The organism is Paenibacillus sp. FSL M8-0228, assembly GCF_038007385.1.
In the GTDB taxonomy this organism is placed as follows: domain Bacteria; phylum Bacillota; class Bacilli; order Paenibacillales; family Paenibacillaceae; genus Paenibacillus; species Paenibacillus polymyxa_D.
Map to the genome: position 1 here is coordinate 3,344,018 of NZ_JBBOXA010000001.1, position 57,671 is coordinate 3,401,688.

Annotated in this window: 61 protein-coding genes (2 of these 61 running past the window's edge); 10 read left to right on the forward strand and 51 right to left on the reverse strand. The window is 47.2% G+C overall.

Annotated features, from left to right (window positions below; genetic code table 11):
• Nucleotides 1-6: the 3' portion of a LysR family transcriptional regulator gene (locus MKY98_RS14760; RefSeq protein ID WP_069011521.1), read on the forward strand. It extends 912 nt beyond the left edge of the window; only the last 6 of its 918 coding nucleotides appear in the window; the start codon falls outside the window, past its left edge; the stop codon is at nt 4-6.
• 349 nt (nt 7-355) lie between these two features.
• Here the strand turns inward: MKY98_RS14760 and MKY98_RS14765 are convergent, their stop codons facing one another.
• The 5 genes from MKY98_RS14765 to MKY98_RS14785 all read right to left on the reverse strand — a co-directional run bounded on the left by MKY98_RS14765 (nt 356) and on the right by MKY98_RS14785 (nt 4,219).
• Nucleotides 356-484, reverse strand: coding sequence for a hypothetical protein (locus tag MKY98_RS14765; RefSeq protein ID WP_256026074.1), 129 nt, complete (start codon nt 482-484; stop codon nt 356-358).
• 81 nt (nt 485-565) lie between these two features.
• Entirely contained in the window at nt 566-1,369 is an 804-nt protein-coding gene (locus MKY98_RS14770; RefSeq protein WP_069011520.1) for a DUF3592 domain-containing protein, read from the reverse strand.
• A 72-nt stretch (nt 1,370-1,441) separates the two neighbouring features.
• Nucleotides 1,442-1,861 (reverse strand): hypothetical protein, encoded by a 420-nt coding sequence (locus tag MKY98_RS14775; RefSeq protein WP_029517392.1) that lies wholly within the window; start codon nt 1,859-1,861, stop codon nt 1,442-1,444.
• Between the two features lie 236 nt (nt 1,862-2,097).
• Entirely contained in the window at nt 2,098-3,378 is a 1,281-nt protein-coding gene (locus MKY98_RS14780) for a helix-turn-helix domain-containing protein (protein WP_029517391.1), read from the reverse strand.
• A 22-nt stretch (nt 3,379-3,400) separates the two neighbouring features.
• The gene (locus MKY98_RS14785) at nt 3,401-4,219 is read right to left on the reverse strand and encodes a carbon-nitrogen family hydrolase (protein WP_069011519.1); all 819 of its coding nucleotides are present in this window, start codon (nt 4,217-4,219) and stop codon (nt 3,401-3,403) included.
• A gap of 176 nt (nt 4,220-4,395) precedes the next feature.
• Here MKY98_RS14785 and MKY98_RS14790 point away from each other — a divergent pair, with 176 nt between their 5' ends.
• From MKY98_RS14790 to MKY98_RS14820, 7 genes are all read left to right on the forward strand, one after another.
• The gene (locus tag MKY98_RS14790; RefSeq protein WP_029517389.1) at nt 4,396-5,577 is read left to right on the forward strand and encodes a pyridoxal phosphate-dependent aminotransferase; all 1,182 of its coding nucleotides are present in this window, start codon (nt 4,396-4,398) and stop codon (nt 5,575-5,577) included.
• A 241-nt stretch (nt 5,578-5,818) separates the two neighbouring features.
• A complete protein-coding gene (proB, locus tag MKY98_RS14795; protein WP_069011518.1) occupies nt 5,819-7,024 on the forward strand; it encodes a glutamate 5-kinase in 1,206 nt (401 codons plus the stop codon).
• A 12-nt stretch (nt 7,025-7,036) separates the two neighbouring features.
• Nucleotides 7,037-8,329: a glutamate-5-semialdehyde dehydrogenase gene (locus MKY98_RS14800; RefSeq protein WP_039271142.1), complete on the forward strand. Its 1,293-nt coding sequence runs from the start codon at nt 7,037-7,039 to the stop codon at nt 8,327-8,329.
• Between the two features lie 39 nt (nt 8,330-8,368).
• Nucleotides 8,369-9,235 (forward strand): pyrroline-5-carboxylate reductase, encoded by an 867-nt coding sequence (gene proC / locus MKY98_RS14805; RefSeq protein WP_069011517.1) that lies wholly within the window; start codon nt 8,369-8,371, stop codon nt 9,233-9,235.
• Entirely contained in the window at nt 9,232-10,443 is a 1,212-nt protein-coding gene (locus tag MKY98_RS14810) for a 2,3-diketo-5-methylthiopentyl-1-phosphate enolase (RefSeq protein WP_069011516.1), read from the forward strand. The genes proC and MKY98_RS14810 overlap by 4 nt, the downstream gene beginning before the upstream one ends.
• Nucleotides 10,440-11,117, forward strand: coding sequence for a 2-hydroxy-3-keto-5-methylthiopentenyl-1-phosphate phosphatase (locus MKY98_RS14815; protein WP_029517384.1), 678 nt, complete (start codon nt 10,440-10,442; stop codon nt 11,115-11,117). Before MKY98_RS14810 ends, MKY98_RS14815 begins: the two co-directional genes overlap by 4 nt.
• The gene (locus MKY98_RS14820; RefSeq protein WP_029517383.1) at nt 11,118-11,774 is read left to right on the forward strand and encodes a methylthioribulose 1-phosphate dehydratase; all 657 of its coding nucleotides are present in this window, start codon (nt 11,118-11,120) and stop codon (nt 11,772-11,774) included. It abuts the gene before it with no gap.
• Between the two features lie 239 nt (nt 11,775-12,013).
• Here the strand turns inward: MKY98_RS14820 and MKY98_RS14825 are convergent, their stop codons facing one another.
• From MKY98_RS14825 to MKY98_RS14955, 27 genes are all read right to left on the reverse strand, one after another.
• Nucleotides 12,014-12,625: a flavin reductase family protein gene (locus MKY98_RS14825; protein ID WP_069011515.1), complete on the reverse strand. Its 612-nt coding sequence runs from the start codon at nt 12,623-12,625 to the stop codon at nt 12,014-12,016.
• 165 nt (nt 12,626-12,790) lie between these two features.
• The gene (locus tag MKY98_RS14830) at nt 12,791-13,573 is read right to left on the reverse strand and encodes a hypothetical protein (RefSeq protein WP_069011514.1); all 783 of its coding nucleotides are present in this window, start codon (nt 13,571-13,573) and stop codon (nt 12,791-12,793) included.
• Between the two features lies 1 nt (nt 13,574).
• Nucleotides 13,575-14,840: a multi-tm2 domain protein gene (locus tag MKY98_RS14835; RefSeq protein ID WP_069011513.1), complete on the reverse strand. Its 1,266-nt coding sequence runs from the start codon at nt 14,838-14,840 to the stop codon at nt 13,575-13,577.
• Between the two features lie 94 nt (nt 14,841-14,934).
• Nucleotides 14,935-15,405 (reverse strand): hypothetical protein, encoded by a 471-nt coding sequence (locus MKY98_RS14840; protein ID WP_069011512.1) that lies wholly within the window; start codon nt 15,403-15,405, stop codon nt 14,935-14,937.
• Complete coding sequence (locus MKY98_RS14845) at nt 15,402-16,067, reverse strand: RNA polymerase sigma factor (protein WP_069011511.1); 666 nt, start codon at nt 16,065-16,067, stop codon at nt 15,402-15,404. The genes MKY98_RS14840 and MKY98_RS14845 overlap by 4 nt, the downstream gene beginning before the upstream one ends.
• 141 nt (nt 16,068-16,208) lie before the next feature.
• A complete protein-coding gene (locus MKY98_RS14850) occupies nt 16,209-16,937 on the reverse strand; it encodes a DnaD domain-containing protein (protein WP_069011510.1) in 729 nt (242 codons plus the stop codon).
• Nucleotides 16,938-16,940: 3 nt separating this feature from the next.
• The gene (asnS, locus tag MKY98_RS14855) at nt 16,941-18,236 is read right to left on the reverse strand and encodes an asparagine--tRNA ligase (protein WP_029517376.1); all 1,296 of its coding nucleotides are present in this window, start codon (nt 18,234-18,236) and stop codon (nt 16,941-16,943) included.
• Nucleotides 18,237-18,368: 132 nt separating this feature from the next.
• Nucleotides 18,369-19,565 (reverse strand): acetate/propionate family kinase, encoded by a 1,197-nt coding sequence (locus MKY98_RS14860; protein ID WP_029517375.1) that lies wholly within the window; start codon nt 19,563-19,565, stop codon nt 18,369-18,371.
• Nucleotides 19,562-20,434 carry a 3-hydroxyacyl-CoA dehydrogenase family protein gene (locus MKY98_RS14865; RefSeq protein ID WP_029517374.1) on the reverse strand — a complete coding sequence of 291 codons (873 nt, stop codon included), beginning with the start codon at nt 20,432-20,434 and terminating at the stop codon, nt 19,562-19,564. Before MKY98_RS14865 ends, MKY98_RS14860 begins: the two co-directional genes overlap by 4 nt.
• Nucleotides 20,435-20,570: 136 nt before the next feature.
• Nucleotides 20,571-22,073: an AAA family ATPase gene (locus MKY98_RS14870; RefSeq protein ID WP_029517373.1), complete on the reverse strand. Its 1,503-nt coding sequence runs from the start codon at nt 22,071-22,073 to the stop codon at nt 20,571-20,573.
• Nucleotides 22,066-22,599 carry a hypothetical protein gene (locus MKY98_RS14875; protein WP_069011509.1) on the reverse strand — a complete coding sequence of 178 codons (534 nt, stop codon included), beginning with the start codon at nt 22,597-22,599 and terminating at the stop codon, nt 22,066-22,068. Before MKY98_RS14875 ends, MKY98_RS14870 begins: the two co-directional genes overlap by 8 nt.
• A gap of 446 nt (nt 22,600-23,045) precedes the next feature.
• Entirely contained in the window at nt 23,046-23,570 is a 525-nt protein-coding gene (locus tag MKY98_RS14880; RefSeq protein ID WP_039271118.1) for a cell wall elongation regulator TseB-like domain-containing protein, read from the reverse strand.
• Nucleotides 23,571-23,607: 37 nt separating this feature from the next.
• Nucleotides 23,608-24,909 carry an amidohydrolase gene (locus MKY98_RS14885; protein ID WP_069011508.1) on the reverse strand — a complete coding sequence of 434 codons (1,302 nt, stop codon included), beginning with the start codon at nt 24,907-24,909 and terminating at the stop codon, nt 23,608-23,610.
• On the reverse strand, nt 24,896-25,549 hold the full coding sequence (locus MKY98_RS14890; protein ID WP_029517369.1) for a redox-sensing transcriptional repressor Rex: 654 nt from the start codon (nt 25,547-25,549) through the stop codon (nt 24,896-24,898). Before MKY98_RS14890 ends, MKY98_RS14885 begins: the two co-directional genes overlap by 14 nt.
• Before the next feature lie 43 nt (nt 25,550-25,592).
• Complete coding sequence (dinG, locus tag MKY98_RS14895) at nt 25,593-28,460, reverse strand: ATP-dependent DNA helicase DinG (RefSeq protein WP_069011507.1); 2,868 nt, start codon at nt 28,458-28,460, stop codon at nt 25,593-25,595.
• Nucleotides 28,461-28,617: 157 nt separating this feature from the next.
• Nucleotides 28,618-29,250 (reverse strand): tetratricopeptide repeat protein, encoded by a 633-nt coding sequence (locus tag MKY98_RS14900; protein WP_069011506.1) that lies wholly within the window; start codon nt 29,248-29,250, stop codon nt 28,618-28,620.
• 82 nt (nt 29,251-29,332) lie between these two features.
• Nucleotides 29,333-29,716 (reverse strand): aspartate 1-decarboxylase, encoded by a 384-nt coding sequence (panD, locus tag MKY98_RS14905; protein WP_013371641.1) that lies wholly within the window; start codon nt 29,714-29,716, stop codon nt 29,333-29,335.
• Entirely contained in the window at nt 29,709-30,647 is a 939-nt protein-coding gene (panC, locus tag MKY98_RS14910) for a pantoate--beta-alanine ligase (protein WP_069011505.1), read from the reverse strand. Before panC ends, panD begins: the two co-directional genes overlap by 8 nt.
• Nucleotides 30,644-31,552, reverse strand: coding sequence for a 3-methyl-2-oxobutanoate hydroxymethyltransferase (panB, locus tag MKY98_RS14915; protein ID WP_039271112.1), 909 nt, complete (start codon nt 31,550-31,552; stop codon nt 30,644-30,646). Before panB ends, panC begins: the two co-directional genes overlap by 4 nt.
• 346 nt (nt 31,553-31,898) lie before the next feature.
• Nucleotides 31,899-32,873, reverse strand: a complete 975-nt coding sequence (locus tag MKY98_RS14920; protein ID WP_069011503.1) for a biotin--[acetyl-CoA-carboxylase] ligase — start codon at nt 32,871-32,873, stop codon at nt 31,899-31,901.
• A complete protein-coding gene (locus tag MKY98_RS14925; RefSeq protein WP_029517363.1) occupies nt 32,866-34,188 on the reverse strand; it encodes a CCA tRNA nucleotidyltransferase in 1,323 nt (440 codons plus the stop codon). Before MKY98_RS14925 ends, MKY98_RS14920 begins: the two co-directional genes overlap by 8 nt.
• 55 nt (nt 34,189-34,243) lie before the next feature.
• Nucleotides 34,244-35,407 carry an N-acetyl-alpha-D-glucosaminyl L-malate synthase BshA gene (gene bshA, locus MKY98_RS14930; protein ID WP_029517362.1) on the reverse strand — a complete coding sequence of 388 codons (1,164 nt, stop codon included), beginning with the start codon at nt 35,405-35,407 and terminating at the stop codon, nt 34,244-34,246.
• A gap of 205 nt (nt 35,408-35,612) precedes the next feature.
• Nucleotides 35,613-36,305, reverse strand: a complete 693-nt coding sequence (gene bshB1 / locus MKY98_RS14935; protein ID WP_029517361.1) for a bacillithiol biosynthesis deacetylase BshB1 — start codon at nt 36,303-36,305, stop codon at nt 35,613-35,615.
• Entirely contained in the window at nt 36,305-36,739 is a 435-nt protein-coding gene (gene mgsA, locus MKY98_RS14940) for a methylglyoxal synthase (RefSeq protein WP_029517360.1), read from the reverse strand. Before mgsA ends, bshB1 begins: the two co-directional genes overlap by 1 nt.
• Nucleotides 36,740-36,795: 56 nt before the next feature.
• Complete coding sequence (gene dapB, locus MKY98_RS14945; RefSeq protein WP_029517359.1) at nt 36,796-37,599, reverse strand: 4-hydroxy-tetrahydrodipicolinate reductase; 804 nt, start codon at nt 37,597-37,599, stop codon at nt 36,796-36,798.
• A 31-nt stretch (nt 37,600-37,630) separates the two neighbouring features.
• Nucleotides 37,631-38,149, reverse strand: a complete 519-nt coding sequence (locus MKY98_RS14950; protein WP_029517358.1) for a tetratricopeptide repeat protein — start codon at nt 38,147-38,149, stop codon at nt 37,631-37,633.
• Between the two features lie 50 nt (nt 38,150-38,199).
• The gene (locus MKY98_RS14955; protein WP_029517357.1) at nt 38,200-38,529 is read right to left on the reverse strand and encodes a nucleotide pyrophosphohydrolase; all 330 of its coding nucleotides are present in this window, start codon (nt 38,527-38,529) and stop codon (nt 38,200-38,202) included.
• A gap of 213 nt (nt 38,530-38,742) precedes the next feature.
• Here MKY98_RS14955 and MKY98_RS14960 point away from each other — a divergent pair, with 213 nt between their 5' ends.
• Nucleotides 38,743-39,612, forward strand: a complete 870-nt coding sequence (locus MKY98_RS14960; RefSeq protein ID WP_029517356.1) for a YitT family protein — start codon at nt 38,743-38,745, stop codon at nt 39,610-39,612.
• A 76-nt stretch (nt 39,613-39,688) separates the two neighbouring features.
• Here MKY98_RS14960 and MKY98_RS14965 read toward each other — a convergent pair whose 3' ends face one another.
• The 8 genes from MKY98_RS14965 to MKY98_RS15000 form a co-directional block, all read right to left on the reverse strand.
• On the reverse strand, nt 39,689-40,534 hold the full coding sequence (locus MKY98_RS14965; RefSeq protein ID WP_039271103.1) for a sporulation protein YpjB: 846 nt from the start codon (nt 40,532-40,534) through the stop codon (nt 39,689-39,691).
• A 132-nt stretch (nt 40,535-40,666) separates the two neighbouring features.
• Nucleotides 40,667-41,311, reverse strand: coding sequence for a DUF1405 domain-containing protein (locus tag MKY98_RS14970; protein ID WP_069012437.1), 645 nt, complete (start codon nt 41,309-41,311; stop codon nt 40,667-40,669).
• Nucleotides 41,312-41,483: 172 nt separating this feature from the next.
• On the reverse strand, nt 41,484-41,663 hold the full coding sequence (locus MKY98_RS14975; RefSeq protein ID WP_013371655.1) for an IDEAL domain-containing protein: 180 nt from the start codon (nt 41,661-41,663) through the stop codon (nt 41,484-41,486).
• A gap of 22 nt (nt 41,664-41,685) precedes the next feature.
• Nucleotides 41,686-42,192: a gamma carbonic anhydrase family protein gene (locus MKY98_RS14980; RefSeq protein WP_069012436.1), complete on the reverse strand. Its 507-nt coding sequence runs from the start codon at nt 42,190-42,192 to the stop codon at nt 41,686-41,688.
• A gap of 52 nt (nt 42,193-42,244) precedes the next feature.
• The gene (locus MKY98_RS14985) at nt 42,245-43,354 is read right to left on the reverse strand and encodes a hypothetical protein (protein ID WP_069012435.1); all 1,110 of its coding nucleotides are present in this window, start codon (nt 43,352-43,354) and stop codon (nt 42,245-42,247) included.
• Nucleotides 43,355-43,520: 166 nt separating this feature from the next.
• Nucleotides 43,521-44,123, reverse strand: coding sequence for a histidine phosphatase family protein (locus MKY98_RS14990; protein ID WP_069012434.1), 603 nt, complete (start codon nt 44,121-44,123; stop codon nt 43,521-43,523).
• Between the two features lie 70 nt (nt 44,124-44,193).
• Nucleotides 44,194-44,820, reverse strand: coding sequence for a hypothetical protein (locus MKY98_RS14995; RefSeq protein WP_029517350.1), 627 nt, complete (start codon nt 44,818-44,820; stop codon nt 44,194-44,196).
• Nucleotides 44,817-45,413: an RNA polymerase sigma factor gene (locus MKY98_RS15000; RefSeq protein WP_013310707.1), complete on the reverse strand. Its 597-nt coding sequence runs from the start codon at nt 45,411-45,413 to the stop codon at nt 44,817-44,819. Before MKY98_RS15000 ends, MKY98_RS14995 begins: the two co-directional genes overlap by 4 nt.
• Nucleotides 45,414-46,095: 682 nt before the next feature.
• Between MKY98_RS15000 and MKY98_RS15005 the strand changes: the two genes are divergently transcribed.
• On the forward strand, nt 46,096-46,710 hold the full coding sequence (locus MKY98_RS15005; RefSeq protein WP_029517349.1) for a class I SAM-dependent methyltransferase: 615 nt from the start codon (nt 46,096-46,098) through the stop codon (nt 46,708-46,710).
• 288 nt (nt 46,711-46,998) lie between these two features.
• Here the strand turns inward: MKY98_RS15005 and MKY98_RS15010 are convergent, their stop codons facing one another.
• From MKY98_RS15010 to aroC, 11 genes are all read right to left on the reverse strand, one after another.
• A complete protein-coding gene (locus MKY98_RS15010) occupies nt 46,999-48,087 on the reverse strand; it encodes a prephenate dehydrogenase (protein WP_069012433.1) in 1,089 nt (362 codons plus the stop codon).
• 26 nt (nt 48,088-48,113) lie between these two features.
• A complete protein-coding gene (gene hisC, locus MKY98_RS15015; protein ID WP_069012432.1) occupies nt 48,114-49,217 on the reverse strand; it encodes a histidinol-phosphate transaminase in 1,104 nt (367 codons plus the stop codon).
• A 36-nt stretch (nt 49,218-49,253) separates the two neighbouring features.
• A complete protein-coding gene (gene trpA, locus MKY98_RS15020) occupies nt 49,254-50,081 on the reverse strand; it encodes a tryptophan synthase subunit alpha (RefSeq protein WP_069012431.1) in 828 nt (275 codons plus the stop codon).
• Nucleotides 50,078-51,274, reverse strand: a complete 1,197-nt coding sequence (gene trpB / locus MKY98_RS15025; RefSeq protein ID WP_029517344.1) for a tryptophan synthase subunit beta — start codon at nt 51,272-51,274, stop codon at nt 50,078-50,080. Before trpB ends, trpA begins: the two co-directional genes overlap by 4 nt.
• On the reverse strand, nt 51,271-51,942 hold the full coding sequence (locus MKY98_RS15030) for a phosphoribosylanthranilate isomerase (protein WP_069012430.1): 672 nt from the start codon (nt 51,940-51,942) through the stop codon (nt 51,271-51,273). Before MKY98_RS15030 ends, trpB begins: the two co-directional genes overlap by 4 nt.
• Nucleotides 51,939-52,733 carry an indole-3-glycerol phosphate synthase TrpC gene (gene trpC, locus MKY98_RS15035; RefSeq protein ID WP_069012429.1) on the reverse strand — a complete coding sequence of 265 codons (795 nt, stop codon included), beginning with the start codon at nt 52,731-52,733 and terminating at the stop codon, nt 51,939-51,941. Before trpC ends, MKY98_RS15030 begins: the two co-directional genes overlap by 4 nt.
• Entirely contained in the window at nt 52,723-53,769 is a 1,047-nt protein-coding gene (gene trpD, locus MKY98_RS15040) for an anthranilate phosphoribosyltransferase (protein ID WP_069012428.1), read from the reverse strand. Before trpD ends, trpC begins: the two co-directional genes overlap by 11 nt.
• Nucleotides 53,770-53,803: 34 nt before the next feature.
• Nucleotides 53,804-55,354: an anthranilate synthase component I gene (gene trpE / locus MKY98_RS15045; RefSeq protein ID WP_069012427.1), complete on the reverse strand. Its 1,551-nt coding sequence runs from the start codon at nt 55,352-55,354 to the stop codon at nt 53,804-53,806.
• Between the two features lie 502 nt (nt 55,355-55,856).
• Nucleotides 55,857-56,231, reverse strand: a complete 375-nt coding sequence (aroH, locus tag MKY98_RS15050) for a chorismate mutase (protein WP_069012693.1) — start codon at nt 56,229-56,231, stop codon at nt 55,857-55,859.
• Nucleotides 56,232-56,233: 2 nt separating this feature from the next.
• Nucleotides 56,234-57,328 carry a 3-dehydroquinate synthase gene (gene aroB / locus MKY98_RS15055; protein ID WP_069012694.1) on the reverse strand — a complete coding sequence of 365 codons (1,095 nt, stop codon included), beginning with the start codon at nt 57,326-57,328 and terminating at the stop codon, nt 56,234-56,236.
• Nucleotide 57,329: 1 nt separating this feature from the next.
• Nucleotides 57,330-57,671: the end of a chorismate synthase gene (aroC, locus tag MKY98_RS15060; RefSeq protein ID WP_013310720.1), read on the reverse strand. Its footprint extends 828 nt past the window's final position; only the last 342 of its 1,170 coding nucleotides appear in the window; its start codon lies off the right edge, out of view; it ends in the stop codon at nt 57,330-57,332.

Consider the following 57,671-nt stretch of genomic DNA (forward strand, 5'->3'; position numbering starts at 1 on the left):
AAGTAGCCTCGAACGTGAAAAGGACCGTCTTCCTCCCCAGCCCAAGCTAGTGAGGAAGACGGTCCTGGGGCTTCGCCCCTATACTTTCAATACTGCAATTAGATCACGGGTTCGATTACACTGTTGCGATGTTGCTTCCATCTGTCTTCAACGAACCACATTTCATGTTCATTTGAAATTCATGTCAGCCTCGCCTGATTACTCTACGCTTGCTCGGAAACTCCACTTTATCCATCCCGCATCACTTCTTTCCTTAAGGTCTCTAGTCTTGGTATCCAAGAATGTCCTACCTCAGTTCCAATGTGCTGTGTGATCCCAAAGTGTCTGTCCTCGCCTTGTTGTGATCAGGGTCTCCCTAGATGTGGGGACTTTTGTCCTGATCATAGCCCATTTCATAGTTGTTTCCGACAACCTGTCTATTTAAGCCTCTCGGCCGTGACAGGCCATCCCTATTCGCCAGTTCGGATCTACTTTGGTTATCCATCGTTATCAACCTCCTGGTGTCGGGATACTATTATAATACACCTATAGGCTGTATCTGAAACAGGTATCATAAAAAACTTTTTTATGATCGAGAAGAACCAAATGCTTGCTGTACCTCGGCTTCACTCACTTGTGTTTTAAAGACCAATTTCGAAGGATCTTGAGGTGAATAAATGACCTTTATAATGCTTCCTTGCTGCAGCTTGGATAGTTGGGAAGAAAAAACATCCTTTTGCGTGGTTACATTAAAGGTATCGCCGTTGCTTTTCGTTACACTCAGCGTAAATTGAAGCTTAATTTTATCGGATCCCGCTTCACCCATGGGTGTAACATCCAGCACCTTTGCATATGCCTGCTCACCGGTTTTGGCAATTTCCATCAGCTCGGGCGATACGCCCTGCTTGACCATTTGCTCATTCATTAACGCTTGCAAATCCATCTGCGACACCTGCCCTTTCAGGTCAAGTCCTACTTTCTTTTTGTCTTTCTCCGATATTACGAGTGGAATGATCGAGCCTGGCTGAAATTGAGCCATGGAAGTTAAAGGAATAATCGTTGTCAAAGCAGTATCATATTTGTCTTCTCCCTGTTTGGTTACGGTCAACCCAAGTTTTACCTGCGGCTGATTGTTTACATAAGTCCCTGTTTGCTGAACACTAGTAATGATCCCTACCCCAGGAGCACCCTTCTTGACTTTACCCCCTCCGAAAAACGCACCTATAATACCAGGTAGAAATATAAGCGCAAAGCCTGTATAAATTAACGGCCTGAACCATGGGGCATCCATAATCAAAAATGGATCATTCCATAAGTAGTTAGCCAAGAATGGTGAGAAGCCTACACCAAACACTAGAAGTACCCCGATCATACTCAAAAATCCTTTCATCCTTCAAAACCCCTTTTCAATCATCTGTTTAAAATATATGTCAGCAAGATAGGGTGAAACACCTCATTCATTTTACGCTGTCACCAGACCCATATAGATCAGCTCTGATGGATTTTTCGGGTTGCTTCCCAGACCCACCGTATCTCCAGGCCGCGGGATTTGCAGCTTGGATACGAGCGTTTCCAACGTTTTTTGGTATCGATTGCCGTTAATTTCTGTCACATCTAGCACTAGCACTACGATCGGATCAAAATTCACGAGCTTCCCGGTATCTGTTACCGAAATAATAACCGCAGTCGCTGCCATCGCCAAACCACCGTTAGCCGCTGTTTGAGCTTGTCTTGCCGAATTTAGGCTTTGGTTGATCTGTTCCCGATGCTCTTTGGGTACTAGACCTTTCATAAATAAGCCTGACAGGCCTTTATTCATCAGTTGGTCTGCTTGTTCTATCGCATCCTGCTGTTTTTTCTTTTTACCGAAAAAGTTCATCATGTGATTGCACCTCGTATTTTGTATTGTCGTACCTTATGAATTCAGTATAGAAGACGGTTCCTGACATCACAATACGTTTTGGCACATACAAAAAAACCGGAAAAACAGGAGCTGCAACCTGTATTTTGTCGGTTTATTTTTGAACTTTGGCACGGTTCGCACAAAATTTTGCACACTTCCGAGTATTCTTTCGAACAATCTATCCGATAGTTTTGTGAAAAGCGAATGATTTCTGACTATTTTTTTCTTAAAAGATAGACCAGTTTACGATAATACGCAGATGATTCTTTATAACGACGACTGTCCTCGGACACCACAGCCAGCGTTTCATATAACTGTTCAAGCCGCGCTGGATGCTGAAGAGCTTCAAAATAAGGCAAGCATTGCAAGGCATGCATCCAAAAGGCGTCCTGATTTCCCTGAGCAAGCGCAAGCTGGCTTTCATAAAAATCAAGCCCCATTTGCTGATCTGTTGTCAGATTGGTTTGGCGAAGCTGATCCAAATGCTGTGAGAGAAGGCCCCAATTTTTCCGCACAAACGCAATCTCACAACGATATATCAGCGTAACGGGCAGCATCATCTGCTGCATTTCCTCCCGCTCCCGACTCACCAGCGCTTCAAAACGCCCTACTTCCTCCAATGCCTTGTCCAGCTCTCCAATCGATGTCAGCATAATAATCCGGTTGTTCAGGATGGTCGTGAGCATATCTGCCGCATTTTCCAAATAGACTAGATTGGCCTCAGCCATAGACAGCGTTAACAGTGCTTCCTGTACAGAACCCATGGCAAAACAATATCCGCTGTAAGCTACATACAGGCCCGTCAAACGGTGAAAAAGCCGATCATCATACACCCTTCGCATCGTCTGCTCGAATACCTGCTTCGCCTGATCAAATTGCTTAACCTGAATGCAGGCCTCCATCATAATGTTTTGCGCATTGAGCCAGTTTTCCGTCCCCTCTTCCACCAATCGGATTAACTGCGTAACGTTATTCAGCACATCATAATAATGATTTTTAGAGCGGAGATACTGGATTTTATAAAATAAAATTGCTTTTTTTAGCGGTGCGGGCAGCTCCACCTCATCCGAACGACCAAACTTCTCCAAATAAAAATTCAAATAGGTTTGATGTAAATATTCATAGGCCGTTGGGTCATTTAATTGCTGGTAATAAACGGCCTTCATCAAATAAGTCGTCATTTCCACTACCAGTGAATCGTTGCGATCCTCCAGCTGATCCACATAGCCTTCCGTGGCAGGATTAGCCAGCTTGGACAGCTCTGTAAAAATCTTATCCGCTGTAGCCAGCGTTTCCTCATCCTCTGCCGCTGCACGTAAGAGGTACGATGGGTTTACACCTAAACGCCCAGCAATTTGCTCAGCCAGATCCTCTGCTAACGGGTAACGGTCGGCCAGTATATTCGCAAAATGTGCAGGTGTCACCAGCCCGTCTACCAGCTCTTTACGGGACAGGTTTTTCTTTTTACACAAAAATTCAATGCGTTCCTTAAGCATGGAGTATTCCTTTCTACACTGATTATCGGTCATACAGTGAGGGACGCCGATCTTCAAACACCGGAATACGACCACGCACGTCCTGCACCAAGGCAGACTCAATCGTTCCTGTGAGAATCTCCTCCTGCTCTCCGCCCTCAGCAATGATTTCTCCCCATGGATCAATAATAAGTGAATGCCCGAAGAAATCAGTTTCTCCGCTGCGACCTACCCGGTTACAAGCAATGACATACATTTGATTTTCTATAGCACGTGCGGTCAGCAAGGTGCGCCAGTGATGCAGCCGAGGATGAGGCCATTCTGCGGGTACGATCAGCAAATTCGCGCCCGACAGAGCCAAACTGCGGGCTAGTTCAGGAAACCGGATATCATAGCAGATCGACGCACCTGCCTGAATCCCATCATCCAGTGCGAATAAAACCTTTTCTTCGCCAGGCTGCAAATATTTTTCTTCATCCATAAGTCGGAATAGATGAATTTTGGAATACGAAGCAACCTCTCTGCCTGTTCGGTCAAAAACAAGCATCGTATTATACACATGACCGTCGCTTTTTTTCTCTGCGATCGACCCAGCTACTACGTTCACTTGGTGGGTGGCAGCGAATGCTGCTATCCATGCCCGGGTCTCCGTTCCTTCCTTGTCCGCCAGCTCATGAATGCGCTCCAAGGCATAGCCTGTGTTCCACATTTCTGGCAGGACAATCAGATCCGGCCTCAGTTCGGCTTTCATCGCTTGTTCCATTAAAGCTCGGATATGACTGCGGTTTTCCGGGGGATTTCCTATCTCTATGTGAGCTTGTATGAGTGCAACACTGAACGGCTGAGCTTCCTGATACGTCAAAATCCTTCATCCTCCTTGTGAGCCGGAGCTTCTCGTGACCCATTGTCCGGTATTTTCTCCCATCATAGCCCGATCAGTCTGGATTACGCAACCATGCAAGCTTAATTCCCCCTATACAGCTCGGTAAAATCGTGATAGATTATTTCTTAAACTATTCCAAAAGGTCGTGTACATGGATGACTCATTTTTCTATTCCTTCCTCTGACGTCATGAAACAGTTACCCACTCAATTTTTTGCCACACTTGTACAAAATGTAAACCGTGAAATCGCGGCGGGGCATGATGTCATTAATCTCGGACAGGGGAACCCCGATACCCCCACTCCTTCTCATATTGTAAAAGCTTTGCAGGAATCAGCAGATAACCCGCTATATCATAAATATTCGCCATTTCGCGGTTATAGCTTTCTCAAGGAAGCCGTTGCCCAGCGCTATCAGGAGGATTACGGTGTAACGCTCAATCCTGAAACCGAGGTCGCCATCCTGTTTGGCGGGAAAACAGGCTTGGTTCAGCTACCGCAAGTTTTACTCAATCCCGGCGATATGTGTCTCGTCCCTGATCCCGGTTATCCGGACTACTGGTCAGGTGTAGCCTTGGCTAAAGCGGAAATGTCTTTTCTGTCATTAAAGGAAGAGAATCGTTTTCTGCCCGACTATGAAGCCATTTCCGCGGAAGACCGCCGCCGCGCTAAGCTAATGTTCCTTAACTATCCGAATAATCCTACCTCGGCTACTGCTCCACTTTCCTTTTACGAGGATACGGTTGAATTCGCGCAACGTAACGGCATTGTGGTTGCCAGTGATTTTGCCTATGGCGCTATTGGATTTGATGGCGAACGTCCGGTAAGCTTCCTACAGGCTAAGGGTGCTAAAGACGTGGGGATTGAGTTCTATACCTTGTCCAAAACGTACAATATGGCGGGCTGGCGTGTTGGTTTCGCGCTCGGTAATGCCGAAATCATCTCGATGATTAACCTGCTGCAGGATCATATTTATGTAAGCTTGTTTGGCGGCATTCAGTCAGCGGCTGCGACAGCCTTAACGGCCTCGCAGAACTGCGTAAGCGAGCTGGTTGCCCGTTATGAATCGCGCCGTAACGCTTTTTATGATGCACTTGGGCAAATCGGCTGGAAGGCGACACGCCCAAGCGGCTCCTTTTTCAGTTGGTTGCCTGTGCCGCAGGGCTATACTTCTACTTCTTTTGCTGATCTGTTGTTGCGGGAAGCCAAGGTGGCTGTCGCTCCAGGGATCGGCTTCGGGAGTGGCGGCGAAGGATATGTGCGAGCGGGGCTGCTGAGCTCAGAAGCTCGACTGACCGAGGCGGCTGATCGAATTGGCAAGCTAAACCTGTTTGGTTAATCCGTATTTTCCAGCTACAACTTCTTTGCCAAACCTGGTCTTTTCGTGGTATTCTGTATCCAATATCATTTAGCGCGTTGAAGGGACTATTAAGAGAGACCCGGTCCTGTTCAGAGAGTAAATTCCGATAGGCTGCAAGAATTTACCTGGACTCTCTCCCAACTCCTATCCCCGAGCGCCCTGCGCAATCAGGCGGCCCCTGCCGTTAACAGGTTTCAAGTGGGATGATCATGAATCATCAATGAAGGTGGTACCGCGGAAGCACAAACTTTCGTCCTTTGCATACAAAGGATGGAAGTTTTTTTGCATTAAAAAGAGTAAAATTAAGGAAGTGGACGTCATGTCAACACGTATCGTCATTAAAATCGGTAGCAGCTCTCTAACTGGAGTGGAAGGTGGCTTGAATCGGGAAGCCATCGCTTATTTTGCCCGGGAAATCAGCTTGCTTCGTGCAAAAGGTTATGAAGTGCTGCTGGTTACATCAGGCGCAGTAGCCGCCGGATTCAGAGAGATTGGGTACCCGTTTCGCCCTAAGCTGCTACATGAAAAGCAGGCGGCAGCGGCTGTTGGCCAAGCTCTTCTCATGCAGGCCTATGAGCAGGCTTTTAAAGATTTTGACCTAGTGATCGCGCAGGTTCTGCTTACCCGTAGTGACTTTTTGATCCGCAAACGGATGAACAATGCCGGAATGACCGTAGAAGAATTGCTGCGCCAGCAGGTTATCCCGATCTTTAACGAAAATGACACGGTATCAATTGACGAATTGAAATTCGGCGATAACGATATGCTGTCCGCGCTGGTTGCCAATCTGGTCAAAGCTCAGCATCTGATTATCATTACGGACACCGATGGCGTATATACGGCAGATCCGCGCAAGCATCCGAATGCCGTACGTTTTGAACGTATCGAAGAAATTACAGAGGAGATTTATGCATTAGCTGGAGGTTCTGGATCGTCTGTAGGTACTGGCGGCATGCGATCCAAGATCGAAGCTGCCAAAGTCGCTACACGCGGCGGTGTGCCTGTATATGTGGGACGTGTAAGCGCGAATGGCGATCTAGACGCAGCCGTTGAAGGACACGGACCGGGAACATATTTTGACACTCACCTCTCTTCACTTCCGATGAAAAAACAATGGCTTGGATTTATGTCCACCCCTCTGGGCGCGGTGCATGTAGACGAAGGGGCCGAGGACGCGCTGGTTCACGGAGGACACAGTCTACTTCCGGTTGGCGTACGACGTGTCGAGGGCAGCTTTCATGCCGGAGATGTCGTTGAGGTGCTCGGACCGGAAAATAAAGTGTTAGGACGCGGCATCGTCAATTATGACGATGAACAGCTTCGAATGGTACAAGGATTACCGAGCGGTGAGGTTGTGGGCAAAATTGGTCCCATTCACCGGCTTGAGGTGATTCACAGGGATGAATGGATTACATTATGTATGTAGGGAGGCCGTAACATGAGTGATTTAACGACAAACACAGCTACAACCGAGGAGAATCAGTTTAGCGAAGTACGAACCAAAGCGAATCTTGCCAAAAAAAGTGCCGGGGTCATGAATCGCCTGACTACAGCACAGAAAAACGAAGCATTGCTTGCTATGGCTGAAGCTCTAGTAAACCATACTGAAGAGCTGATTGCAGCAAACCATAATGACCTGAAACATGGACGGGAATTGGGAACATCGGAATCGCTGCTCGACCGCCTCACGCTGACCGAGGACCGAATCGGGGCAATTGCCGAAGGATTACGCCAAATTGTGGCACTACCTGACCCGGTCGGCGACACCCTTGAGCAAATTGAACGTCCAAACGGTCTGCGAATTGAGAAGATACGTGTGCCGCTGGGTGTCATCGGCATCATATATGAAGCGCGTCCAAATGTAACCGTGGATGCCGCGGGCCTGTGCTTGAAAACAGGTAATCCGGTTGTGCTACGCGGTGGTTCGGCCGCCCTCTTCTCCAACCGCAAGATTATCGAAGTACTCCAGCAGGCATTAGACGCAACAGCTGTGCCACGCGAGGCACTTCAACTTATTGAAGATTCAGACCGTGCCTCGGTCAACGAAATGCTCACCTTGAACGGCTTGCTGGATGTAATTATTCCACGTGGCGGGCGTTCACTCATTCAAAATGTTGTTCAGAACGCTACCGTACCTGTCATCGAAACCGGAGCAGGTGTGTGCCATACCTTTTTGGACGCTACAGCGGATGCAGCAATGGCCGAAGCGATTACACTGAATGCCAAGGTGCAAAGACCGTCCGTGTGTAACTCGATGGAAACACTGCTCGTACACTCGGATTATGCAAAAGCACACTTAACAGGATTGGCAGAACGCTTTCGTGATGCGGGGGTCGAGCTACGCGGCTGCGCACGCACACGAGAATTGGCTCCTTGGGCTGTTCCTGCCACAGAAGAGGACTATGGCACCGAGTATAATGATTACATTATGAACGTCAAGGTCGTGGACAATTTGGACGAAGTACTGGAGCACATTGCCCGTTACGGTACGATGCATTCTGAGTGTATTGTCACCGAGGACCAAGCCCATGTCGAGCGTTTTCTGCAAGAAGTGGACGCGGCAGCCGTGTACCACAATGCCTCTACCCGCTTCACGGATGGCTTTGAGTTCGGGTTTGGTGCCGAGATCGGAATCAGCACACAAAAATTACATGCCCGTGGTCCAATGGGATTGCCTGCCTTGACTTCAACCAAATATCGCGTGTACGGTACTGGACAAATCAGGGAATAATAACAAAAATCAATCCGTATCCTTGGAGGTTATGAATCTATGTGTGAATCACAAACGAAAGTTTTAATTAACGAGCAAATTACGTTTTTCGGGGCAGGATCAATGGCAGAGGCTATTATTCGTGGAATGACGGCTCGTTCTGTCGTTAAACGTAGTGGTATTACCGTTATCAACCGCAGTAATCAGGCTCGTCTTGAGGAACTCCAAAAGCAATATGGAGTCTTGTACCAAACCGAGGATGCCGCCAAAACCGAGCTTCTGCGTCGTTCTCCAGTCCTTGTGCTTGCCATGAAGCCCAAGGATGCTGCACAAGCACTTGGACAGCTCGGCCCACTTCTGTCTGATGAGCAGCTGATCATATCGGTCATCGCTGGATTGTCCATTCGTACGATGCAAACCTTACTGGGTCGCAAGCAGCCGATCGCACGGACGATGCCCAATACATCCAGCTCGATTGGGCTGGGAGCTACAGGCATTAGCTTTTCCAAAGAGATCAGCGAAAACCAGCGTAAAAATGTGCTTACGATGTTCGAATCTGTAGGTACGGTGACGGTTATAGAGGAAGAGAAAATGGATGTTTTGACCGGGATATCTGGAAGCGGCCCTGCCTATGTCTACTATCTGATGGAAGCCATGATTGCCGGGGGAATTCGTGGTGGCTTGACCCCTGAGCAAGCGCACGAACTAACGGTGCAAACCGCGCTTGGAGCGGCACGCATGGTACAGCAAACCGGAGAGGAGCCTTCTGCCCTTCGCCACAAAATCATGTCTCCTAATGGCTCTACGGTAGCTGCATTGGAAATGCTGGACAAAGGTGACTTCTATGAAACGGTGATTGCGGCGGTGCAGCGGTGCGCTGAACGATCCCGCGAGATGGGAGCTGTACTCAAGGAGGGAATTGAATGAGCTATTGCTTGGCGACCTACCGGGTATACGATGACAAAGCCGATTTTAACCAAAAGGCCCAATCTATTGCCATCGGCATGACGGTGGGCAGCTGGACTGAGCTCCCGCAAGCCAAACGGGACGCGATGCAAAAGCATCTTGGCTCGGTTCATTCTGTGGATATTCACGATGGAGGTCCTGGTGAACGGTACGCCGACCTGACCATCGCTTACCCGGATGTCAACTTCAGCCGGGATATTCCCGCACTGCTGGTCACAGTCTTCGGCAAAATTTCGATGGTCGGCCGAATTAAACTAACGAAGCTGGGTTTCTCGGAAGCCTTCCGCTCTGCTTTTCCCGGACCGAAATTCGGTATCAGCGGCTTGCGCGAGCAGCTCGGCGTGCATGATCGCCCTCTGCTCATGAGCATTTTCAAATCTGTGATTGGCCTCAATTTGGACGAACTTCGTGAACAGTTTACCCGGCAGGCTCTCGGCGGTGTCGATCTGATCAAGGATGACGAGATCTTGTTTGAAAATGCGCTGACACCAATTGAGAAACGAGTCGAAGCCTGCATCAAAGCTGCCGAAGCGGCTGAGCGCGAAACCGGTAAAAAGCTGCTGTATGCGGCTAATTTAACGGGGCCGACCTCGCAGCTTAAGACGCAAGCTCTCAAGGCCATCGACGCGGGTGCCAACGCGTTACTGTTTAACGTGTTGGCCTACGGTTACGATGTGCTGCATGAACTTAGCAGCGATCCCGCCGTCTCGGTGCCAATTGCTGCTCATCCTTCGTTGGCGGGAGCTGCTTATCCGTCGCCACATTATGGTATATCGGCGTCCGTTCTACTTGGTCAGCTTATGCGGCTGGCTGGCGCTGACCTCGTCCTCTTCCCTTCTCCCTACGGCTCAGTGACGATGCCGCGTGAGGAAAACATGGCGATCCGCGATGAACTGATCACCCCTGATCTACCGCTGAAGGCCAGCATGCCTGTCCCTTCCGCAGGGATTCACCCGGGCCTCGTGCCGTTAATTGTACGTGACTTTGGTACTGACGTTGTTGTCAACGCCGGGGGTGGGATTCACGGCCATCCGCTAGGTACAGAAGCCGGTGGGCGCGCCTTTGTGCAGGCGATTGAAGCCGTACAGCAGAATGTCCCGCTGGCAGAATACGCCCGTACTCACCCCGAGCTGCAATCTGCGCTTGACATATGGGGAGGTGAACGATGAGCACAGCAAAGAAGCCCGTCATTTTTTGCGATTTTGACGGGACAATTACGAACAGCGATAATATTGTCGCCATTATGAAGCATTTTCAGCCTGCAGGCTGTGAGCCCATCATGCATCAGATCGTAAATGGGCATACATCCATTCGTGAAGGCGTAGGTGCGATGTTCGCCTTGATGCCTTCGGAGCAAAAGGGCGAAATTATCTCATATGTACTTGGACAAGCTGGTATACGCGAGGGCTTTGCACGCTTTTTGGACTATGTACGGGAGCAGCAGATTGAATTTTTCGTTACCAGCGGCGGCATTGATTTTTTTATTGATCCATTGCTAAAACCATTCGATATTCCACACGACCACGTCTATTGCAACAAAGCAGATTTTTCCGAGGAGCGCATCCAGATTACGTGGCCGCATCCATGTGAGGAGCCGTGTACAAATGACTGCGGCATGTGTAAAACGACTGTGATTCGTCAATACTCTCCCGAACAATATGAACGGATTTTGATCGGCGACAGTCTGACCGATTTTGAAGGAGCTAAAATTGCCGATCTTGTGTACTCCCGTTCGCATCTGACTTTAAAGTGTCAAGAACTTGGCGTACCACATGTACCCTTTGAAACATTTGATGACATTATCGAGGATTTAAAGCAAAAACAGGAGCAAGGGGTGCTGTAAATGAGTTTTAACTTGGCAGACATTTCATTGGAAGAAAAACGCCGCGCACTGGAAGAGCTCGCTGATGTCAAAGAACTATTCGCATCTCGCAACTGGTTCCCAGGCACAAGCGGTAATCTGTCGATCCGAATCGGTGACTTTCACCCCGAACAATTTTATTTTGCAGTTACCGCCAGCGGCAAGGATAAGACCAAACGCACTCCTGAGGATTTTCTGTTCGTAGACCAATACGGAAAAGCAGCAGAAGCCACAAACCTCAAGCCAAGTGCAGAGACGCTCATCCATTGCGAAATTTACCGCCTGACAGGCTGTGGAGCAGTTTTTCATGTGCATACCGTGTTTAACAATCTGATTTCCGAATATTATGGTGAGCAAAGCGCTGTACCTATCCAAGGTATTGAGCTGATCAAGGCTTTTAACATTTGGGAAGAAAATGCTGCGATTGATATTCCTGTGCTGCCTAATTACGCGGATATTGCCTCGATTGCCAGGCTGGTGTCTGGTGTACTGAATGATCAGGTGCCTGGAATTTTATTGCGTAACCACGGCATTTATGCGTGGGGCCGTGATGTATTTGAGGCTAAAAAGCATTTGGAGGCGTTTGAATTTTTGTTTGAAACGACGTATCGCTCCCTGCTGCTGAAAACTTTGAAGTAAATAAACTCATAAGTCTCAAAGATGTGTATCATTATTAGTAAAAGCGGTTATTGAATATCGAGAACGGGCCCTGAGCGAAAAGCACGGTACGTTCTCTTTTTTATTAAAAAAGTTCCACTTGGCTCTCGAAACACCACAATAATATCAACATTCAGATTAAACATTGCCTTCATAAAGGAAATGTGATGAATAAGAATCCTTCCGATGTAATTTAAGGCGTGCTGTAAAAAAAGCGCCCCCTATTGGGGACGCTCCAGCGTGAATTGCTCTCCTAGCTTCGCATAATTGTTCCCAGCCAACCGACTTACTGGACGCAACTCCTTAGCAATCACATACGTATTTTGGTACGCTTCCTCGGATAAATGATACTGCACTACGCGTCCGATTAACAGATCACAAGCAGGTGTGTCCTCCTTGCCTCCTAGCGGTATCACCTGTTCCAGAATACATTCCATGCGTATTTTCGCTTCTGTCACACCGGGAACTGCGATTTTTGTACTTTTTATCGGGGTAAGGCCTGCCAGTGTAACCTCACTCTCCTGCGGAGACAGACGGGAAGCCGTCACATTCACCGCTCCCACATTGTCCTCGTCTGTGATATGTACGACAAAAGCTTTATGCTCCATCGCATTACGTGTTGTATCTTTGGATACTCCATCGACACGTTGTACGGATACAGACAGCAGTGGCGGCTCGGAAGCAACGATGGAAAAATAACTGAACGGCGCACCATTCAGCACCCCTTCGCTGCTCAAAGTCGTTACAAAGGCTACCGGCCTTGGAATAATACTTCCGGTCAACAGCTTATAATTTTCACGCCCTGTAAGCGTATCAGGATTCAACGAAATCATTTTTCTCCCTCATTTCCGATCACAATCGCTATTCGACTGCACACCATCAAGTTTCGCCTGATAAGCAAATGCACCATTAGTTAGCGACATGGATGACATCTCAGACTTCCTTTTCAAGTATCGCGTGAATGATACAAAATGTAAAGTTGGAGCCGGAAAATCTCCCTATTTTTCAATTATATTTCCTCGGCTATCGCGCACAGTAACCGTAATTCCCTCAGGTACAGCAATCGTAACATCAAGCTGCTGTTGAGTCTGCATAAACCGTGTCGGAATTTGACCCAGTAATACATACAAGGTATCGCCGATTTGCTTGGTCTGATATAAATCTTGACCCTTTATTTCGTCCTCTTTGCCTGTGTATACATAACTTCCGAACACATGCACTTCCGGTGAGCTGGTTGCGTCAATTTTGACCGCATAAGGATCTTCTCCCTGTACAATCACTTTGTTCACTTCGGCAGGCAGTTTTTCATGCCAGTCTGGGAGAACCCTTGTTTCCTGAACCGAACTCATTATTTCTCTGACTTGCGGAGTGATCCCCAATGAACTGACCAAGGCAAATCCGATACAGCAAAAAACCAATACCGCCGTAATAAACATACTGAATACATCATAACGAATACGCTCACGCGTCCCCTTCCAAGCAGTATACATTAAAATTTCCAAACCTAGCAAAACAAAAACGACAGGCCACCAGGTCAAAGCCTGGTCCAGTATGCCCGCTCCCCAAAACTTGGAGGCAAACGTTATGCTCCCCAGCAGGACGAGGAAAAGTCCCATGGACAGCCTTCCGACTTTCCACACCCCTGCCGGAGCGTTTGACGCTTTAGAGGAATTATTTTTGTTAGATGATGTACCCAATATACCTGTGGAGCCTCCTCCATCGCTCTGAGGATGATGGGCTCCCTTAAAGGGAGCCTCACTCTTTGAAAATTCAGTATCCATTCTATTGCTTCTCCTTTACTCGTTTAGATTTGGAATTCCCGATCATCATCCAAATACCACCGCCGATCAACAATAAGGATACGATAATCGTTCGTAGATACATGTCAACCAAATTATAAATCTCTCCATTCGGAAACAGACGTTCCAAAGTAGGAACTAATACGTTGATTAAGATGTAATAGGCTCCTAGCAATAGTAACCCCAAGCCTACCCAGCGGTGATATTGTGCAAACATACCGATCACAGGCTTATCGATCAGCGGCTCCCGTCCATAACAGCTTACTTGCTGCAACGCATCAAAAAAGCTATAAAACCAGACCACCGGAATCAGGAACAAAAAAAGTGAAAGATGCAGCACGTCCAGTACATAGATGCCTCCTAAAAACAGAAGCATGAGCTGGAGTCCACGCTTTTGCATACCGATATACATATGTCCAGCACCGGGAAATACCGATAAAATGGTAGCCAGCATTTTACTCCGCCGTCCCTCGACTCTTCCATATTCCAGTTCCTCAAACAAAGTACGGTCCTGAAGCATTTCTCCCGCTTGTTTGCGATGTACATGCTGCACCGCATCAAACATGCAATACAGCCAAATGATCGGTAACACGCCCGCAAACGCCAAAAATCCGGATTCGTTTGTAATGCTGGTAATAAAAACGAGGATCGCTCCAAAGCCAAAGAAAGATAGCAGAAAAGACAAACCACGCTGCATCAGCCCCAAATGAAGGTGTCCCAATCCAGGAATGAACGACAGCAAAATCGTAAAAAAGCGTTCATTGTCCGATCCCTTTTGAAAAGCTGGTGATCCTGCCATACCATGGTGTCCTTGTTGATAATAGTTATAGCCCGGACCATATCCCATTCCTGCTCCCGGCGCATCCGTATCTGAGTGTGTTGCCTCCTCCGGTACCTCTCCTGTTAAACCAGCCTGTCCATAAGGTCCGCTTTGCGAGTAAAAACCATATGGGTTGGGTCCTGCATGAGGAGGATATGGAACAGCAACTGCACGAGGATCATAACGCAACAAGCTAATGATGATATGCAGCATACTCAGCCCCCATAAAAGGGCAGCAATAAACAAACTCACCACAAAAGGCGCTCCGTCACTTGCTATCACTGAAAAAAATATTCCTCCTGCCAGACATCCGAAAAACAAAATGGTGTATACAAACGCGTTGGCTTTTCTGGTCCAGTAATAGTGTCCCACACCGGGAATGATGTTCAATAGAAATGCCAAGAGCTTGCTTCGTTCCGTATAAGGCATCGCTACACTTCCTTTCTATTTATGGAATTTTAATGAAGTCCCCATCTGAAGGTTGTTGTTTTTGAGTTTTTCGTCTCACCCTTTATCCGAAGATTTAGGGCTTTAATTTATCGAGCCAGGTCGTGGTAGCTCGCATGACCTCTTCACTGTAAGAGACGCGCTCTTTTGGAGGAATCGGCTTTCCGTCTGTTTGCGGCATCATTTTGTCAAAGGCTCCACTGGACAACAAGATCAACGTTAGGCTTGCGGCGACAACATAGTGAAACACAGGTTTTTCAAACCAGCGGCGTTTTTTAAACATAACTTGACTCGGTTCAGCTTCTAGCTCGGGAAGAACGGCCATTACCTGATCTGTGAAGCGATCCGTATCCATCCAGGCAGAATAATCTTTCATAGTTGACTCCAGTTGCTCCAGTGCAACAAGATATAACATCAGCGCCTGTTCGTCTTCCAGCAGGAGCCTTTCCAGCCGGGCAGATTCCTCTATCGTGCAAGTTCCTGCAATGTAAGCATGCCAGTCATTCGATTTCCCTTCAATCCACGGTTTATCCTGTTGGTCAGTCATTGCCATTCCTCCTCCTTCCAGTGGTTTCGAATCCATAGTCGCGCCCGGTAGAGTCTCGACTCTACCGTTTTTAAAGCTACCTGCGTCTCTTCTGCAATTTGGTCGTAGGTTTTGCCTTGCATATAGTAGGCTTGAATAATATCCCGATGTTGCTGGGGCAACTGAGCGATTTTTTGCGATAGTTCTTTAATTTGCTCCTCGCGGATGAGACGAGCCAGCACATCCTCATCCCGGGAAGGGAGCTGTACAAGGGATTGTGCGACGTCTATTAGCTCTGCGGGGCGTCTGTCCTGTTTGCGCTTAGTATCCAGCGCTTTGTGGAGCGCAATTCGGCTCAGCCACGTTTTAAAACCTTCGTTCCGGTACTGGGGGAGAGACTTGTACACCTGAACGAATGCCTCCTGCGCGGCATCTTCTGCTTCCTTGCTGTCATGCAGCACCGAATAGGCGATATGAAATACATGCTTGCTGTACAGCTCTACGATCTCACGGAACGCCTGCCGGTCACCAGACCGTATTCGTTCAATGATTCTCTCTATATCAATGACGCTCTCCCCCTTCCCAATACTATAGACGCCAGGAAATTTCCTTCCCCTGCATATTTCGAAAAAATAATTTAAAAAGGACACACCCTCCTGACGGAATGGTGTGTCCTCTATCATTAAAGCCTATTTACTCGTCTTCATTTCGGCTTATCTCACGCGCACAGGCGATATTCCATGTTGTCCTCATTGCACAATAGCCAATCTGCAGTAACAGCCTTCATATATAAGTCTACTACCTAAAAGGCTTAGACCGATACATTAATTGCGTCCGCCACCACGGAATCGCTGGGCGTATTCTTTGGCATCCTGTGCATTACGGACACGGTTTCGGCTCCACTCCAGCAAAATACGGTCTATATACCGGAAATGTACCTTCCCTGCAAATACCGCTTCCTTCAAAGCCAGCAAAATAAGCTCCTCGGGATACCGATCCTGATCCACCCAGCTGGTGATCGTCTCGTATTCCATCGGTGATAATGGTCGCCCGAATTCTTTCTCGAAAATCGTGAACAAATTCCGTTCTTCTGTAAGCGGGGATTCCGATATTCCATTCAGTAAATCCGGCTTTCCGGCAAACAAAATGTCATCTTCATCGTGCTGCTCGTTACGCTCGGGAATCATACATTCTGCCAACTTACGATACAGCCCCGTCAAATTGTAACGTTCGAATTGTACAGATGAACTGCGGTCTTCTACGGAATCAATTCTCAAAAATCCTTCTTTCATGAGCTTACTGAAATAGAGTGCGATTTCATTCGCAGTGCATCCGATACGGGCCTGCAATTGTTCCCATGTCGGAAATTCATTACGTTCCGCTTGTTTGAAGGCAAGCAACTGCATCAGTAGCAGCATTTCGCCATCTGCCAGCCGAAGTGTTCGATAATGCTTGAGCAGGGCGTAGGGAATCTGGACCATTCCGGCTTCCATAGCAAAGGCTACTCCCTCCGCCCATTCTGCCGCTGATGTCTTGTCGAATGATCCGGTCATCGGTTACGGATACAAACGATACAGCATACGTGGGAACGGAATCGTTTCACGTACATGATCGAGTCCACAAATCCATGCTACTGTACGCTCCAGGCCCAGTCCAAAACCAGAATGCGGAACGGTACCATATGTGCGCAGATCCATATACCATTGGTAGGCTTCACGAGCCAAGTTATGCTCGTTAAAACGTTCTTCCATCAATGCTGGATCATCAATCCGTTGGGAACCCCCGATAATTTCGCCGTAGCCTTCAGGAGCGATCATATCGGCACACAGAACAACCTCTGGACGGGTCGGGTCTGGTTTCATATAGAATGCCTTAATGTGTGTCGGCCAATGTGTAATAAACACAGGCTTGTTATATCTTTCGGCAATCGCCGTTTCATGAGGAGCACCAAAGTCTTCCCCCCATGGGATATCGAAACCTTCACCTTGAAGGAAGGCAATCGCCTCATCATACGTAATACGTGGGAATTCGCCTTGAATTTGCTCCAGCTTCGAAACATCGCGTCCGATGGTTTCAAGCTCCTTCGCACAATTTTTCAGAACAGATTGCACGATATGGCTTACAAACTGCTCCTGTACGCGCAAGGATTCTTCATGATCCACAAAAGCCATCTCAGGTTCGATCATCCAGAACTCAATCAGGTGACGACGTGTTTTGGACTTTTCCGCACGGAAAGTTGGACCAAAGGAATACACTTTGCCCAGCGCCATTGCCGCGGCTTCCATGTACAACTGTCCGCTTTGTGTCAAATACGCATCTTCATCAAAATATTTAATGTGGAACAACTCTGTTGTGCCTTCTGCAGAAGAAGGAGTCAAAATAGGTGGGTCCACCTTCGTAAAGCCGTTGCCGTTAAAGAATTCCTGTACAGCACGGATAATTTCCGCCCGTACGATCAAAACAGCACGTTGCTTGGCGGAACGCAACCACAAGTGACGATGATCCATCAGGAAATCTACACCGTGCTCTTTGGGTGTAATCGGGTAGTTTTCGGTCAAATGAATAATGTCAATGCCTGTAACCGTTAATTCAAAGCCTGATTGGCTACGCGGTTCTTCACGCACCACTCCAGTAACGTAAAGGGAGCTCTCTTGAGTCAAGGATTTGGCGTCATTCCAAATATCCTCGGACACTTCGCTTTTCACGATAACCCCTTGAATATACCCGCTGCCATCCCGCAGTTGCAGAAACTGAATTTTACCACTAGATCGTTTATTGTTTACCCAAGCGCCGATTGTAACCGTTTCCCCTACATGGCGGCCCACTTGGGCAATCGTACTTTTATTCGTCATGACCGTCTCTCTCCTCTTAACCGAAAATCAAACAGCCCTTCCCCCTGGGTCAGGCTGTTTGCTCTCGCTGTTTGGTGCATGCGGAACTCAAACAATAGTCCACATGCATAAAGTTTACACTTTCGAACCGAACTACTGAACCAGACGGAACGTGTCGCGGGCAATAACCAGTTCTTCGTTCGTTGGAATGATCAGTACTTCTACCTTTGAATTTGCAGTTGTAATCCGGCGAGGCTCGCCAGAACGAATAGCATTCAACGATTCATCCAGCTCGACACCGAGGAATGTCAATTGCTCCAACACTCTCTTACGCAGAACGATGGAGTTCTCGCCTACACCTGCTGTAAATGCAATTACGTCTACCCCGTTCATTGCGGCAGCATACGATCCAATGTATTTGCGCAGACGGTATTCATACATTTCAAATGCCAATGTAGAATTAGCTTCGCCTTTTTCCATACCTTCTGTGATTTCACGCATGTCACTGCTGATACCGGAGATAGCTAAAAGTCCACTATGCTTGTTCAGCATGGAATTGACTTCATTGACAGTCAATTCTTCTTTGTTCATGACATAAGGTACGATTGCTGGGTCCAAATCACCACTACGAGTACCCATCATAAGGCCTTCCAGTGGAGTCATCCCCATGGAAGTATCAACAGACAAACCGCCTTGAACTGCTGTTATACTACCACCATTACCGATATGACAAGTGATAATCTTCAGGTCTTCCAAAGGACGACCAAGGAATTTGGCTGCTTCCTTACTCACAAAGTCATGGGAAGTACCGTGGGCACCGTAACGACGAACCTTGTACTTATTGTACAACACTCTTGGAATGGCGTACATATAAGCTTTTTCAGGCATGGTTTGATGGAACGAGGTATCGAATACTACAACCTGCGGTACATCTGGCATATTCAATTCAGCCGCTTTAATCCCCATCATGGAAGCAGGGTTATGCAGTGGCGCCAGGTCAAACAAGCGGCGGATTTCACTCTTCGCTTCAGGCGTTACAACTGCTGACTGTTTAAAGATTTCGCCTCCATGAACCACACGGTGGCCCACAGCCTGAATTTCGCTAGTACTGGAGATTACACCATGTTCAGCATCTGTGAGTGCGTTTAGCACTTTACGGATGGCTGTAGTATGTTCCAAAATTTCGCTAACTTCGGTGTATTCTTCTTTATTGGTTGGCTTATGCGTCAGAATGGAGGAATCCATACCGATACGCTCTACCAGTCCCTTTGCCAAAACGGACTCGTCCGTCATATCATACAATTGGTATTTCAGAGAAGAACTCCCTGCATTGATTACGAGAATTTTCATATCCGGTCACCATCCTTGTCGTACTTAAAGAAGCCTTCGCCCGATTTCACGCCCAGATTACCTGCACGCACCATTTTCTTCAGTACGATGGACGGACGATATTTCAATTCACCAAATTCACGGAACATACGCTCCAGAGCAGCCAAAACGGAATCCAGACCAAAGCGGTCAGCCATTTCCAAAGGACCGTTTTGGAAGTTATAGCCGATTCGCATAGCGTCATCGATATCATCAGCGGAAGCCACGCCTTCTTGAAGTACATGGGCCGCTTCGTTAATCAGCAGACAGATAATCCGGCTTGTTACGAATCCAGGAGATTCATAAATCATGACTCCTTTTTTCTCCACTATTTCTTCCACGAACATCTTAGTGTTTTCAAAGGTATCATCCGAAGTTTTTAAACCACGAATAATTTCTACGAGATCAATACGGGATACTGGATAAATAAAGTGCATACCAATAACACGCTCTGGATACTTGGTCGAGCTGGCAAGCTCGGTCAGGCTCAGCGTGGATGTATTACTTGCAAGAATAATATTGTTTGGACACACATGGTCCAGCTCTTGGAACACTGCTTTCTTTTCGTCCAGATTCTCTGTAATAGTCTCAATGACCATATCACAGCTGCCGAGCTCCGCTAAATGGGATACTTTCTGAATGCGGGATAAGATCAATTTTTTCTCAGCTTGAGTAATTGCCCATTTTTCCAGTTGTTTGTCCAGACTCGTTTCAATCATATTGTAGGCGTAGTCTAGTTTCTCTGGTGTCTGCTCTACCAGCAGCACATCGATTCCTTTGGACGCGAGCATTTCAGAAATCCCCTGTCCCATGGTGCCGCCGCCGATGACGCCGATTTTTTTAAATTGCATGATTCTTAACTCCACCCTTTCCTGGTCACTCTCATATATTGTATCCTTCTTTGTCGAAAAATACATGTTTATGTCCCAATAGATAATAATATCTTAGCACGGACTAAAAGTAAAAAAAAATAACCAGCATAAAAAATTATGCTGGTAATAAAGCATTTTCACTAAATTGACATCTAAATTGGTCTCCAGACAAAGTTTCCTCCTTCATTAGGATGTCAAGTGAGTTGTCGAACACAGGACGATGCTTTTCCAGCAGTTCCAAAGTTCGGGTATGCAGGTCAGCCATAATCTCGCCATTTTCCCGCATGAGTTCTTCTTTCGTTACCATTTCCATGTTAATAATGCCAAGTGAAGTCAAACCGGAAGTCATCATCGTATGGACGATGTTCAGCGCCTGCTCAAAATCATTACTAGAGCCGGTACTTCGACCGCCATAGTACATTTCTTCTGCCGTAGCCCCTGCGAGCGAGATCATAATCTGCTCCTCCAGATACTGCTTGGTGTATAAATAATGCTCTTGCTGTGGATTGTGGCGCACATACCCAAGCGCTTTCCCACGTGGGCTAAGTGCAACCTGGCTTACGCTACCAGGACGAACAATTTCGGCCATAATAGCATGTCCCAGTTCATGGATCGCTACACGTTTTTTCTCTTCCAAGGTCGATTCTCGATCTGTCTTTTCACCCATCATCACTTTGTCAATTGCCATCGACAGATGTTTCTGTGCAATCATTTTCTGATCCTGTCTCATCGCATAGATTGCCGCTTCATTCATTACGCTCTCCAGCTGTGCGCCAGAAAACCCATAAGATTCCTCAGCAATTTTATCCAGATTCGCATCTTCCTGAATCGGTTTGTTTTTGGCATGAATTTTAAGAATATGAAGACGGCCCTTCTTATCAGGCAAATCCACTTGAATATGACGGTCAAAACGCCCTGGGCGCGTTAAGGCGCTGTCCAGCATTTCTTTACGGTTTGTTGCCGCAATGATCAAAATCCGCGGTGTATCTACCGAGTAAATACCATCCATTTCTGTCAGCAACTGATTCAAAGTCTGATCATATTCTCGTTGCTGTCCACCCTCACGTTTACCACCAATTACGTCGATTTCGTCAATAAAAATAATTGCATTTTCCTTCTTTTCCTTGGCTGCACGAGTACGTGCCTCCCGGAACAACTCACGCACACGACCTGCTCCAACACCAACGTACATTTCAACAAATTCACTACCTGAGGCTGCAACAAAAACAGAATTAGTATAGTGTGCCGCTGCCTTAGCCATCAGTGTTTTTCCTGTTCCCGGAGGACCTGTGAGCAAAACGCCTTTTAATGGACGGATACCAAACTTGGAGATTTCATCATGTCGATTCAAAAAATCCAAGGCCTCACGCAGCTCCTGCTTAGCGCTTTCTTGCCCACCGATTTCCTCAAAAGTCAGCTTGTCCGGGCCATTTTTTTTACGTTTACGTTCTTGCCCAGCACCTACGGCCAAGCCTCCACGAGCATGCATGAGCATTAACAAGCCGCTGAACATCACACCAGCAACTAGAAGAGGGATAATATTTACCCCAATAAAAACGAGAAATATAATGGTTACCGGCACAATGCCGATTAATATTTCCTTGATCCATCTAGGCATTAGGCCATACCCCCATCTGCTGAGATTGACGTGGCAAAACGATAAACTTGGTCGCTTTCCCTTCGCTGAGTCGGATATAGACATTGTTCGAATCCATGTCGGTATCAGCTTTGATACCCGTCTTTTTCTTTTTCATATGCTCAACTGTAGATGAAATTTGAGTATACTTTCTATTTTCCATCGCTTCGGCTACAGGAAACATAGCCTCAGACCACCATTGATTCAGTGCTGTATTGGAACGGTCTGCAATATCGAGCTTAATGGTGCGGCTGCCAATGATGGATTGTCCTTTTTGCTTAACTACATCGACCAATCCGGCCACATCCGCCTGCGGTTTGAGATCTAGTTTCAATACAACCTGATCCTGTTTAATATCTATTTGAGCGCTTGTCACGCCTGGATATTGAGAAACCAGTTTTTCCAGAGGACTTTGCATTGTAACCTGACGGTAAATGAACCATCCCCCAAATAGCAGCAAAGCTGCCAAAACTGCCGCCACAACGATAGGAACTGCACGCAATTTCAAACAACATCCTCCTCTCAAAATGTAAAACTCAGAAGAAACGGGACGAATGTCAACAAACAACCAAATTGCATGATCTTACAGTGATCAGCAATTCTTTTTTCTATCATTTTTGTCTATCACTTATAAAATATAGTATATCATAACGTATATCTAAAATCGAAGGCAATGTGTGGAGGAGTTGTGATGAGGCAAAATCTTTGGTTATGGTAGAGGTGGGACGCTGCGTGTAGGATTTGATCTTACGATCGCTGTTGCCCGCCATAAAGATGAATTTGCCTTAGGAGAGAAGTTGGGTAGGTAAAGATGCTTCGCTGGCATTCAGCTCATCTTTACGGCATAGCAAGACTAAAAGACGTAAATACGAATTTCATCGCATTTACGTCTTTTTCTTGAGCTTTTAATCATTTACTAGTCATTCATTCCACATCTGCTGATCCTCAACCAGCTCAGTTATTGGGCAAAGTATACTTTACCCCCGTCGCTCCCCCATCTGAAAAACGGTAAAAGGCATAGTAATGATGGCTTCCATCATCGTAAAACAGCTGCCACACATATTCGCCATTGAACACACTCGGCTGGAGGCTTACAATTTTTACACCTGGAAGCTGCTGCTGAATTAGCGACGTCATTTTTTGCTCGTCGACTCCGTTCTTCAGCAGCTCGGTATGAACACCGCTATTATCTGCGGCAGGTACGTTAGGTTGTCCCTCCACTTTTTGAAAAGGAACCCATACCATTATATTTTCATTCTGTGCATTTTTCCCTTGAACCACCCAATATACCTGATCCCACACAGACTTCCATGTTTGAGTCGTGCTAACCAGACCACCTGATTGCTTGGCCTTAATGATAGCGGCATTTTTCTCAGCCACCTGGTCTTGAGTAACATAGGAATAATACCAGAAAATGCTGACCAGGATCAGTATCACGGCCAAAATGGCGACCGCTATCCATTTTTTCTTATTTTTCAAACCCGTGCTTCCTCTCTAAGGGGATGTGACACCTGAATTAGCGCGACAGCAGCCCTTCAAAGGCGGCTTGTGCCTCATGTTTGATACGTTCCTCGTCCATAGTCAGGCATTCGCCGTTTTTCACAACCTGACGACCGTCTACCCACACATGAGCCACGTCCTTGGCGCTTGCAGAGTATACCGCATGGGAAATAAGATCTGTACGCGGCAAGAAATGTGCCTGATTCAGATCCAACGCGATAAAGTCAGCCTTGTTGCCTGCTGCCAACGCTCCTACTTCTTTTAAACCAATCGACTTTGCACCGTATTCTGTTGCCAGACGCAGCGCTTCACTTGCAGGAACTGCCGTAGGGTCACCGGATACACCCTTGTGAATAAGTGCTGCCAGACGCATTTCCTCGAACATATCCAGGTTATTATTGCTGGCAGGACCATCCGTTCCGAGAGAAACCGTAACCCCTGCACGCAGCAATTCAGGCACTCTTGCCACACCACTTGCCAGCTTCAAGTTGCTGCCAGGATTGTGGGAAACCGCTACACCACGTTCTGCCAGTAAAGCTATTTCTTCGTCGTTCAAATGAACGCCATGGGCAACAAGCGAAGGACGGGAGAAAAAGCCAAGCTTATCCAAGTGTGCAACCGGACGCAAACCGTAGTCGCGTACGTTTTGCTCTACTTCGGCGATCGTCTCAGACATGTGCGTATGCAGTGGCAAGTCCAGATCATGCGCAGCTTGTACGAATTTTTCAATAAACGCAGGTGGACATGTATATGGCGCATGCGGTGACATCATCGTTGTAATACGGCCGTCTGCTTTACCGTGCCAGTTACGCGCAAAAGTCACGGCCTCTGCCAGCTTGATTCGCTGTTCTTCCTCCGAACATAGTCCAATTGCTCCACGCATCAGACTTGCACGAATACCTGACTCTTCAGCCACACGAGCCACCTCATCCATATGATCGTACATATCGAGGAAGGTTGTTGTTCCACCTTTCAGCATTTCCAGCACAGACAAGGACGTACCCCAGTACACGTCTGTAGATGTAAACTTGGCTTCCATAGGCCACATTTTTTCCTGAAGCCATACTTGAAGTGCCAAATCATCTCCATGCCCACGCAGTAGAGACATCGCCGCATGACCATGAGTATTGATCAGACCAGGTAAAAACAATAGCCCTTTACCATCGATCGCTTCCGTCTCTTCCTCACCCGCAGGCAAGGTTTCGCCAATATAAGTAATACGACTATCCTCCACAATCATAAAACCATGGACTACCCCTGCTTCTGGTCCATTTACGGCAAAAGATCCGTTTTTAATCATCCATTTATTCACTGTCATATTGTGCTTCTTCCTTTCCGTCCTCCAAATAATAAGCGAGGCTAAGCAAATCAGTTGTAAAGTCTGTGGCATGAATCCGAATGTTGGCTGGTGCCTTGAGAGTAGTCGGTGCAAAGTTCAGGATCGCTCCAATTCCGCTATCAATAAGCCTATCAGCCACGTGCTGTGCTTCAAAATCAGGTACGGTAATAATCCCGATTCGAATGTTTTTTTCTTTCACAGTCGCTTCCAGTTCATCCATCGGTTGCACGACCAATGTATTGATCTTGGTTCCTACCTTATCCGGAAACGCATCAAATACCGCCACAATCTTCATATTGTCTTTTAAATAAGCGTTATAATTCGAAAGGGCTTGCCCCAGATTACCCGCTCCGACCAATACTACATTAATTTGTTGGTCGATTTTCAGGATATGGCGTATTTTCTCAATGAGATAAGAAACATCATAACCGATACCCTTCCGACCAAAATCTCCAAAATAAGCAAGATCTTTACGGATTTGGGCCGGGTTCAAATCTAGCCTCTGTCCCAGCTCTTGAGAAGAGACCGTAGCCACCTCCCGTTTGTGCAGTGCATTCAGATAACGTAAATATACGGGTAACCTCCGTACGACAGCCTCTGAAATTTTATCTGATTTCATACTTGCTCCCCCTAATTGTAACGAACATACTTATGTCCGTCCGTTATGCCTCTGTCTCCGGGGCGGATTGGAGCCATTCGGCGATGCGGGGCACCATTTGCTCCGATGGCATATGCTCCATTTTTGGTCCCGGTAACGAGTACAAAAAGTGCTTTCCGTAATAGGATTCAATCACACGCGTATCATAAACGATAACGACCCCGTGGTCGTTCGCTGTACGTACCAACCGACCAAATCCCTGTTTGAAGCGAATGACCGCTTGAGGTACAGACAGCTTCATAAATGGATTCTTCTTCTGCTGCTGGAGCAGTTCGCTTTTTGCCTCCAGCAGCGGGTGATTCGGCGGTTGAAACGGCAAGCGAACAATGGCTAGACAAGTCAGAGCCTTCCCCGGAATATCGACGCCTTCCCAGAAACTGCTGGTCCCCAGCAATACAGAAGCTTTCGCTTCCTGAAACCGGCGGGTTAGCTTGCTGCGACTTCCACTGTCCACACCTTGTCCCAGCACAGTAATTTCGCTGGATGCTAAGGCCTCATTGAGCGGCTCATACACTTGCCGGAGCATCCGATAGGACGTAAACAGAACGAGCATTCTCCCACGTGTCGCCTGAGCAGTCGCTCCTAGAGAGCTAACGAGCATATCTACAAAATGCGCATCTCCTACACTGCCCTTCACACTTGGAAAATCCCGTGGAATAACCAGCAACACCTGATCCCTGTAATTAAAGGGTGACGGGAGCTGCGAAGTCATCAGCCGCTCTTGATCTGCGGCCTCCTGTAAGCCGAGCTGATCGATCATGTACTGAAACGACTTATCTACCGACAAGGTAGCAGAAGTCAGAATAATGCTTCTTTTTTTGTCAAAAAACATTTCTTTCAACTGGCGGCTCACATCGACGGGTACCGCATAAAATTGCAATGATTTACTACGGAATTGCCCGCTCGCCTCGAGCCAGTATACGGTTGTTTCATCATCGAGTCGGATAAAAAAGCGCAAATTTTCTCGAATCCCCGCCAAATCCTTGAGCAGACCCGTGATATCTGTAATAAGGCTATCCGCCGCATAATCGTCATGTTCTTCCTTGACGTCCAGCATCAGCTTGTCGCCCTTGCGCAAAATTTCGCTCATCGTTACATATAGCTGATTTTCCAAAGCTCCCGCCTGATCCCACTTTGCAGGCTTGGCCGAAGGTTTGAGACGGGAAGAAAACTGTCCTGTTTCACCCGGTGTCGCATCACTTCGCTCCGGCAACATGCCAAACAGCTTGTCGCTTAGCAGGTCCCAAGTTTCCTTCACCTCTAACACGAGCGGATACAGCTGGTCGATAGTTGAGGCCCAATCTGCCGACTTCTCGTGCCCCGATTTCGCCAACTGTTGACGAAGTGAAGGCAGTTGTCCATTCTTGCTGTCTTTGAACAGTCGCGTCAGTGTATGCACGAGTGTGAAATATTTCATATGCATACCTAGGTGTTTACCAGCTACTTCCTCCAGGTGATGGGCTTCATCTATCACCAGATGTTCATAGCTCGGCAACAACTGATGACTGGCTTTGACGTCTGTGAACAACTTAGAGTGATTCGTAATAACAACATCCGCTATTCCTGCTTCATGGCGTGCACGATGATAATAACATTTGCGGAACCATGGGCAGGAACGACCAAGACAGGACTCTGAATCACTCGCCACCGTTTCCCAGAAATCCCCTCCACGGTTGCTCAGATTCAGTTCTTCATCATCACCGGTTTCTGTTAGCGTCAACCAGACGATCATCTGAGCCGCTGTAATTAAATCTTCCTTCGGTGTAGCGAAGTCTCTTCTGTTTATTTTATGTTCAAACTTACGCAGACACAAATAATGTCCCCGACCCTTGAAAATAGCAGCCCGGAACGGAAACGGAATCACCTTGGTTAGCATCGGAATGTCGCGCTCGCGTAATTGCTCCTGCAGGTTGATCGTATGTGTACTCACCATAACGCGCTGTCCCTTTTTCACACTGTGATACAGCGATGGGAGCAAATAACCCAGAGACTTCCCTGTTCCTGTACCTGCTTCAATCAGCAGATGCTTGTCTTCACTCAGTGCCTGATTCACACCCTCAATCATCTGTATCTGCGCCTCGCGCTCCTCATATTGACTCAAGGATGAACGCAAATTGTCCCGCACATCATCCATGTACTCCTCAAAGGTAACACCTGACAGTGGATTCGGGTCATCTTCTCTACGCGGAGCAGCTAGCTCCGTCCAATCTTCCACTTTTAGCGCAAGCTGACGAAAAAACTGATATCCCTCCAAATCCTGAATAGGATCAAGCTCTTTCTCTTCACGCACCCCATCAAGAAACCATCCAAGGTCACTGTCTTCCTCTGCAAACAAATCACTAAGCCGCTGTATCGTTATCAGAGGTAATGCTTGAAGCTCACCCAGACACTTTAAAAATACCTCGGCCGTAGCCAATGCGTCGCTGTCTGCTTGGTGAGGGCGATCATGTGCCAGCCCGAACTCAGAAGACACAAAACCCAACTGATACGAAGATAGTGATGGAAACATAATTTTCAGAAAATCCATTGTATCCAAGACTCTTCCGCTAAATGGCAAGTATCCGCACCGATCCAGAGCGTTTTGCAAAAAATTAAAATCAAACGCCACATTATGACCGACCAGTACAACATCGTCCAGCATAGGCACAAGCTCCATCATCATTTCTTCAAGTGCAGGTGCATCCTTCACGTCATCGTCTGTAATTCCGGTCAATCCAGTGATAAAAGGTGGAATAGATCTGCCAGGGTTCACATAAGAGCCGTAAACACGGGAAATGCTGTTATCATGATCTATAATTGCAAGTCCGACTTGAATGATGTCATCCGCGGACTGGGTGCCTGTCGTTTCAAAATCCAATACCGCAAATTTCATTCGGGCTTAATCCTTTCTTATGACACTTACAAAAATAATAACTCCGTATATTAGCATAGCAGAAGATCGCGTGTTTGGAAATTAAGACAGCCAAAAAAGACGATGCATACGCCGCCTCAGGAGGTGGGCATGCATCGTCTTACTCGGTGTCTGACAACTACATCCAGGTCATTATGGAGCTGTCGTATCGAAGCTTTTCGGTACCGGACAAACAGGCTTCCATATTGTGCAGCGGCTCGGGTAACGCAGGATCTAACTGATGTGCGAGAGCAAAACATTTTTGCGCCTCCTCTACGTCAGCCTGCTTTGCCAACAGACAGCCTAGCGCATTATAGATGACCGCTTTTAGTCCTGCCTGCTCAGTCAGGTCCAGCACCTTCTGAAAATGGTATACAGCTTCTGCTGGATCATCTAGTTGAAAATAGGCCATTCCCATATACATGCGACTCTGCCAACTGTTCGGAAAATGCTGTAGTACCTGCTCAAATTGTTGGATCGCCTCAGAGTACATAAGTAATCGATAATACCCTTGCCCCCGACTAAAAGCCGGCAGCTCTTTTTCAGGCAGCTCCGTGTCAGACATATCGGTCTCCGCGGAAAAGCCGGCCGCACGCAGGCACACCATTTTTTCCTCAAAGGCCAGCCACTCATCCATAATTCCGTCACTCATTCTCCGCAGCAGACTCCAGTGCTGTAGCAGCTCCTGCCTGCGGGAGCCCTGGGCTGATGGGTAATGCTTCACGATATCATCTAACATGCTGTTCATTTCTGCGAATACATGCTGGAACATGTGCATCCCGCCCTTATGAAAGATGGATTAATACACTCACATTTTTCGCTTAAAAGACGGGTTTCATCCGCACTCCCATTCATTACATGATCGTCGCATGTACTTCTTTGTTCATCGTTTGGGCTGGTTTATTATGTTCATCAACAAATACCACTGTTGGTTTGTATGTTTTGGCCTCTTCATTTGACATGGAAGCATAGGAAATAATAATGACTGTATCACCAGGCTGCACCAAACGAGCTGCCGCACCGTTGAGACAGATCACACCGCTCCCACGCGGTCCGGGGATAACATAGGTTTCCAGTCGAGCTCCATTGTTATTGTTTACAATTTGAACCTTTTCATTCTCCAACAGATCCGATGTCTCCATGAGATCTTCATCTATAGTGATACTCCCCACATAGTTCAGGTTAGCTTCCGTAACCGTAGCGCGGTGAATTTTGGATTTCATCATAGTTCTAAACATGGGAAAGCACCTCCGCCTTCTGTATTCTTATATTGTCAATCAGTCGGGTACTGCCAAATTTCACAGCTAGCGCTACGATGATGTCTTCCTGAACATCACATAGCCGCTGCTCGGGAAGAAGGGGCTCCAGACCGGGAAAAGTTAAAATTTCAATGTAATCAATGTCTGCTAAAGGAGAGGAAGTAATGGTGGACTCCACCATTTGATGTAACTGACGAATCGTAATTGTGTTTGTTACAATATCTTCGCTCACTTCTTGCACCTTACGCAGTGACTGGGACAGCACCAATGCCTGCTCGCGCTGTTCTGCACTTAAATACACGTTACGGGAGCTGAGGGCCAAACCATCCGCCTCTCTGACGATGGGACAAGGTACGATAGTCACGTTCATATTGAGATCAGTCACCATCTGCTGGAGCACAGCAACCTGCTGTGCGTCCTTCATCCCAAAAAAGGCCAAATCAGGACCTATCATGTTAAAAAGCTTGGCTACCACCGTAGTCACACCATCAAAATGGCCGGGACGGGAAGCACCGCACAAGCGATCTGTCAAAGCGGATACACGAATTTTGGTTTGGGTTGGTTGTGGATACATTTCTGCTACAGTTGGCAAAAATACAATATCCACGCCCTCACGCCGTGCTACCTCCAAATCACGAGCTTCATCGCGGGGATAGCTTTCCAGATCTTCATTCGGTCCAAATTGGATCGGATTTACGAAAATGCTAAGCACCACCGTATCTGCCATTTCACGCGCCTTGTGCATCAAGCTCGCATGTCCTTCATGCAGGTATCCCATCGTTGGTACAAAGCCGACTTTATGTTGCAGTAAAGAGGCAGAATCGTGTACCGTTTTTGCTCCATTGGCTCCAAGTTGCCGACGTTCGGCAATAACCTTGCGTAGTTGAGCCACTTCTCTTACGATGATCATGACTGAGATTCCACCTTTTCCTTAGCTTGTTTCTGCGCTTGTCCTTTTGCCTGTCCGTACAAGGACTCCAGGGACTCCACAACACGGTCATCCGCGCTGAATACATGCTCTGCGGCCGGGAATGCCCGCCCTTTCACATCACTCACATACTGCTCAATGCTGCTACGGATCAAGCCGCCTACATCGGCATAGGTTTTAACAAAGCGTTTGCTGAAATAAGGAGATGCGTACTGAATCAGATCGTGATAAACAAGTACTTGACCGTCACATCCACGTCCTGCACCGATTCCAATGGTTGGAATGGAAAGTTCTTTAGAAATCGCCGTTGCCACTTCCTCAGTCACCAATTCCAAGACAATACCAAAGGCACCCGCCTGCTCTAATGCCTTGGCATCTGCCATCAACCGGCGTGCGTCTGCTTCGTCCTTACCTTGAATGCGATAGCCACCAATTTGATTAACTGATTGCGGAGTAAGCCCGATATGTCCCAGCACAGGTACACCTGCCTGAACAGTCGCTTTTACGACATCGGTAATTTCAGCTCCGCCCTCCAATTTAACAGCATGCGCATGTCCTTCTTGCATCAGACGGCGGATGCCTTGAAGACTTTCGGATATGCTGCCGTGATATGTCATAAAAGGCATGTCCGCTACGATAAATGTATTCTCAGCGCCTCTTGCAACTGTCCGGGAATGGTACACCATATCATCCAAGGTCACAGGGATGGTCGAATCGTAACCAAGAACTACGTTACCCAGCGAGTCCCCCACGAGAATGATGTCAATTCCCGCCTCCTCGGCTATCTTAGCCGATGGATAATCATAGGCGGTCAGCATACTGAGCGGAATGCCCTCCTGCTTCATTTTTTTCATTTTTACAATATTCAGCGCTTGTTTTCCTGCCATCGCGAATGGCTCCCTTCCATCTTTTTTTGGCACAAAAAATAACCTTTTATGAACGCCTGTACATCTGCGTCATCAAAAGGTCCGAACAGCCAAAAAAGACACTCATTTTGAGATCGTCCCTTCTGTCTCGGTCCTGTTCGGCTCAGAGCAGAATCCAACGTAACCTTCAAATGAAGTTATGATGGTCTTACAAACTTGCTAAAGTAGAGCAATGTGCCCTTGGAGTGCAGCTCGGACCGTCCGATGCCGCCTCCTGCACAGTATAACAAAAAACATCAGCTTTTTCACGTGAAGTTTCACACAGGAAACAGAAAGATTGTGGTCGTATACTCAGCTAGGGTCGCTTCTACAATTGTATATCCCCTGAAATAACCTGAATCCGCTCACCCTGGTTCGTTTCTATCACTAGTGCCCCTGAAGGGTCCAAGCCCACCGCTGTACCATCTACCGCTATCCCTTGTCCCGTATGTGCCCGAACGCTGCGGTTCATCGTCACGGATAACGCCTCCCACAGCATGGCTATGGGCTGGAACCCCTGCTCGGCATACAACTTACTTAGCAGCTCCATTTCTTCCAGAACTGCAGCAATCAGTGCAGTACGGTCAATTTCAAGCCCTGCTTCTATTTTCAAGGATGTCCCTACATGGGATAGCTCTTCCGGGTAATCTTCTTTATTTAAATTTACGTCAATGCCGACCCCTGCAATACAGTAGCGGACCCGTTGATCCTCTGTTGCAGATTCCAACAGAATACCGGATACTTTGCGACCATGAATCAACAGATCGTTTGGCCATTTGATTCCTGCCTCCACACCCGTCAGCCGACGAATGGCTCTACACACTGCTACACCTGTAAGTAGCGTTAGCTGGGGGGTAAAAGCTAAGGGCTGGGTGGGGCGCAATACAATGCTCATCCATATCCCTTTGCCGCGAGGGGAATACCATTTACGTCCCTGACGTCCCCGACCCGCCGTCTGTTCTTCTGCCAGCACTACCGTTCCCTCCGGCGCATCCTCTTCTGCTAAACGCATAGCATCCTGCTGAGTGGATACCGTCGAATCCAGCACTATGATACGCTGGCCAAACGATTGTGTAGTTAATAGATCTGCCAATTTGGATACTTCCAATCGGTCAGGCCGAGATATCAACCGATAGCCCCGGCGCGAAGAGGCATCGATATTATAACCCAGCTCACGCAGTTTGTTGATTTGCTTCCATATTGCTGTGCGACTAACGGAGAGGCGTCGGCTAATCTCCTCACCAGATACGTAATCGGATGAACCTTCCTCCAGTATGCCTAACAGTCTATCATGATTATTCACTACTCATCACCCGTTTCACTTCCTGAAGCAATGTTTCTGTTTCATTCGGGATATCTCCGCAAGCGACCGCTTGTAAAAGCCGTTCCATCATCTGCCCCAGCCAAGGTCCACCTGGTCGATTCATTGCCTGAACCAGTTCATTTCCAGTAATATTTAAATCTTTGATACGAACGACGACAGCCTGCTGTGTCCACGAGTTTGCCAGTTCGGCAATCTTCTTCACATGCTTTTCTACCCACGGCGGTAATCCACGGAACGAAGAAGGCAGTGTCTTGTGAAGCTCCAGCCAGTCTGAAGCTGTATCCTTTCCCAGCTTAATTAACAATCGAATCCAGTTACGACGCAGTACCTCGTCGTTGATAGGGTCAGAATCTCTCGAAACAGAGTTGTCAGCTATGGCAACAGCATGGCTGATGAGCTCGGTCTCCCATTCCAATAAATGAACCAAACGCAAACGTACGGCGTTGGAAAAGGTCCAAGCTCTTAATAGCTCGTCCGCTGCCTCGGAGCTAAGTCTACAAGACATAAGGAGCAGACCCCACCGTAGCTCTGCTGGCAGCTGCACGATCTCCTTGAGCGCCTGTGCGTCACATTGTTCCCAGGGAACCGGAACCTTCGTACAGCCAAGCAATCCGCTACGTCCCAGCATCTCCAATCCACGTAATGGGTCAGGCCCCGCTAGCATCTTTTCTAACTCGACTCGTACCCGTTCCATGGCTATATATCGAAGTCCCTCTCTGCGACGGATCATACCTTTCCAGGTATTGTAGGCCACCCGGAACCGAAATACAGAGGCAAAACGGATGCAACGCAGCATTCGCAGCCCGTCCTCCTCAAAGCGTTCCTCAGCTCGTCCCACACAACGAACGAGAGCAGCTCGCAAATCGGCTCCTCCCCCAAACGGGTCCACCCGCTCTCCGTGTTCTGCCATCGCAATCGCATTCATAGTAAAATCCCGTCGCATCAGATCCTCACGGATATCCTTCACGAAGGCAACTTCCGTTGGACGGCGGTGATCGGCATAACCGCTTTCTGTACGAAAAGTGGTCACCTCGAACGCATGGCCACCCTGCATAACCGTTACCGTCCCATGCTGGATTCCTGTCGGAATAACATGAGGGAATAGCGCTAAGACCTGTTCAGGCTCAGCCGAAGTGGTCAGATCCATATCATGAATAGCTCGTCCTAATATCTCATCCCGCACACAGCCGCCAACCCAGTAAGCTTCGTGGCCTGCTGCTGTTAGTGTATGTATGACCTCTCTGCCATGAAGTGCCATCTCTTGGTCAGCGCATTGCCAAGTATTTGTATTCATAGGGTTTCCCCCTTTGCAAGTATTCAATATAAAAAACGGACGCGAGTCCGCCCCCTTAAACGCTGATCGGTTTAAGATCCGGCACCTCGCGTCCCAACACACGGTAATAGATTTCTTCATATTGACGGGTAATCAGCTCATCACAAAAAACGGTACGGGCGCGGGTCAGACACGCTTCACGGAAACGTTCCGCCATCGCTTCATCGGACAACAGCTCAACTGCATAATCAGCCATCGCCTCAGTATTACCAATTTCAGCAAGATACCCCGTACTTCCATGCACAACGAGTTCAGGAACTCCTCCGGCCTGAGAACCGATTGTCGGCACTCCACAGGCCATTGCTTCCAGCGCAACCAAACCAAAACTTTCTTTTTCCGAGGGAAGCAGCAGCACATCCGCCATAGAAATCACTTCTGCGATCTGATCCTGCTTACCTAAAAAGAAGACCTTGTCTTGAAGTCCTAAATCCTCAATTTTGCAACGGATTTTTGGTAGATCCGGTCCTTCCCCCACCAGCAGCAGCTTCGCAGGCACTTTTCGTTGCACTCTTTCAAATATATCCAACACATCGCCCACCCTTTTGACAGGACGGAAATTGGAAATATGCATCATTATTTTTTCATGCGGTTGGGCAAAGTCTCTTCTAAGCGCAGCGGCATCTCGTGGATAATACACCCGTTTATCTACAAAATTATAGGTTAAATCAATAGGCCGTGTAATTTCCAGCGCATCTATCGTCTCCCGAATCAAATCTTTGGAAACCGCCGTCACAGCGTCACTTTTGTTAATAGCCAGCCGAATCAGGTCCTTCAACGACTCATCCTGTGCCAAGACTGTAATGTCCGTACCGTGTAGGGTGGTTACCACCTTCAGATGATCACCCACCATTTCCTTCGCCAAGTAAGCGCATACTGCATGTGGTACCGCATAATGAACATGGAGTACATCCAAATTCTTCATTTGTGCGACTTGGGCCATTTTGGTCGCCAGTGACAAATCATAGGGCGGATATCTAAACACGTAATAATCGTTAATTTCAACCTCATGATAAAAAATATTTTTCTGAAACGTCCCGCCTAATCTGAACGGAATGCTATTGGCAATAAAATGAACCTCGTGCCCTTTTTCTGCCAGCAACTTGCCCAGCTCAGTAGCCACTACGCCGGAACCACCCAGCGACGGATAACAGGTAATCCCAATTTTCAGTTTGTCATTCAAGCTAGCTGCCTCCTTCCGCTCACCAGTGATAACTTTTCTGCCGATTTATTTTAACACTCTGCAAAATGCTCAAGTATAGAATTCTTATGTCAGGATTTTGCAAAATTCGATTCCAATCGCTCCGAAGTACAAGATATAGACAAACTAAACCATTTCGATCTATATCTTATCATTGGAAGTCGCTTATTGGATTTTTGCAAAATCCTTATGTGAATAGCTTAACCAGATATGGCGTTTTGGACGCAAAGCCTTCCGCATACGAAATCAATTTGCGCTGACCCAACAACGAGTCGCGAGCTTTTACGCGTTCCACATATCCCTGATTTAATGGAGTGGATACTGTATCCTTTCCAGGCGCTGCCTGAAATTGCGAAGCATAACTCAATAATGACTGTTCCTTGACTTCATAATGCTCGGTGATATCCACAATCAAATCCGTTCTGCCAATATCATTGATAAAATAAAAATATAATTGCTCTACCTGTACCGCAGGATTTTCTGGCATAAAACGTCGCAACTTCGCGTTAAATACCGCTTCCTCCACCAACTTGCTACACATGACATGGTCTGGATGCCGATCCTCCCAATAAGGAGCGAATACGACTTTCGGTGCATGGCGCCTGATTTCTGCTGTAACTGCAGCTACATGTTCAGGAGTTACATATAATCCACGATCAGGCAGACCCAAATTCGTCCGCACAGCAAGCCCGAGCACTTTCGAAGCATGTTCAGCTTCTGACATACGAGTATCCACATCACCATTGGATGACATTTCAGCCCGCGTCAAATCGCACACGCCCACCTTTAAACCAGCGGCTGTATGCTTGGCAATCGTGCCTCCCATTCCTATTTCTGCATCGTCAGCATGAGCTCCGAAAATCAGGATGTCCAGCGTCATTATATATCACCCTGCTGGTCAATGCCCGGTTTATATTTATGTACCAGCTCACGCCAAGCAAAATCGCCTCGGTCCAGCGCTTTCACCAGTATTTCAGCAGTTGCAACGTTTGTTGCCAAAGGAATCCCCTGCACGTCACACAAACGTAACAAGGCACTAATGTCCGGCTCATGCGGTTGTGCCATGAGCGGATCACGCAAGAATATAATCAAGTCCATGTCATTTTGCGCAACCATAGCCCCGATTTGCTGATCTCCTCCAAGCGGCCCGGACATGAAACGGTGAATTTCAAGCTTGGTTTGCTCCATAATGCGCAGACCTGTTGTACCTGTTGAAAATAACTTGTGATCTGTAAAAACATGCTCATAGGCCGTTATGAAATTTACCATTTCATCCTTTTTTCGGTCATGCGCTATAAATGCAATCTTTAACATTCGAAGTTCCTCCTGCCTCATTCTATAATTTCATTCGTCCAATCATTCGCGTATTCTTAATCGATGTAATGCTCAAATCCATATACAAGCCCTGGCTGCTCCATGACCTTCTGAATACCGATTTTAACACCCGGCATATAGCCCGCCCGTTCATAAGAATCCTGACGAATCTTCAGAGATTGTCCAAACCCTCCGAATATCACTTCTTGCTGTGCGAACACACCGGGAAGACGGACACTGTGGACACGAAACCCTTGATAGTAACCTCCCCGTGATCCTTCTAACGTTTCTTCCTCTTCCGGGTTACCCTGTCGCAGCTCTTCACGCTGTTCGGCGATCAGCTCTGCGGTCTTAATGGCTGTGCCCGATGGCGCGTCCAATTTTTGGTCACCATGATATTCGATAATTTCCAGATGTGGGAAGTATTTCGCTGCCTGAGCCGCAAACCGCATCATCAAAATGACGCCAATTGAAAAGTTTGGCGCGATCAGACCACCAATTTGCTGCTCACGACACTGCTTGTCCAGTTCATCAATCTGTTCGGGAGTAAACCCTGTTGTTCCGATAACCGGACGAACTCCATGCTTGATAGCAAGCTCTGTATGTGCATATGCAAAACGCGGCCCCGTAAAATCGACCATGACATCCGCTCGGCTATCCAGTAATGCCTGCTCCACATCCTCCACAATAGCGATACCCGCTTCCGGTAGTCCGACGAGAAGGCCGGCATCACTGCCGGCATGTGTTCTGTTCACTGCGGCCACAAGCTGTAGTTCCTCATCTTGAAGAACCAATTTGACAACTTCACGGCCCATACGCCCTGCTGCTCCTACAACAGCCACTTTTATTGGTTCTGACATTTCCCTACAACTCCTTATGCATCCATTTGTGCTAGATCTGTTCATTCATCTGCTGGCATAACTTCTTCATGAGGTTGGCAAGCTGCACATTGTGAGGAAACAGTGCAGCCGCCTCACGAGCAGCCTGCACAGCCAGCTTATACTCATTCATTTCGTCATAAATCAATGCGAGCAGCAAAAAAGCATCCCCACATAACGGATCGAGGGCTATTGCTCGTTCCAGTAACAAGATCGCATCCTGACGCACCTGCGGCGTAGCTCTGTCGACATCCAGCATTTTTCTGGCCTTCTCCGTATGCTGCCTGGCTTCCTGCGCATGTAGATGGAGAACATATTCATCCTGCTGTGGAGCGAGACGAACCGCATGCTCTGCATATGCGAGAGCCTGCTCCAAACGACCACTACGAGCATAGGTAACCGAGCACCGGAAATAATGCTCCGCATGATCAGGCTGAGCTGAAATTGCTTTTTCAAACCATTCCACGGCCTGCTCAAAATCGTTCTGCAAAATGCACTGATAAGCTTTCTGAACGTATTCCTCCGCCTTCATGACACTGCACCTCCGGGTAACCGGTTTGGTACAGCATATGTACAAAGCGCCTAATCGGTGTCCTTTTTGGTCCAACGATTCGCATCACGTGTGTTAAATTTATGCATAACCTTATCATGTGCCTCGGTCAAATTTATACCTAGCGAGTTCGCAAAGCAGATGGTGATGAACAAAATGTCCCCCAGCTCCAGCTCAATGGAATTGTCCGCCTCATCCGTTTTTTTCGGTTTCTCGCCAAAGGAGTGATTGACTTCCCTCGCCAGTTCCCCGACTTCCTCAGACATCCGGGCCAACATCGCTAAAGGGCTAAAATACCCTTCCTTAAATTGAGATATATACTGGTCTACCTCACGTTGAATTTCATCTAATGATTTTTCCATGAAACACGCAATCCCCCCATGTGCAGGTTTATTCATATGTTATCGTAAAGCACATTTTAAAACAAATTTTTTTTAATTGTGAACTTATGACCCCAACTTACTGTCATCAGTCTTTTAAAGCTACCGTAAAAAGGTATACTACATATAAGGAGCTGCGATTAGCAAAATCAGCATGAAGTCGTTCTTCCTTAAACTGCTACTGCGAGGGATTATATGAAGATATCCAAGTCCATGGAACAGCTTAAAATGATTTTACCCATTGTGCTCGGAACCGCCATCTATGCATTCGGTCTGCTTTATTTTATTATACCCAGTAAACTGATGGAAGGTGGTATTACTGGGATCACCCTGCTGCTCAATTATGCTTTTTCGATTTCACCCTCTCTCTCCACATTGCTTCTGAACATTCCTTTATTTTTAATTGGATGGAAAATGCTTGGGGGCAAGCAAATTCTATATACAGGGGTAGGTATTGGGTCGCTCACTTTTTTTCTGTGGTTGTATGAAAAAATGATTCATCTCGGATGGATGGGAACATTTCAAACTGAACACGATTTTATACTTTCTTCATTATATGCGGGGGTTACGCTTGGGGCCGGATTAGGTATTGTGTTCCGCTTTGGCGGCACCACGGGCGGCTCGGATATAATCGCTCGTATTCTAAACCGGAAGTTTGGCTGGAGTATGGGAAGGATTATGCTGGTCATTGATATCGTCATTATCGGTGCTTCACTACTTTACATACCAAAAGAAAAAATTCTATATACATTAGTCGCCGTGTTCATCGCGTCCAAGATTATTGATTTTATACAAGAAGGCGCCTATTCCGCCAGAGCCTTTATGATTATCAGCGACCACACGATGGACATTGCGGATATTATTATTAGAGACATGGATCGCGGAGTTACTATTATTCCGGCTGTAGGTGCATTTTCCAAGCAGGCCAAGCATGTTGCCTATTGTGTCGTGCCTCGTCAGGAAATACGACGTTTGCACCAAATTGTTAAATCGGTTGATCCACGGGCGTTTATTATCATACAGGATGTGCATGATGTACATGGAGAGGGGTTCAAAGAGGAATAGCCCGGAAATCCGGGCGATGGGCTAACATATATGGATGGCTCAGCAGCCAACGACGCGAATGTTCGAATTTGCATCGTTATCCAGAGAAACCAGCTCGATATTTACGATAACCTGCATAGACCAGCGCCAGCAGAACAATCATGCCGATTGCCAATTCTGCCCGGCGCTCACTTTCACGCGGGATAAATGGCGCCAGTGCAGTGGCGTCTTTTTCACGTCCAAACAAGGCATTAAACGTCGGATTTCCCTGATCCAACGCCCCTCTAATCGCTGAGGCATCTGCGTATTGCTGATCCCCCAATCCTTTGACGTAGGAAATCCATGAATCAGCCCGGACAACCTCACTTGTTCTGCCATGTATCAATGCTGCCGTACGAATCGTCTCATAATGGTCCTCCAGCACTGCGGCTCCAGCTTTGAAACCCTTCATGTTACCTTTAGCAAACTGGCTGTTCAAACCGCTAACATCTTCTTTTAAAATCTTATAATACTGCTGCCATAAGGGCTGACGCGGATGTGCAAGCGCATCTGTCGCAAGTCGTAAATTGGCCGCAGCCTTCACCCACTCATCTGGTGATACTTGGACGGACTGTGTAGCTTGCTGCACCTCAAGGATGCTGCCGGACAAAGCATGAATGGCCTCTACAGATAACGCTGCCTGCACCTGTCCGGTGCCAAACCATCGACTCACCTCGGCTACATCCGCGCGCGCTTTTTCAATGTTCCCGTCCATCACATCCCGGTACAGTATCGCAGCTGCATGATCCAATTCCTCAATTTCTTTTGTATTTCCTATGGGTTTTGATTGATCACGCGCTTCTGCCACACCTGGAGGGACGCAGACGGACAGCATCAGGACCATAGATAATACAACACTCGAAACAATACGTATCGTAATTTGAAACGTCTGACCCCTAATCATGGGACATCCCTCCTCACCTTACTGTATGGCAAGGTTACCGGGACTAGAACTTTCTTCAAAATCAAAACCAAAACTTTGTGTAGCTAAATGATTAAAGCTCTTTCTTATTTTATGATCATCACGGATTCCTTTCTATTTCTTCACTTCTACTCTCATTCGATTGCGCGCAAACATGGCAAGCCATGCTGCTACGATACTGACAAGGGTTAGCATATAGGTAAACGCACGCACTTGCGGTACATTATCCATTAGCGTCTTTGGAAGATACGGATATATACCAAATGTATAATCCATCGTATCATTTAACAATGTCCAGAGTGCGGCTAGGCATAAAGCAGCCCATTTGCAGGTGAAAAAACGCACGAACAGTAACGCTTCGACCGCCATTGCCGTGTGAGATGCCACCAGCATCCAATCCTGCCATATCATATGTCCGCCCTGCACAACTCCCCAAAAAATAATAGCTGAAGCCCATATGCCATATTTTACACTCGTGACAACAGCCAACGCCTCCATGATCTGTCTAATGACCTTCAAGCTCTTGAGACGCGGAGAATAGAGCAAAAATGCTATAGAGATCGTAAAAAACAGACTCGCCGTCGGACTATCAGGCACAAATACAATCTGCCACATCGGATGATAATTTAGAGTATATTCCAACTGCCCCCCATACCATATGTACCCACACACTGTTCCTACCAGATTACACCAGAACAGCAGCCATAAAAAAGGCCGGCTCGTCAAGAACGACCGGCTCCACAAATAAGATAACGACACGCCCTTCATCCTCCGTTCATACGACGGTTGCCTTGTACAGGCCCATCCTACAAAAACTATATCATATCCAAGCGTACCAAAAAAACCTGACCGCCGCTACAGTCAGGTTTGATGATTATAATCTCGAACTAACAATTGGTCTGAAATCCAACTTAGGGTTCCTAAGATTATTCTAACTCATTGCTTTCAGCTCATCCGTAAGATGACGAAAAGCTACTTCATCTCCGGAGGCTAGCGCCTCATCAATATCCTTGTAGAGTTTTTCACTCCGGTGTTTACGTAATGCCTCGTCCAAAACCATTTCAGCAGACAGGCCCAACATTACTTCATAAGTAACCTTCATTTTATCCATAGGATGCACCTCCAACATGAGTTTAAGAGATCCTATATTCTTTTCCTTTCGCCACATAGCTGAGTGCCGTTCGTGACATCCGCTGCAAATCTGCATCTGTCAATTCGCGCACCACTTTGGCAGGTGTACCGAGAGAAAGAGTATAGGGTGGTATTTTGGTATTTTCCGTAACGACCGACCCTGCTCCTATTAAAGCATATTCACCAAGCTCCGCTCCGTTGAGTACAATGGCCCCCATACCGATTAAAGTGCCTTTGCCTACCATACAACCGTGGATTATTGCAGCATGACCTATCGAAATGTCATCCGCCAGCAACAGGGGCTGATCCGTGTTCACATGTCCCACGACACCGTCCTGAATATTGCAGCGTTCACCGATGAAGATAGGCGCCATATCTCCGCGCAGTACGGCATTAAACCATACAGAGGAATCTTGGCCGATCGTTACTTTTCCGACAATTTTTGCTCCTTCTGCCACATAGACAGATGAATGGAGCTGTGGCATGTTTCCGTTATAGTGAATCAGCATCAACTTCACCCTCTCATTTTGGGTGAAATTCTATCAACATGTGTGTTGCTTGTCAATGGAGCCGTATACCCGAGTCGTTCCGCCCAATGCGGCACTCTCCCGCCAACTTCAGCCCCCAGGCTGTCATCTGTACAGAGGGTCCCGTCGGATGTTCACCCTGACGAAGCATACCCAAGTGAAGCATCATTCGTATAATTCTCTGATCAAAGACCGAACGGGGCGTATCATAGTAAAACGGTCGAATCAGTGGGCCGATATGTACAAAAAGCGACTCTGAGGACGTCCACGGTCTGGCACATTCTCCAATCCAGTAGACTAGAGAAAGCAAATTAGGAACGGCTCCTTTATACAGTCTTAACCAAAACCTGAATAGCTGTATCATTTCTTCCTCAATTGTATGCTCCTGATGCGCTTCCCCCTTTGCCGTCAGCACAACCTGGTCCCCTTTCTCCTCGATGTACTTGGAGTGTCGGGCATAATCATACAGTAGGGCCATTCGGTCTGGATAAAACTTAAAAGAGGAACCATACCCGAAACGCCATCCTCCCTTACCCAAAAGCGGCTCCGCAATGTGCAAATGCTCCATCAGCTGCTGCTGATTGCGACGGTACCAAGCCCCCTCGGGATTTAGCGGAACCTCATGCTGCCCCATGTATTGAAGGAAAAGCCGTAAATCCTCTGCCAGTAGATGCCCTTCATCCCGGTACGAAGACGGTTCGCTTACCCGTGTCATTCCGCTTTGGAAGTCATGTACCATAACACGTCGAAAGCGCTCCTTCATATCCAACGGAATTTGGAACAAATACCTCGTGTTGTGCGTCGAACCGTTGAACAACCAGCCACTAGAACGCAGACGGGTCACAATATCTCTTGGCCGCTCACCAGGATTTTCGTCCTCCTCAACAGACTGTTTGGCTATTGCAATCAATTCCTCCATGCTGAAATACGGTCGGTCATCGAACAGCAGTGCGTTCAAAAACCTTACCTCTGACAACCTCAGCTCCTTGACCTGCGCCTCAAAAAAACTACTGCTGCCGAGCTTCGTCAAAATCCCCTGGATCAACTCATGCTTGGAATTAGGTTTACAGTCACAATCGTAATACACCGCGATTCTGTTCAAATGCACAATATCCGCAAATGTCAGCATATCCGCCAGATTCATTGTTCCATCGCCTCGTCACTGGACTGTCATCCGGAATTGATTCTTACCTGTTGTACCCACAGCTTTGACGGATTGTTCAAACTCTAAACCTCTTTTTTTGCAAAGGTATAATTAAAAAACAAAAAAGACCACGACTTCTACGATGAGTAGAAGCCGTGGTCTTTTACTAACTTTTTGAGTTACAGTCACTTTTCTCTTGCAAATGCTTCGTGCAATTATACAAAAGTGGTGCCCAATCCATATCCCCACGCTGAAGTATACTAAGTGACAAATTGCCGATTCGTTCCGTGAATTTTTCCTGATACAGAGCCTTATACAAATTAGCCAAAAAACCGCCGTGGGAAACGACCAGCAGATTCTTGTCCCGATTTTCCGTCCAAATGGCCTCCATAAAACCTAGCCCGCGAAGCTGAAGATCCGCATCGCTTTCCTGCCCTAGATCCAGCAGATGCCAGTCGACTCCCCACTTCTCTTCACGCTCGGCCTGTGTCATGCCCTCGACCTGACCATAAGCACGTTCTCTTAGTCGATCATCAGATTCTAGCAACGGAAGATGCAGAGCAGAAGCAATAATCTCCCCGGTCTCTTTCGCTCTGGAGAGACTACTTGTAATAAGCCCGTCCCAATGATAAGACTCTCTCTTTAATCGTTCTGCAAGCAAGCGTGCCTGCTGGCGTCCTTCCTCATTTAACGGAATATCACTATGGCCCTGGATTTTCCCTACCGCATTCCAATCCGTCAATCCATGTCTGATCAAGCCAATAAGCATCGTGTCTTTTCCTCCGCTGTTTTGTTATTCAGGCATTGTTATGAATTCATATTGGAGTCCAGCTGTCCTGCTAACTTCTGACCCTTCTCGTCCGATGGATCCAGCCCAGAGAAAATAAAGCAAGCGCAAGTGCCAATACAGACAACAGCATCCAGTATTGCGGATAAGTAGGAACAATGCTAGCAACCAGCGGGTCCATAATGCCACTATTCACATCTTTAATGTGGTATTGATATTGTGGAGATGTACTTGTAGTTTCCAACAGGCCTGTCGGTAAAATACCCGTATCCATGACAGGAGCTGCTTGAGGGGGATTTTCCTTAGAGGAGCTTCCATTCCAGTTCAAAAACAAAAAGCTGCATAAAAATACGGCCAAGAAGCCAGCGATCCATACAGACATATACTTACGGGCTGCTGGGTTCACACGCGCACGTCGATGCTCACCCGGAACAAGCCACGGTGATTCTTCATAAATTCGATCCATGACTCTGCGATTCATGGCCTCTAGCTTATCATCTGTTATTTCAAAGGAAATATCACGAATAGCGGATCGATTTTCTTTTGACAAATCCCACTCTTTTTCTTCCGAACCATGTTCCCACCCAGCAGACGAGCTTTTGGCCCGTCTGCGCTCCGAGTCTTGTTTCGATACATTTTTGCCTGTAGCGAACAAATCCTCAGTGTCCCTGGATTTCATTGGCTGCTCATCCCTTCGTTTTCCTCATAGAGAGGCTCAAAAAAATAAGGCTCCAACTGCGTCTTCACACTGGTTCTTGCCCGGAAAAGCAACGACTTCACCGCACTGACGGTCTGTCCTAAAATAGTCGCAATCTCCTGATAATCTAATTGCTCATATTCACGCAAAATCAGCGCAGATCGCTGCTTCTCAGGCAATCTATTGATCGCTTCACGAACCATCTCTACCTTCTCACCGCGAAGGACAGCCTGCTCCGGAATTACATCCGATGGAGCTACCGGTACATAACCGCTCTCCTCCAATGGAACCTGACCGCTACGGTGCTTGCGAAGCTCACTTAGCACCGTATTGCGTGCAATTGTATATAACCAAGTGGAGAACGATGCGTCTACCTCGCGAAAAGAGTGCAGGCTCCGATACGCTTTGTAAAACGTCTCCGAGCATAAGTCCTCAGCAATCATTTCCAGGTTCGAACTTTTCAGCATATGATAAACAAAAGCTAAAATTTTACGTTGGTGACGCCTCATTAATTCTGAATAAACCTCAACATTACCTTGTTTGATTTCCTGAATCATCTGGGAATCTGTCATCATCCGAGTGAGACCCTCCTCGCCCATACATGTGCTGTTTTCCCGTTCGATTCTGTCTATATATACCGAACAGGTCAAAAAAAGTTGCGCCCTCTGCGCAAATGGATGAAACAGCATCATGGAACATTTGTTATTTTCTTACCCTATGTAGTGCCAACATTAACGGTGCTATCCCCAACAATATTCAACGTCCAAAATGGACTTACCCATTGTACCACAAAATGACCGCCAGTAAAAAAGTCCAAAATCCCCACGATTTCCATCAATGCCTCCCTAACGCTGGCAACTAATTCATTTATACAGCTTTTCAATGGATTTTAAATTTTTTCAAGATTAAATGACAAACCTACTGAAAGCGTGCCATCAAATAAACCAATAAGGATAATTACACAAAAAAAGAAAACGCTTTAAAAAAATATTGACAAAATGAAAACGTATACATATAATAAAAGTACAGTATGGTTTCTCTCCACTCCTATCCTACTCAGCTACTTCACTAAAAGTAGCTACCACCCGGGGCTTTACCCGGGTGGTCTTTTTTTTGTTTTCCAATACTCCTCTTTACCTTACTCACCTACCCCATATGTGGGTTGATAAAATACATCAATATTTCACCAATTATTTGGTTGTCCTATTAAAACACATTATTATATAATTAATTTTTTCAATAGATAGGGGGCAGGAAATGAATAATAAGTGGAACAAGGCTGTATATAAGATTTGGTCTCCAATTTATGATAACTTTTTCAATTCAGGTAGCTTCCTCAATTCTAGAAAGATCATATTTCAAGAAAAGTCATTTAATAGCGAGCAAAAAATACTTTTTGTAGGTGTAGGAACTGGAGCAGATTTAGAATTAATAAATCACTACGGGCTGGATATTACTGCCATAGATTATTCACCTGAAATGCTTAACAAAGCAAAAGATAAATTCGCCAAAACATCCATAAAATTCTTGGAAATGGATGCTCAACAAATGAATTTTATGGATGAGCAATTTGATATAGTAGTAGGAAGTTTAATTCTCTCAGTAGTACCTAACGCAAATAAATGCTTCGATGAGATGGTGCGGGTTTTGAAAAAAGACGGGGAAATTATTATTTTCGATAAGTTTTCTCCTAAAGGAAAAAAGCCCTCATTATTCAAAAAAACGATAAGGCCCGTTATTAAGGTGTTAGGAACCGATATAGGGTTGAATTTTGAAGAACTGTTTGAAACCCAAAAAACAAAACTGCGGATCAAAGAGGATGCACCTATAATGTTCAACGGTATGTATAGAAAGATAGTAATTACAAAATAACGCGTAGCTCCACTACCTCTTCAAGTAACAAAAAAGCGAGCGAAGAGAACCTTCACCCGCTTTAGATCTTTTCTTACTACTTCACTCCCAGAAAGTGTGGTGCTTTTAAGGCGGTCCATAGCGTAGAGGTTCATTTGAATCTGGAGAAGCGGAGCGCTCGCCTTTGCCTGCGGGATTTTCCCCTTTGTACATATATTCAGAAAATCCGCAGACAACAGCGATCGTAAGATCAAATGAATCGCGGAGCGCAGTCCCTCCTTTAACGAACACTCATACTTTCTTCACCCTTTATACCACCACTTTATAGCCCATCGAATCCAGCAGTGTCTTGGCACGCTCCCAATCCTGCTCTTGACGGAAGGAAAGCCGCATGATGCCTGGGACATCCTCCCGGCTTTCAATGATTTGCATATTGCTCAGATTAATGCTGTGATTCCCCAGTTCCATAGCAATTCGCCCGATAATCCCTGGGGTATCCGGTACATCAATATACAGATCAAACGTAGAGACGATGACTCCTTTACGACGCTCTGGCAGTTCACTGCGGAAGTGCCCAGCTGTTAAAAACTCGTCAGCGATTCCCTCACCGTCTTGTATTCTCAGTAAATGGGTAAAACGCTCAATCTGTCCGTTCCATTCTTCCAACAGACCTAGTAAAACTTCACGATTGCTCAGTAAGATGTCCCGCCACACAACCGGATCACTAGAGGCTATCCGTGTAATATCACGGAACCCACCGGCAGCCAATGTACGGTACAACGGATTTTCATCATTGTGCTTTCGCACCTGATTCACCAGCGCTGCTGCAATAATGTGCGGAAGATGGCTAATCGCACCGACAATGTCATCGTGCATAGCTGGTTCGACACGCACAACATGAGCATTAGTATATTTTAATAAACGTTCCAGCGAGCAGTATGCTTCCTCAGGCACACCCTCTGCCGGGGAAAGCACATAATATGCATTTTCAAACAGCAACGCGGAAGCAGCCTTTACACCGGAACGCTCCGAACCAGCCATCGGATGACCACCGATAAAGTAAGCATTGCGCAAAGAAATTTCTGATGCTTTTTTGGCAATTGCCGATTTCGTGCTGCCTACATCGGTGATAATACAACCCGCTTTAAGCGGTAGCCTGCTTAACAGTTCGAGATAATACTCCAATAAGCCCACAGGTACGCATAAAAAAATAAAATCGGCATCCTCTGCCGCTTCTTCAACCGAAAGAGTCGCGGTGTCCACGACACCACGGCTTAACATCGGTTCCATCAGTTCAGGGAGATGGGCATGGCCGACAACCGAAATATCCGGCTTCCCTTTAAAACAAAGTGCGAGGGACCCACCTATCAGTCCCACGCCGAAAATGGCAATCTTCATCAATTATCAAATCCCATCTGCGGAAATTATAGGCGTACTTTCGCCGCTTCCGCCCCCAGGACCTGTTCCAGCGCACGAATAAACAACTCATTTTGCGGTTGTGATCCAACGGACACTCTAATATATGTCGGATATTTGTGATGACCTGCGCGAATAATCACACCTTTACGAAGCAACTCCTGGAATACCTCACCGGATGGACGACGTACATCCAGCATAATAAAATTACCATGTGCTGGGAAAGACTCCAATCCCAGACGCTTCAGCTCATTTTGCAAATAAGCTCTGCCCTCTGCATTACGATCCCGGCATTCTTGAACAAATTCCTGATCTTCCAAAGCAGCAATAGCCGCAGCCTGTGCTACCCGTGAAGTATTAAACGGTTCACGAACCTGATTTATCAAGCGAATAATTGACTCAGCTCCCATACCATAACCAATGCGTAGCGAAGCAAGGCCATAGATTTTGGAGAAGGTGCGAAGTACAACCAGATTTTCATACACTGGCAACAAACGAATGCCGTCGGGATAAGAACGATCCGTCACAAACTCGGCGTAAGCTTCATCCAGCACAACCATGATATGCTTTGGTACTTGGTTCAAAAACGCAATCAGCTCCGCTTCGGGTACAATCGTGCCCGTCGGGTTATTTGGATTACAGATCCAAATAATTTTTGTACGGTCATTGATGTGGGACAGCATAGCATCCAAATCATGTACACCATCACGCAAAGGCACCTCAACTGCAACCGCTCCCTCAATTTCCACGTTACTTTTATACACGGAAAATGTCTGATCGGCCATGATGCTTTCTTCTCCAGGAAGGAGGAAAGCACGCGTAATCAACGCAATAATTTCGTCAGAGCCACAGCCATAGATAAACTGTTCCTCTTTTAAACCCGTCCGTTTAGCTAGTGCCTGTGTCAAAGCTACCGCACTTCCATCAGGATACACACTAATGTTAGCAAACTCCTGCTGAATAGCCTGCAATACTTTAGGAGAGCTACCATACGGATTCTCATTCGAGGCGAGCTTGATGACTTCATCGAGTCCCAGCTCACGTTTTACGTCTTCAATCGGTTTACCGGGCTGATATACTGGCAAATGTACAATATGCGGTTTAGGTTGCATGCCCCTACCTCCTCTATCCAATCAGAACTATATTTACTACTTTATATTTTGACACCCATTATTCTTTAATTGTGCCACAAAATTATGAATTTGCAAAAGACCTTCTTGCCTGCGTGCAGAATCATTCAGTAGCGGAATGGCCTCCTCTACCTGACGTACAATAGCACTACCAACTACAACACCATCGCAAATATTTGAGAAACGGGTTACCTGCTCTTGAGTAGAGATCCCGAAGCCAACCGCTACCGGAATATCCGTATGCCGTTTGACCTGCGCGATAAAGCCCTCTATACCTTCAAAAAAGGAAGCTCTTTCCCCAGTTACACCCAGCGAAGATACACAGTATACAAATCCACGGGCCTGACGGACAATTCGCTCGATCCGCTGTTCAGACGTTGGAGCCACCAGAGGAATCAGATGCACACCCACCTCTGCTGCCCGTCCTCCCAGCTCCTCCGCTTCCTCAAGCGGAAGGTCCGGAATAATAAGACCGCTGATACCGTGCTCCTGCAAGCCTGCAAAGAAAGCATCCATCCCCATCTGTAATACAGGGTTATAATACGTGAACAGAATAAAAGGCAGGTTTGAACCTGCCGCCCTAGCCAGAGAAGCTGTCTCCATGCACGTGCGGATGGAAATTTGCCGTTTCAGTGCACGCTCAGACGCGCGCTGAATTACAGGACCATCAGCCAGCGGGTCGGAATAGGGTACACCCAGTTCCAATATGTCAGCTCCGGCCGACTCTAACTGCCGAATGATCTCTATCGTCGTATCCACATCCGGGTCGCCTACCGTCAGAAAAGGAATTAATGCCGTTTTGCCTTCATTTTTAAGGCGATCAAACGCCTGATCAATTAAATTCATGACGGATTTCCTCCCAAATACTTGATAATGGAGTCCACATCTTTATCCCCTCGTCCAGACAAACAAATAACGATAATATCATCTGCCGTCAACGTAGGTGCCAGCTTGACAACCTGCGCAACTGCATGTGCCGACTCTAATGCAGGAAGTATTCCTTCGGTACGGCAGAGGAGCTGAAGCGCATCCAGCGCTTCCTGATCGGTGATCGGAACATATTGGGCCCGCTCAATATCTTTCAGGTATGAATGCTCCGGTCCAACACCTGGATAATCCAGTCCAGCCGAGATGGAATGCGCAGGTTGCACTTGTCCGTACTCATCCTGAAGCAGATAACTCATAGAGCCTTGGAAGACCCCTTGTGTTCCCTTGGTCATCGTAGCTGCATGGAATTCTGTTTCGACACCTTTTCCAGCGGCCTCCACGCCAATCAAAGCGACACCCTGATCCTCAATAAAAGGATAAAACATGCCGATGGCATTGCTTCCGCCACCGATCGCTGCCACAATGACATCCGGAAGTCTGCCTTCCTTCTCTAGGATCTGGCGACGCGTTTCATCACCAATCACGCGTTGGAAGTCCCGCACCATCATTGGATACGGATGCGGGCCGACAGCTGAACCCAAAATATAGAACGTATCATGGACATGGCTGACCCAGTAACGCAAAGCTTCATTTCCGGCATCCTTAAGTGTACGTGTACCCGATGTCACCGGAATGACCTCTGCACCCAAAAGCTGCATCCGAAAGACGTTCAGCTGCTGGCGCACAGTATCCTCTTCACCCATAAACACCTTGCATTCCAATCCGAGCAACGCAGCCACAGTCGCTGTCGCGACACCATGCTGTCCTGCGCCTGTTTCAGCAATGACCTTCTGTTTACCCATACGCTTCGCCAGCAATCCCTGAGCTAACGCATTATTGATTTTGTGGGCACCGGTATGATTTAAATCTTCGCGCTTCAGGTAAATTTTAGCCCCGCCCAAATGCTGGCTCAGACGCTCCGCATGATAAAGCGGCGTTTCCCGACCAGAATAGTCCTTTAGGAGCCCGTTCAACTCTGCTTTAAACTCGGGATCATCCGCGTACTTACGGTAGGATTCCTCCAATTCAATCAGTGCGTTCATCAACGTTTCCGGTACAAAACGTCCTCCAAATGTTCCAAAACGTCCGTTGTTATCAGGTAATTGTGTCATGCCTGCTTCACCCTTTCCACGAATGCTGTGATTTTTGCTATGTCCTTGACTCCGTTCGTCTCTACACCGCTGGATACATCCAGCCCATCGGGATGATACTCATGAACCAGCTTTTCCGCATTATCGGCAGTCAGCCCACCGGCTACAAACAAAGGAATTCCATGTTGATGGGTCCAAGCCTGATAGGCAGGAATTCGATCCCACGCAAACGTTTTTCCAGAACCGCCACCATACAGGGGATCGTATGTATCGAGCAGTAAAGCATCAATTGTTCCGACATAGGCATCCAATTCGTCCGCCGAGCGTTCTCTCTGTCCTTGACTGTCCACAGACCATGCCTTGAATACCTGTATACCAAAATACTCCCTGATTTCCCGACAGCGCTCTGGACTCTCCTGTCCATGCAGCTGTATGACATCCAAGGGTGCTTTCTCCATCACATCATTTAACAGTGCATCACCAGGGTTCACAAATACGCCCACGCTGCGCGGTCTGCTGCCTGAGGTCCATTCATCCAATACGCGAAGCAGCTCTCCAGCCTGTACGCCGTCAATCCGGCGCTTGCTGTCGGCAAACACAAAACCTATATAATCGACCGGTAAGTTTACCATAGATTTTAGCACTTCAACGCTTTGAAGTCCACAAATTTTTACGCCCGTTTTGTTCATACTTTAATCCCATCCATCAATTCGGTTACAGCCTGTCCCACATCTTCCTTGCGCATCAGATGCTCCCCTACCAGGATGCCGTGTGCACCCACCGAATGCAGATACTTTACATCTTCCGGTCCAGCAATTCCGCTCTCACTGATGAACGTAATCCCTTTAGGAATTAGTGAGATCAGCTCCTCCGTCGTCTGGAGACGAGTCTCGAATGTTCGCAGATTTCGGTTATTTACGCCAATCAAGGTTGCTGTCCCCAGCTCCAGCACCGCTTTAAGCTCCTCACTGTCATGCACCTCTACCAATGCGTCCAGCCCAAGGTCCTTGGCGATTTGTAAAAAGGACCCTAATACACGCGGTTCCAGTATAGCGGCAATCAACAGCACCGCATCCGCTCCCAGCAAACGAGCTTCATATATTTGCCGTTCATCAATGATAAAATCCTTTCGCAACAGCGGAATCTTCACCTGATCGCGAATCTGCTGTAAATATTCAGGACTTCCCTGAAAATACGTCACATCTGTCAGTACAGAAATGCAATCCGCTCCTGCTCCCTCATATGCACGTGCAATGTCCACCGGATGGAAATCCGGTCGAATCAGCCCTTTGGATGGGGAAGCCTTCTTCACCTCAGCAATCAGTCCGAGCGGACGGTTGCGCCCGCTCGCGATCGCATTTTCGAATCCTCTCGTCGCAGGTAAATCAGCAATTAATCGTTCAGCTTTACTTATTTGAAAATGCTCCTTAAGCTGCTCCACTTCTTGTCGCTTCGTCACCACAATTTTATCAAGATACATATTGATATTCCCCCGTTGCCTGTATTAATTGGTCCAGCTTGGAAAGTGCCCGTCCAGAGTCAATGGCTTCGGCCGCTCGTGCTACTCCGTCCGTCAAGGTAGCTGCTGTGCCTGATACATAAATGCACGCTCCTGCATTCGCTAACACAACATCCCGATAAGCTCCATGCTCTCCGTTTAAAATTCGTCGTATGATATCTGCGTTAACCTGTGCGTCACCGCCCAGCACCTGATCAAGAGAATGCGTCTGCAAGCCCAAATCCGACGGATGAAGCTCGAACGTGTGAACCTTGCCGTCCCTTAGCTCGGATACTCGTGTCGCAGCTGAAATGCTAATTTCATCTAGTCCATCCAGACTACTGACAACCATGGCCCGTTTGGAGCCGAGCTGGTTCAATACCTCGGCAATGACTTCCGTTTTGCTGGCGTCATAAATGCCCAACAACTGCCGATCCGCACCAGCCGGATTCGTCAATGGACCCAGCATATTGAATACCGTCCGCACACCCAGTTCGCGGCGCGGCGCGGCGGCATGCTTCATAGACGGATGATACAGCTGTGCGAATAAAAAGCAGATGCCGATTCGGTCCAGACATGACCTAGCCTGATCACTCGTCAAATGAATATTGACTCCCAATGCCTCCAGGACATCAGCGCTCCCGGCACGGCCACTTGCAGAACGATTGCCATGCTTTGCTACCCGTACAGACATCGAAGCTGCGATGATCGCAGATACCGTGGAAATATTAAACTTGTGAATACCCGAACCTCCGGTTCCACATGTGTCCAGCAGACGACCGCTGCCTTCTTCAGCTTGCACTGGACTAGCGTAGCTACGCATAGCCTCGGCAAAACCAGTGATTTCATCTACCGTTTCCCCTTTGAGGCGAAGAGCCGTCAGCAGCCCGCCAATTTGCGCCTGTGTAGCACTTCCACTCATAATCTGTTCCATTACGCTCCGGGCCTCCGTACGCGAAAGATGCTGTCCCTCCATGATCCGGCTTAACCCCACTTGCATCATGTCATGTCGTTCCATTGTCGTCTCCTCCTCAAAATCAGATTTTTGCGTGTTACGGAGTGTACAAATAATCCTGGTTGATGACGCTGTTATAGGGCTGTGTCGTTGCCGGGAACATCACTTCTGCCGTGCGGATTGCCTTCAGCAATGCCTTTGCTTTGTTCACCGTCTCCTGATACTCGCTTTCCGGAACTGAGTCCCACACAATTCCAGCGCCTGCCTGGACATAAGCCCGGTTCTTTTTAAACACAATTGTGCGAATCGTAATGCAAGCGTCCATATTGCCCGAGAAGCCCAAATATCCAATCGCCCCTGCATAGGGTCCACGTGCTTCCCGCTCCAACTCAGCAATAATCTCCATGGCCCGCAGCTTTGGTGCCCCTGATACGGTGCCAGCTGGCAGACAAGACAGGAAAGCATCGAAGAAATCTTTGTCCTCACGTAGCTCACCTGACACATTGGATACAATGTGCATGACATGAGAATAGCGTTCAATTTCCATAAACGTATCACATTTGACTGTCCCAAACTGTGATACACGGCCCAAATCATTTCTTCCCAAATCGACCAGCATCAGATGTTCTGCACGCTCTTTTTCATCGTTTAACAGTTCTTCAGCAAGTGCCGCATCTTCTGTCTCCCTTACCCCACGCGGTCTCGTTCCTGCAATAGGACGGGTTTCTACCCGGCCGTTTTCCACCTTGACGAGTGCCTCAGGCGAAGTGCCTACGATGATCTCGTCATCCATTTTCAAATAATACATATATGGCGACGGGTTCATCGTGCGCAGCACGCGGTATACCTGTAAAGGAGAGGCCTCTGTATCAATGTGAAAACGCTGGGATAGTACAACCTGAAAAATATCACCGGAGCGGATATACTCCTTCGCCTGCTCTACGTTTGATATAAACTGTTCCTTCGTCACATTGGATTGAATCTCACCCAGTTCCACATCATCTGGAATGGAGGCCGATCCTAATCGCTCAGGCTGAGGCTGCTTGCGCAGATACTGTGCCGTTTCCTCCAACTTGCGTTCCACATCAGCATAAGCAGCTCGAATGTCCTCATCGCGGAACCCTTCGCCTACATGAACATTGCCAACCAGCAAAATTTGCTGTTTCACATGATCAAAGACAATGACTTGATCGCAGAACATAAAACGAATATCATCCATATTCAAATCATCTACCGAGTGCTCTGGCAGCTTTTCATAGTATTGAAGCAGGTCATATCCAAAAAATCCGATAGCCCCGCCTGTAAATGGAGGCATTTCTTTCAGTTTCGGACTGCGGTATTTACGTAGCAATGCTTTGAGCGCTTCAATCGGCTTGTCGTTTAATATTTGCCGTTTACCGTGTTGTTCCAATATCAAACGTCCCTTTTTACCCGAGACCATTAGAAACGGGTCTGTACCGATGAACGAATGTCGCGCCCACTGCTCGCCTCCCTCTACACTCTCTAGCAGAAAGGCACGGTCCCGCTCGGCATACCGACGGAAAATCCGAATCGGCGTCTCCATATCAGCCAGCACTTTTTTGTATACAGGAATCAGGTTAAATTCACTCGCCATCGTTATCACTTGCTCCACATGCGGCGTTAACATGAGATCACTTCCTTTCCAAATTGGCGCAGAACCAAAGGAGAGAATATAAGAAAAACGTCTATCGACGTACCTTCACGGAGGCCAGACCGCGTGTAGCGGAAGTTTTTCTTGCGATTATAGAATTGTTCAGCTCCGCTGAAAATTTTATAAATTTTATAATCGTAAAAAAGCCTCTACCGGTAAGGTAGAGGCTGTCAGTTATTGAAATTATAAGAATGCTCCATATGTAAAATGACTACAGCAAATTGATAAGTATACACTCATCCCTTTGGTTTAACCGCGCAGGTTGCCTCAAATAAGCTTCTCTGTAGAAGAATATCTCTTCATAGACAAAAGCTTACCCGCTACCGCCGATCTCTGTAATCTCATATGGAATTGGCTAAGGCTGCACTCTTCTCATCTCAACTCTGTCTCTGGCTAACTCTACTCTACTTAACTCTGCTACACACACTATATCTCATGGGATGTTACTTTGGCAACCATCAACTTAAAAAACAGGCACTTATTTCCCTTGGGAAGCTAGATCCGGTCTTAAGGCCTGCGCTCCGTTCAAATATACATGTTTCATTTCCCGCTGGGATTTATCAGTGTTCACCTGTACCATCAGACGGATGCACTTGGGCAAACTACCTGCCACAGGAACTTCTAATGCACACATGAGCGGAACCATATCCCAGCCATCAAGCTGACGAATGGCCTTGGCTGGAAAGGCAGTATCCAGATCATGAGTCACCGTAATCCATACGTTACTAATATCCTCTGGCTGAATTTCATTGTAGGATACAATTTCCTCCAGTAGTTGGCTTGTTGCTTCCAAAATTTCATTTTCTTCATTATTCGCTACGGTCGTCGCGCCACGAATTCCACGATTGTACATCGTTACACCCCCTCTTTTAACTGTTCAATAACTCTTCGGATGTAAGAGACGGAAATATCCTTCACAACCTCCACGTGCCCGATGCTACGTGGGACGACAAAAGTAATGCTGCCTTCTTTGAACTTTTTGTCATGCATCATCGCGTCCAGTAGCCGATCTGTATCGAGATGTGACGGAAGGGAGGTCGGTAGCCGTAGTGAAGACAACATATCCTTCGTTGCATCTACTAAAGAAGGATCTGCCCCCAGCTTCACGCCCAAAAGTGCGGAGCCGACCATTCCAATCGAAATGGCTTCCCCGTGTAAAAACTCACCATATCCCGCAATAGCTTCAATCGCATGACCAATCGTATGACCTAGGTTTAAAATAGCGCGCAAATCATGTTCTCGTTCATCGCGTGACACCACTTCGGCTTTAATGGAACATCCCTTTTCCAGACCGTACTCCAGAGCTGTCGCATCCAGTGCAAGCAAATCAGTCGCATGGTCACGGCACCACTGGGCGAAATCAGCATCCCAGATCAAGCCGTGCTTGATCATTTCAGCAAGCCCCGCAGATACCTCACGAGGAGGCAGTGTAGACAACGTATCTACGTCATACAACACAAGTTCCGGTTGATGGAAAGCTCCTATCATATTCTTCGCCAAAAGATGGTTGATGCCGACCTTACCGCCCACGCTACTGTCATGGGCCAGAATCGTAGTGGGGATCTGTACAAACTTGACACCTCTCATATAAGAAGCTGCCACAAATCCAGCCAAATCACCCACGACACCACCCCCAAGTGCAATAACGGCTGAATTGCGATCCAAGCCGCCCTCAATGGCTGCTGTTATGACCTGCTCAAATACAGCAAGCGACTTGGAGGTTTCACCTGGCTTAACGACAAAGGACACTGTCTTGTAGCCAGATGCCTGAAGATTGCTCTCCAATGTTGCCAAGTAGAATCCCGCTACATTTTCGTCAGAAACAATCAACAACGGGCTTTTTTGCGCAATTCCTCGTTCTTTCAACAACTCTCCGGCTCGATATAACAGTCCTCGTCCAATATGAATAGGATAAGAACGTTCGCCAAGCTGTACCGTCAGCGTACTCATTTTAGTACCGCCCCAATTGTTCTTCGTAGGATGCAATATTCGCACGAATCTCTTCAATCGAATCCCCGCCGAATTTTTCTAGCAAAGCTTTTGCAATCTCCCAAGCTACCACATGCTCCATAACTACGCTAGCCGCAGGTACTGCACATGCATCCGAACGCTCAACCTGTGCAGTGAACGCCTCCTTCGTATCAATGTCGACGCTTTGCAGAGGCTTGTAGAGTGTGGGGATTGGCTTCATTACGCCACGAACCACAACTGGCATTCCATTCGTCATGCCCCCCTCAAAACCACCCAAACGATTGGTACGACGGTGATATCCACGTTCCTCATCATATAGAAT

Bases quoted from the DNA above. Each gene is read 5' to 3' on its own strand.
- MKY98_RS14765 (WP_256026074.1), bottom strand. From the start codon at position 484: ATGGATAACCAAAGTAGATCCGAACTGGCGAATAGGGATGGCCTGTCA.
- MKY98_RS14770 (WP_069011520.1), bottom strand. From the start codon at position 1,369: ATGAAAGGATTTTTGAGTATGATCGGGGTACTTCTAGTGTTTGGTGTA.
- MKY98_RS14775 (WP_029517392.1), bottom strand. From the start codon at position 1,861: ATGATGAACTTTTTCGGTAAAAAGAAAAAACAGCAGGATGCGATAGAA.
- MKY98_RS14780 (WP_029517391.1), bottom strand. From the start codon at position 3,378: ATGCTTAAGGAACGCATTGAATTTTTGTGTAAAAAGAAAAACCTGTCC.
- MKY98_RS14790 (WP_029517389.1), top strand. From the start codon at position 4,396: ATGACTCATTTTTCTATTCCTTCCTCTGACGTCATGAAACAGTTACCC.
- proB (WP_069011518.1), top strand. From the start codon at position 5,819: ATGAAGGTGGTACCGCGGAAGCACAAACTTTCGTCCTTTGCATACAAA.
- MKY98_RS14800 (WP_039271142.1), top strand. From the start codon at position 7,037: ATGAGTGATTTAACGACAAACACAGCTACAACCGAGGAGAATCAGTTT.
- proC (WP_069011517.1), top strand. From the start codon at position 8,369: ATGTGTGAATCACAAACGAAAGTTTTAATTAACGAGCAAATTACGTTT.
- MKY98_RS14810 (WP_069011516.1), top strand. From the start codon at position 9,232: ATGAGCTATTGCTTGGCGACCTACCGGGTATACGATGACAAAGCCGAT.
- MKY98_RS14815 (WP_029517384.1), top strand. From the start codon at position 10,440: ATGAGCACAGCAAAGAAGCCCGTCATTTTTTGCGATTTTGACGGGACA.
- MKY98_RS14820 (WP_029517383.1), top strand. From the start codon at position 11,118: ATGAGTTTTAACTTGGCAGACATTTCATTGGAAGAAAAACGCCGCGCA.
- MKY98_RS14825 (WP_069011515.1), bottom strand. From the start codon at position 12,625: ATGATTTCGTTGAATCCTGATACGCTTACAGGGCGTGAAAATTATAAG.
- MKY98_RS14830 (WP_069011514.1), bottom strand. From the start codon at position 13,573: ATGGATACTGAATTTTCAAAGAGTGAGGCTCCCTTTAAGGGAGCCCAT.
- MKY98_RS14835 (WP_069011513.1), bottom strand. From the start codon at position 14,840: ATGCCTTATACGGAACGAAGCAAGCTCTTGGCATTTCTATTGAACATC.
- MKY98_RS14840 (WP_069011512.1), bottom strand. From the start codon at position 15,405: ATGACTGACCAACAGGATAAACCGTGGATTGAAGGGAAATCGAATGAC.
- MKY98_RS14845 (WP_069011511.1), bottom strand. From the start codon at position 16,067: ATGATAGAGGACACACCATTCCGTCAGGAGGGTGTGTCCTTTTTAAAT.
- MKY98_RS14850 (WP_069011510.1), bottom strand. From the start codon at position 16,937: ATGACCGGATCATTCGACAAGACATCAGCGGCAGAATGGGCGGAGGGA.
- asnS (WP_029517376.1), bottom strand. From the start codon at position 18,236: ATGACGAATAAAAGTACGATTGCCCAAGTGGGCCGCCATGTAGGGGAA.
- MKY98_RS14860 (WP_029517375.1), bottom strand. From the start codon at position 19,565: ATGAAAATTCTCGTAATCAATGCAGGGAGTTCTTCTCTGAAATACCAA.
- MKY98_RS14865 (WP_029517374.1), bottom strand. From the start codon at position 20,434: ATGCAATTTAAAAAAATCGGCGTCATCGGCGGCGGCACCATGGGACAG.
- MKY98_RS14870 (WP_029517373.1), bottom strand. From the start codon at position 22,073: ATGCCTAGATGGATCAAGGAAATATTAATCGGCATTGTGCCGGTAACC.
- MKY98_RS14885 (WP_069011508.1), bottom strand. From the start codon at position 24,909: ATGACAGTGAATAAATGGATGATTAAAAACGGATCTTTTGCCGTAAAT.
- MKY98_RS14890 (WP_029517369.1), bottom strand. From the start codon at position 25,549: ATGAAATCAGATAAAATTTCAGAGGCTGTCGTACGGAGGTTACCCGTA.
- dinG (WP_069011507.1), bottom strand. From the start codon at position 28,460: ATGAAATTTGCGGTATTGGATTTTGAAACGACAGGCACCCAGTCCGCG.
- MKY98_RS14900 (WP_069011506.1), bottom strand. From the start codon at position 29,250: ATGTTCCAGCATGTATTCGCAGAAATGAACAGCATGTTAGATGATATC.
- panD (WP_013371641.1), bottom strand. From the start codon at position 29,716: ATGTTTAGAACTATGATGAAATCCAAAATTCACCGCGCTACGGTTACG.
- panC (WP_069011505.1), bottom strand. From the start codon at position 30,647: ATGATCATCGTAAGAGAAGTGGCTCAACTACGCAAGGTTATTGCCGAA.
- panB (WP_039271112.1), bottom strand. From the start codon at position 31,552: ATGGCAGGAAAACAAGCGCTGAATATTGTAAAAATGAAAAAAATGAAG.
- MKY98_RS14925 (WP_029517363.1), bottom strand. From the start codon at position 34,188: ATGAATACAAATACTTGGCAATGCGCTGACCAAGAGATGGCACTTCAT.
- bshB1 (WP_029517361.1), bottom strand. From the start codon at position 36,305: ATGACGCTGGACATCCTGATTTTCGGAGCTCATGCTGACGATGCAGAA.
- mgsA (WP_029517360.1), bottom strand. From the start codon at position 36,739: ATGTTAAAGATTGCATTTATAGCGCATGACCGAAAAAAGGATGAAATG.
- dapB (WP_029517359.1), bottom strand. From the start codon at position 37,599: ATGTCAGAACCAATAAAAGTGGCTGTTGTAGGAGCAGCAGGGCGTATG.
- MKY98_RS14950 (WP_029517358.1), bottom strand. From the start codon at position 38,149: ATGAAGGCGGAGGAATACGTTCAGAAAGCTTATCAGTGCATTTTGCAG.
- MKY98_RS14955 (WP_029517357.1), bottom strand. From the start codon at position 38,529: ATGGAAAAATCATTAGATGAAATTCAACGTGAGGTAGACCAGTATATA.
- MKY98_RS14960 (WP_029517356.1), top strand. From the start codon at position 38,743: ATGAAGATATCCAAGTCCATGGAACAGCTTAAAATGATTTTACCCATT.
- MKY98_RS14965 (WP_039271103.1), bottom strand. From the start codon at position 40,534: ATGATTAGGGGTCAGACGTTTCAAATTACGATACGTATTGTTTCGAGT.
- MKY98_RS14975 (WP_013371655.1), bottom strand. From the start codon at position 41,663: ATGGATAAAATGAAGGTTACTTATGAAGTAATGTTGGGCCTGTCTGCT.
- MKY98_RS14980 (WP_069012436.1), bottom strand. From the start codon at position 42,192: ATGCTGATTCACTATAACGGAAACATGCCACAGCTCCATTCATCTGTC.
- MKY98_RS14985 (WP_069012435.1), bottom strand. From the start codon at position 43,354: ATGAATCTGGCGGATATGCTGACATTTGCGGATATTGTGCATTTGAAC.
- MKY98_RS14990 (WP_069012434.1), bottom strand. From the start codon at position 44,123: ATGCTTATTGGCTTGATCAGACATGGATTGACGGATTGGAATGCGGTA.
- MKY98_RS14995 (WP_029517350.1), bottom strand. From the start codon at position 44,820: ATGAAATCCAGGGACACTGAGGATTTGTTCGCTACAGGCAAAAATGTA.
- MKY98_RS15000 (WP_013310707.1), bottom strand. From the start codon at position 45,413: ATGATGACAGATTCCCAGATGATTCAGGAAATCAAACAAGGTAATGTT.
- MKY98_RS15005 (WP_029517349.1), top strand. From the start codon at position 46,096: ATGAATAATAAGTGGAACAAGGCTGTATATAAGATTTGGTCTCCAATT.
- MKY98_RS15010 (WP_069012433.1), bottom strand. From the start codon at position 48,087: ATGAAGATTGCCATTTTCGGCGTGGGACTGATAGGTGGGTCCCTCGCA.
- hisC (WP_069012432.1), bottom strand. From the start codon at position 49,217: ATGCAACCTAAACCGCATATTGTACATTTGCCAGTATATCAGCCCGGT.
- trpA (WP_069012431.1), bottom strand. From the start codon at position 50,081: ATGAATTTAATTGATCAGGCGTTTGATCGCCTTAAAAATGAAGGCAAA.
- trpB (WP_029517344.1), bottom strand. From the start codon at position 51,274: ATGACACAATTACCTGATAACAACGGACGTTTTGGAACATTTGGAGGA.
- MKY98_RS15030 (WP_069012430.1), bottom strand. From the start codon at position 51,942: ATGAACAAAACGGGCGTAAAAATTTGTGGACTTCAAAGCGTTGAAGTG.
- trpC (WP_069012429.1), bottom strand. From the start codon at position 52,733: ATGTATCTTGATAAAATTGTGGTGACGAAGCGACAAGAAGTGGAGCAG.
- trpD (WP_069012428.1), bottom strand. From the start codon at position 53,769: ATGGAACGACATGACATGATGCAAGTGGGGTTAAGCCGGATCATGGAG.
- trpE (WP_069012427.1), bottom strand. From the start codon at position 55,354: ATGTTAACGCCGCATGTGGAGCAAGTGATAACGATGGCGAGTGAATTT.
- aroH (WP_069012693.1), bottom strand. From the start codon at position 56,231: ATGTACAATCGTGGAATTCGTGGCGCGACGACCGTAGCGAATAATGAA.
- aroB (WP_069012694.1), bottom strand. From the start codon at position 57,328: ATGAGTACGCTGACGGTACAGCTTGGCGAACGTTCTTATCCTATTCAT.